Annotated in this window: 52 protein-coding genes and 1 pseudogene (1 of these 53 running past the window's edge); 22 read left to right on the forward strand and 31 right to left on the reverse strand. The window is 68.4% G+C overall.

Features of this window, described 5'->3' with window-relative positions; genetic code table 11:
• Together NK1_RS23020 and phoU are read left to right on the forward strand one after the other, a co-directional pair.
• On the forward strand, positions 1-1,859 hold a 1,859-nt coding region (locus NK1_RS23020), incomplete at its 5' end, for an LCP family protein (protein ID WP_063011820.1).
• 98 nt (positions 1,860-1,957) lie between these two features.
• Positions 1,958-2,629 (forward strand): phosphate signaling complex protein PhoU, encoded by a 672-nt coding sequence (gene phoU / locus NK1_RS23025; RefSeq protein ID WP_063011822.1) that lies wholly within the window; start codon positions 1,958-1,960, stop codon positions 2,627-2,629.
• A gap of 67 nt (positions 2,630-2,696) precedes the next feature.
• Here the strand turns inward: phoU and NK1_RS23030 are convergent, their stop codons facing one another.
• From NK1_RS23030 to NK1_RS23060, 7 genes are all read right to left on the reverse strand, one after another.
• Entirely contained in the window at positions 2,697-4,337 is a 1,641-nt protein-coding gene (locus NK1_RS23030; RefSeq protein ID WP_063011824.1) for a DHA2 family efflux MFS transporter permease subunit, read from the reverse strand.
• A 209-nt stretch (positions 4,338-4,546) separates the two neighbouring features.
• Positions 4,547-5,323 carry a phosphate ABC transporter ATP-binding protein PstB gene (gene pstB / locus NK1_RS23035; RefSeq protein ID WP_036497807.1) on the reverse strand — a complete coding sequence of 259 codons (777 nt, stop codon included), beginning with the start codon at positions 5,321-5,323 and terminating at the stop codon, positions 4,547-4,549.
• A 19-nt stretch (positions 5,324-5,342) separates the two neighbouring features.
• Positions 5,343-6,242 (reverse strand): phosphate ABC transporter permease PstA, encoded by a 900-nt coding sequence (pstA, locus tag NK1_RS23040; protein ID WP_063011827.1) that lies wholly within the window; start codon positions 6,240-6,242, stop codon positions 5,343-5,345.
• Positions 6,242-7,213 (reverse strand): phosphate ABC transporter permease subunit PstC, encoded by a 972-nt coding sequence (gene pstC / locus NK1_RS23045; RefSeq protein WP_063011937.1) that lies wholly within the window; start codon positions 7,211-7,213, stop codon positions 6,242-6,244. The genes pstA and pstC overlap by 1 nt, the downstream gene beginning before the upstream one ends.
• A 104-nt stretch (positions 7,214-7,317) precedes the next feature.
• Positions 7,318-8,430 (reverse strand): phosphate ABC transporter substrate-binding protein PstS, encoded by a 1,113-nt coding sequence (pstS, locus tag NK1_RS23050; RefSeq protein WP_063011829.1) that lies wholly within the window; start codon positions 8,428-8,430, stop codon positions 7,318-7,320.
• Between the two features lie 228 nt (positions 8,431-8,658).
• Entirely contained in the window at positions 8,659-9,639 is a 981-nt protein-coding gene (mshD, locus tag NK1_RS23055) for a mycothiol synthase (RefSeq protein ID WP_063011831.1), read from the reverse strand.
• A 56-nt stretch (positions 9,640-9,695) separates the two neighbouring features.
• Positions 9,696-10,469 (reverse strand): winged helix-turn-helix transcriptional regulator, encoded by a 774-nt coding sequence (locus tag NK1_RS23060; protein ID WP_036497800.1) that lies wholly within the window; start codon positions 10,467-10,469, stop codon positions 9,696-9,698.
• A gap of 301 nt (positions 10,470-10,770) precedes the next feature.
• Here NK1_RS23060 and NK1_RS23070 point away from each other — a divergent pair, with 301 nt between their 5' ends.
• The 6 genes from NK1_RS23070 (at position 10,771) to NK1_RS23095 (ending at position 15,033) form a co-directional block, all read left to right on the forward strand.
• Positions 10,771-11,577 (forward strand): LmeA family phospholipid-binding protein, encoded by an 807-nt coding sequence (locus NK1_RS23070; protein ID WP_039776089.1) that lies wholly within the window; start codon positions 10,771-10,773, stop codon positions 11,575-11,577.
• A complete protein-coding gene (locus NK1_RS23075) occupies positions 11,574-12,020 on the forward strand; it encodes a thioredoxin family protein (RefSeq protein WP_063011835.1) in 447 nt (148 codons plus the stop codon). The genes NK1_RS23070 and NK1_RS23075 overlap by 4 nt, the downstream gene beginning before the upstream one ends.
• A gap of 359 nt (positions 12,021-12,379) precedes the next feature.
• Positions 12,380-12,865, forward strand: a complete 486-nt coding sequence (locus NK1_RS23080) for a DUF4395 domain-containing protein (protein WP_063011837.1) — start codon at positions 12,380-12,382, stop codon at positions 12,863-12,865.
• Between the two features lie 64 nt (positions 12,866-12,929).
• Positions 12,930-13,763 carry a sulfurtransferase gene (locus tag NK1_RS23085; protein ID WP_036497794.1) on the forward strand — a complete coding sequence of 278 codons (834 nt, stop codon included), beginning with the start codon at positions 12,930-12,932 and terminating at the stop codon, positions 13,761-13,763.
• Between the two features lie 6 nt (positions 13,764-13,769).
• The gene (locus NK1_RS23090; RefSeq protein ID WP_036497793.1) at positions 13,770-14,075 is read left to right on the forward strand and encodes a DUF1416 domain-containing protein; all 306 of its coding nucleotides are present in this window, start codon (positions 13,770-13,772) and stop codon (positions 14,073-14,075) included.
• Positions 14,076-14,289: 214 nt separating this feature from the next.
• Positions 14,290-15,033: a heme-binding beta-barrel domain-containing protein gene (locus NK1_RS23095; protein WP_063011839.1), complete on the forward strand. Its 744-nt coding sequence runs from the start codon at positions 14,290-14,292 to the stop codon at positions 15,031-15,033.
• A gap of 352 nt (positions 15,034-15,385) precedes the next feature.
• Here the strand turns inward: NK1_RS23095 and cydC are convergent, their stop codons facing one another.
• From cydC to NK1_RS23120, 5 genes are all read right to left on the reverse strand, one after another.
• A complete protein-coding gene (gene cydC, locus NK1_RS23100; protein ID WP_157104399.1) occupies positions 15,386-17,251 on the reverse strand; it encodes a thiol reductant ABC exporter subunit CydC in 1,866 nt (621 codons plus the stop codon).
• Positions 17,248-19,218 (reverse strand): thiol reductant ABC exporter subunit CydD, encoded by a 1,971-nt coding sequence (gene cydD, locus NK1_RS23105; RefSeq protein ID WP_063906091.1) that lies wholly within the window; start codon positions 19,216-19,218, stop codon positions 17,248-17,250. Before cydD ends, cydC begins: the two co-directional genes overlap by 4 nt.
• Positions 19,219-19,224: 6 nt before the next feature.
• Entirely contained in the window at positions 19,225-20,286 is a 1,062-nt protein-coding gene (gene cydB / locus NK1_RS23110; RefSeq protein WP_063011841.1) for a cytochrome d ubiquinol oxidase subunit II, read from the reverse strand.
• 10 nt (positions 20,287-20,296) lie between these two features.
• Entirely contained in the window at positions 20,297-21,745 is a 1,449-nt protein-coding gene (locus NK1_RS23115; RefSeq protein WP_063011843.1) for a cytochrome ubiquinol oxidase subunit I, read from the reverse strand.
• Between the two features lie 166 nt (positions 21,746-21,911).
• A complete protein-coding gene (locus tag NK1_RS23120) occupies positions 21,912-22,826 on the reverse strand; it encodes an aminodeoxychorismate lyase (RefSeq protein WP_063011845.1) in 915 nt (304 codons plus the stop codon).
• Positions 22,827-22,990: 164 nt separating this feature from the next.
• Here NK1_RS23120 and ygfZ point away from each other — a divergent pair, with 164 nt between their 5' ends.
• The 4 genes and pseudogenes from ygfZ to NK1_RS23140 all read left to right on the forward strand — a co-directional run bounded on the left by ygfZ (position 22,991) and on the right by NK1_RS23140 (position 26,314).
• Positions 22,991-24,106, forward strand: a complete 1,116-nt coding sequence (ygfZ, locus tag NK1_RS23125) for a CAF17-like 4Fe-4S cluster assembly/insertion protein YgfZ (protein ID WP_063011847.1) — start codon at positions 22,991-22,993, stop codon at positions 24,104-24,106.
• Between the two features lie 23 nt (positions 24,107-24,129).
• Positions 24,130-24,771: pseudogene (locus NK1_RS23130) on the forward strand (MOSC domain-containing protein); the annotation flags it as partial.
• A gap of 188 nt (positions 24,772-24,959) precedes the next feature.
• Positions 24,960-25,922, forward strand: coding sequence for an asparaginase (locus tag NK1_RS23135; protein ID WP_063011849.1), 963 nt, complete (start codon positions 24,960-24,962; stop codon positions 25,920-25,922).
• 185 nt (positions 25,923-26,107) lie between these two features.
• The gene (locus NK1_RS23140; protein ID WP_036497777.1) at positions 26,108-26,314 is read left to right on the forward strand and encodes a DUF3073 domain-containing protein; all 207 of its coding nucleotides are present in this window, start codon (positions 26,108-26,110) and stop codon (positions 26,312-26,314) included.
• A 298-nt stretch (positions 26,315-26,612) separates the two neighbouring features.
• On the opposite strand, the gene purM is transcribed toward NK1_RS23140, so the two are convergent.
• Positions 26,613-27,731, reverse strand: coding sequence for a phosphoribosylformylglycinamidine cyclo-ligase (gene purM, locus NK1_RS23145; protein ID WP_063011851.1), 1,119 nt, complete (start codon positions 27,729-27,731; stop codon positions 26,613-26,615).
• Positions 27,732-27,917: 186 nt separating this feature from the next.
• Here purM and NK1_RS23150 point away from each other — a divergent pair, with 186 nt between their 5' ends.
• Both NK1_RS23150 and NK1_RS23155 read left to right on the forward strand, forming a co-directional pair.
• A complete protein-coding gene (locus NK1_RS23150) occupies positions 27,918-28,784 on the forward strand; it encodes an alpha/beta fold hydrolase (protein WP_063011853.1) in 867 nt (288 codons plus the stop codon).
• Positions 28,771-29,394: a TetR/AcrR family transcriptional regulator gene (locus NK1_RS23155; RefSeq protein WP_063011855.1), complete on the forward strand. Its 624-nt coding sequence runs from the start codon at positions 28,771-28,773 to the stop codon at positions 29,392-29,394. Before NK1_RS23150 ends, NK1_RS23155 begins: the two co-directional genes overlap by 14 nt.
• Positions 29,395-29,485: 91 nt before the next feature.
• Here NK1_RS23155 and purF read toward each other — a convergent pair whose 3' ends face one another.
• Positions 29,486-31,090, reverse strand: a complete 1,605-nt coding sequence (gene purF, locus NK1_RS23160; protein WP_063011857.1) for an amidophosphoribosyltransferase — start codon at positions 31,088-31,090, stop codon at positions 29,486-29,488.
• 175 nt (positions 31,091-31,265) lie between these two features.
• Between purF and NK1_RS23165 the strand changes: the two genes are divergently transcribed.
• Positions 31,266-32,543 carry a YhgE/Pip domain-containing protein gene (locus NK1_RS23165; RefSeq protein WP_063011859.1) on the forward strand — a complete coding sequence of 426 codons (1,278 nt, stop codon included), beginning with the start codon at positions 31,266-31,268 and terminating at the stop codon, positions 32,541-32,543.
• Between the two features lie 22 nt (positions 32,544-32,565).
• On the opposite strand, the gene NK1_RS23170 is transcribed toward NK1_RS23165, so the two are convergent.
• The 3 genes from NK1_RS23170 to NK1_RS23180 all read right to left on the reverse strand — a co-directional run bounded on the left by NK1_RS23170 (position 32,566) and on the right by NK1_RS23180 (position 35,632).
• Positions 32,566-32,952: a sterol carrier family protein gene (locus NK1_RS23170; protein WP_063011861.1), complete on the reverse strand. Its 387-nt coding sequence runs from the start codon at positions 32,950-32,952 to the stop codon at positions 32,566-32,568.
• 204 nt (positions 32,953-33,156) lie between these two features.
• A complete protein-coding gene (locus NK1_RS23175) occupies positions 33,157-33,828 on the reverse strand; it encodes a CPBP family intramembrane glutamic endopeptidase (protein ID WP_063011863.1) in 672 nt (223 codons plus the stop codon).
• Positions 33,829-33,874: 46 nt separating this feature from the next.
• Complete coding sequence (locus NK1_RS23180) at positions 33,875-35,632, reverse strand: alpha/beta hydrolase (RefSeq protein WP_063011865.1); 1,758 nt, start codon at positions 35,630-35,632, stop codon at positions 33,875-33,877.
• A 139-nt stretch (positions 35,633-35,771) separates the two neighbouring features.
• Here NK1_RS23180 and NK1_RS23185 point away from each other — a divergent pair, with 139 nt between their 5' ends.
• Positions 35,772-36,053, forward strand: a complete 282-nt coding sequence (locus NK1_RS23185; protein ID WP_039776015.1) for a YiaA/YiaB family inner membrane protein — start codon at positions 35,772-35,774, stop codon at positions 36,051-36,053.
• 30 nt (positions 36,054-36,083) lie between these two features.
• On the opposite strand, the gene purL is transcribed toward NK1_RS23185, so the two are convergent.
• Complete coding sequence (gene purL / locus NK1_RS23190) at positions 36,084-38,378, reverse strand: phosphoribosylformylglycinamidine synthase subunit PurL (RefSeq protein WP_063011867.1); 2,295 nt, start codon at positions 38,376-38,378, stop codon at positions 36,084-36,086.
• Between the two features lie 234 nt (positions 38,379-38,612).
• Between purL and NK1_RS23195 the strand changes: the two genes are divergently transcribed.
• On the forward strand, positions 38,613-39,899 hold the full coding sequence (locus NK1_RS23195; protein ID WP_245660756.1) for a glycosyltransferase 87 family protein: 1,287 nt from the start codon (positions 38,613-38,615) through the stop codon (positions 39,897-39,899).
• A 19-nt stretch (positions 39,900-39,918) separates the two neighbouring features.
• On the opposite strand, the gene NK1_RS23200 is transcribed toward NK1_RS23195, so the two are convergent.
• On the reverse strand, positions 39,919-41,250 hold the full coding sequence (locus tag NK1_RS23200) for a M18 family aminopeptidase (RefSeq protein ID WP_063011869.1): 1,332 nt from the start codon (positions 41,248-41,250) through the stop codon (positions 39,919-39,921).
• A gap of 69 nt (positions 41,251-41,319) precedes the next feature.
• Complete coding sequence (locus tag NK1_RS23205) at positions 41,320-41,754, reverse strand: MarR family winged helix-turn-helix transcriptional regulator (protein ID WP_036497765.1); 435 nt, start codon at positions 41,752-41,754, stop codon at positions 41,320-41,322.
• Positions 41,755-41,799: 45 nt separating this feature from the next.
• Between NK1_RS23205 and NK1_RS23210 the strand changes: the two genes are divergently transcribed.
• The gene (locus tag NK1_RS23210; protein ID WP_063011871.1) at positions 41,800-42,867 is read left to right on the forward strand and encodes a substrate-binding domain-containing protein; all 1,068 of its coding nucleotides are present in this window, start codon (positions 41,800-41,802) and stop codon (positions 42,865-42,867) included.
• Positions 42,868-42,883: 16 nt separating this feature from the next.
• Here the strand turns inward: NK1_RS23210 and NK1_RS23215 are convergent, their stop codons facing one another.
• Positions 42,884-43,882: a LysR family transcriptional regulator gene (locus NK1_RS23215; protein WP_063011873.1), complete on the reverse strand. Its 999-nt coding sequence runs from the start codon at positions 43,880-43,882 to the stop codon at positions 42,884-42,886.
• 330 nt (positions 43,883-44,212) lie between these two features.
• On the opposite strand from NK1_RS23215, the gene NK1_RS23220 reads away from it, so the two are divergent.
• Entirely contained in the window at positions 44,213-45,355 is a 1,143-nt protein-coding gene (locus NK1_RS23220; protein ID WP_063011943.1) for a Glu/Leu/Phe/Val dehydrogenase dimerization domain-containing protein, read from the forward strand.
• Positions 45,356-45,366: 11 nt separating this feature from the next.
• Here the strand turns inward: NK1_RS23220 and purQ are convergent, their stop codons facing one another.
• Positions 45,367-46,053, reverse strand: a complete 687-nt coding sequence (gene purQ, locus NK1_RS23225) for a phosphoribosylformylglycinamidine synthase subunit PurQ (RefSeq protein ID WP_036497761.1) — start codon at positions 46,051-46,053, stop codon at positions 45,367-45,369.
• Entirely contained in the window at positions 46,050-46,286 is a 237-nt protein-coding gene (purS, locus tag NK1_RS23230; RefSeq protein WP_030517414.1) for a phosphoribosylformylglycinamidine synthase subunit PurS, read from the reverse strand. The genes purQ and purS overlap by 4 nt, the downstream gene beginning before the upstream one ends.
• Before the next feature lie 192 nt (positions 46,287-46,478).
• Between purS and NK1_RS23235 the strand changes: the two genes are divergently transcribed.
• Positions 46,479-47,123 carry an MBL fold metallo-hydrolase gene (locus NK1_RS23235; RefSeq protein WP_063011875.1) on the forward strand — a complete coding sequence of 215 codons (645 nt, stop codon included), beginning with the start codon at positions 46,479-46,481 and terminating at the stop codon, positions 47,121-47,123.
• A 16-nt stretch (positions 47,124-47,139) separates the two neighbouring features.
• On the opposite strand, the gene NK1_RS23240 is transcribed toward NK1_RS23235, so the two are convergent.
• Positions 47,140-48,510, reverse strand: coding sequence for a dipeptidase (locus tag NK1_RS23240; protein WP_063011877.1), 1,371 nt, complete (start codon positions 48,508-48,510; stop codon positions 47,140-47,142).
• A gap of 161 nt (positions 48,511-48,671) precedes the next feature.
• Between NK1_RS23240 and gad the strand changes: the two genes are divergently transcribed.
• Positions 48,672-50,117: a glutamate decarboxylase gene (gad, locus tag NK1_RS23245; protein ID WP_063011879.1), complete on the forward strand. Its 1,446-nt coding sequence runs from the start codon at positions 48,672-48,674 to the stop codon at positions 50,115-50,117.
• Positions 50,118-50,129: 12 nt separating this feature from the next.
• On the opposite strand, the gene NK1_RS23250 is transcribed toward gad, so the two are convergent.
• The 3 genes from NK1_RS23250 to NK1_RS23260 all read right to left on the reverse strand — a co-directional run bounded on the left by NK1_RS23250 (position 50,130) and on the right by NK1_RS23260 (position 53,444).
• Positions 50,130-50,849 carry a DUF2334 domain-containing protein gene (locus NK1_RS23250; protein ID WP_063011881.1) on the reverse strand — a complete coding sequence of 240 codons (720 nt, stop codon included), beginning with the start codon at positions 50,847-50,849 and terminating at the stop codon, positions 50,130-50,132.
• Between the two features lie 105 nt (positions 50,850-50,954).
• Positions 50,955-53,132 carry a S9 family peptidase gene (locus tag NK1_RS23255; protein ID WP_063011945.1) on the reverse strand — a complete coding sequence of 726 codons (2,178 nt, stop codon included), beginning with the start codon at positions 53,130-53,132 and terminating at the stop codon, positions 50,955-50,957.
• A 99-nt stretch (positions 53,133-53,231) separates the two neighbouring features.
• Positions 53,232-53,444 (reverse strand): hypothetical protein, encoded by a 213-nt coding sequence (locus tag NK1_RS23260; RefSeq protein WP_063065915.1) that lies wholly within the window; start codon positions 53,442-53,444, stop codon positions 53,232-53,234.
• Between the two features lie 311 nt (positions 53,445-53,755).
• Between NK1_RS23260 and NK1_RS23265 the strand changes: the two genes are divergently transcribed.
• On the forward strand, positions 53,756-53,980 hold the full coding sequence (locus NK1_RS23265; protein ID WP_223273481.1) for a DUF397 domain-containing protein: 225 nt from the start codon (positions 53,756-53,758) through the stop codon (positions 53,978-53,980).
• A gap of 66 nt (positions 53,981-54,046) precedes the next feature.
• On the opposite strand, the gene NK1_RS23270 is transcribed toward NK1_RS23265, so the two are convergent.
• The 4 genes from NK1_RS23270 to NK1_RS23285 form a co-directional block, all read right to left on the reverse strand.
• Positions 54,047-55,006: an alpha/beta hydrolase gene (locus NK1_RS23270; RefSeq protein ID WP_063011883.1), complete on the reverse strand. Its 960-nt coding sequence runs from the start codon at positions 55,004-55,006 to the stop codon at positions 54,047-54,049.
• A gap of 117 nt (positions 55,007-55,123) precedes the next feature.
• Positions 55,124-55,594, reverse strand: coding sequence for an HIT family protein (locus tag NK1_RS23275; RefSeq protein WP_063011947.1), 471 nt, complete (start codon positions 55,592-55,594; stop codon positions 55,124-55,126).
• Between the two features lie 131 nt (positions 55,595-55,725).
• Entirely contained in the window at positions 55,726-57,159 is a 1,434-nt protein-coding gene (gene purB / locus NK1_RS23280) for an adenylosuccinate lyase (protein ID WP_063011885.1), read from the reverse strand.
• Between the two features lie 6 nt (positions 57,160-57,165).
• Positions 57,166-57,671, reverse strand: partial view of a TetR/AcrR family transcriptional regulator gene (locus NK1_RS23285; protein ID WP_083870566.1) — the 3' portion only. Its footprint extends 199 nt past the window's final position; the window shows 506 of its 705 coding nt (coding positions 200-705); the start codon falls outside the window, past its right edge; its stop codon occupies positions 57,166-57,168.

Raw genomic sequence — 57,671 nt, forward strand, 5'->3', positions numbered from 1 at the left:
AACCCGCGGTGGGCACACGCCCGTCGGCCGCTCCGGTTCCGCCGGGTACGGCCGCGGACCCGCGCCGCGCAGCGGGCGCATCCGATCCCCGCGCAGCGTCGAAGCCGCAGGCTCAGCGACCGGATTCCGCCGCAACGCGCAGTGCCGCACCGGTTTCCGCCGATGCCCAGCAGACCGCCGTCTACCGTGCCCCCGCTGCCGAGAGTCCGGCCGATCGACCTGCCACCGCCAAGGCGCCCGTCGCCGACGAGGTGACCGACCAGTTGCCCGTACCCGACGACGAATCCGGCACGGAGGCAACGGCTTCGGCGGGCCCCGAGACGGTCGGCAAGCCGCCGTTGTCGCGGCTGGCGGCGAGCCGGCAGCGCAGGCGCCGGCGTACCCGGCTCGCGGCCCGGGTGACCACGTCGATGTGCGCGGTTCTGGCGCTGTTGCTGACCGGTGTCGGCTGGAACTACCTGCGCGCCACCGACAACGGGTTCACCCAGGTGTCGGCGCTGGACGAGAATTCCGCCGACATCATCGATCCCGGCGGCCAGACCGGTGACGAGAACTTCCTCATCGTCGGCACCGACACCCGCGCCGGCGTGGACAGCTCGCTCGGCGCCGGCACCACCGACGACGCCGAGGGCGCCCGGTCCGACACCGTGATGCTGGTGCACATTCCGGCGAACCGCTCGCGCGTCGTGGCCGTCTCCTACCCCCGCGACCTCGACGTCAGCCGCCCCGAATGCGAGGGCTGGGACAACGACAAGGCCAAATACACCGACGCGAAATTCCCCTCCGCGATCGGCGACAAGCTCAACGCCACCTACGCCCTGGGCGGGCCGAAATGCCTGACCAAGGTGATTCAGCGGCTGTCCGGCCTGAAGATCAGCCACTTCGTCGGCATCGACTTCAGCGGTTTCCAGTCGATGGTCGACACCATCGGCGGTGTCGAGGTGTGCACCAACCGCCCGCTGGTCGACGAGGAGCTCGGCACGGTGCTGCCGAATCCGGGCCGCCAGATCCTCAACGGCCCGACCGCGCTGGACTACGTCCGCGCCCGCCACGTCCAGGGCGAGGAGCGCAGCGACTACGACCGCATCCACCGCCAGCAGCTGTTCCTGTCCTCACTGCTGCGCAGTGCGCTGTCCTCGAAGGTGCTCTTCGACATCGGCAAACTCAACGGCTTCATCAGCGCGTTCAGCAGCCATGCCTTCATGGACAACGTCAACACCAAGGATCTGCTGATGCTGGGCCGCTCATTGCAGAAGGTGAGTGCGGGCGCGATCACGTTCCTGACGGTGCCGACCGCGGGCACCACCTCCTACGGCAACGAGATTCCCCGCGAATCGGATATCAAGGCGATCTTCCAGGCGATCATCGACGACCAGCCGCTGCCGGGCGAGAAGAAGGCACCGGAGCCCTCCAAGGCCGCTCCGGTTCCGGCCCCGCCGCAGCTGACCGCAGTGGACCCGAACACGGTGTCGGTGCAGGTCTCCAACGGTTCCGGAGTGACCGGCGTGGCGAGTACCGCGGCGACCAGGTTCGCGGCCGACGGCTTCCAGATCTACAACGTCGGCAACTACTCCGGCGGGACGATCGACAACACCACGGTCCGCTATTCGGCTGGTCACGAGGCCGAGGCCGCGACGGTGGCCTCGGCGTTGCCGGGCGCGAAACTGGCCGTGGCATCGAATCTGGGCAGCATCGTGGAGGTGGCCCTCGGCGCGGACTTCTCCGGCACCGTCGGCACACCGACCGCGTTCGGGTCGCCGGTGCCCGCCCCGGCCGGAGCCACCGATGCCGCCGCGACGCCGGTCACACTCCCCTCCGACCTCGAGCACGTCAACGCGGGCGACGACCTCTGCAAGTGAGCCGCGCTCACCTGCGACGACAGCGCACGTCTGCCTGGCACCGACGATTCACCCACCGTTCGTGACTTGGTCAGAGCCGGGAACTAGTCTTTGGTTTCATGCGTGTCATCTACAACGAACAAATGGCCGAACTCGCCGATCTTCTGGGTGAGATGGCCGGACTGGCCGGTTCGGCCATGGAGCGGGCGACCCAGTCGCTGCTGCAGGCCGACATCTCGCTGGCCGAACAGGTGATCACCGAGTACGACCGGATCGCCGAGATGATCGCGCAGGCCGAGGAGAAGGCGTTCGCGCTGCTGGCGCTGCAGGCGCCCGTGGCCGGCGACCTGCGGCAGGTGGTGAGCGCCATCCAGATCGTCTCCGATGTGAATCGGATGGGTGTGCTGGCGCTGCATGTGGCCAAGGTGGCCCGCCGCCGGCACCCGAACCACGCGCTCCCGGAATCGGTGAACGGCTACTTCGCCGAGATGGGCCGCATCGCGGTGAATATGGGCGCCGCCGCCAAGGAGGTCCTGGAGACGCGCGATCCGGAGCGCGCCGCGCAACTCAACGAGGACGACGAGGCGATGGACGATCTGCATCGCCACCTGTTCTCGCTGCTGATGGACCGGGAATGGAAGTACGGCGTGGCCGCCGCCGTCGATGTCACGCTGCTGGGCCGCTACTACGAACGCTTCGCCGACCATGCGGTCGAGATCGGCCGCCGGGTCGTCTTCCTCGTGACCGGTGTGCTGCCGCCGGACCCGGACGCCGCGAGCGAGAAGATCTGAGCAAGTGCCGTTCGCCCGCCCGGGCGGAGGCCGCTGCCCGTCCGGCACGCGGACGGGCAGCGAGGTGTCATGTGCTGCTGACGGTTTCGGCGTCAGCCCGGGTGTCCTCCGTGGTTCGGCCCAGCAGTAGCGACGCGCCGCGCTGAGGTTTCCAGGGCAACAGCGCCGCGACGAGCGCCGCGCAGACCAGCAGGGCGCCGACCGCCGCCCAGGATGCGGCCGTCGAGCCGGCGAGGGCGGCCACCTTCATGGCATGTACCAGATCGGCTTTCGCGCCGGCGAAGAACGGGCTGATCGGTGTCTTGACGATCTCCAGCACGCTGATCGGAGTGTCTCGGGCCAGGCTCTTCTGGGTCGGATTCATGATCGCGTCCGGGATCGCGTCGATGCGGGCGCCGACCCGACCGGTGTAGACGGAGGTCATGATCGAGCCGAGGACGGCGACGCCGAGGGTGCCGCCCACCTCGCGGGTGGTGTCGTTGACCGCCGACCCGGCGCCCGCCTCCTCGATCGGCACCGCACCCATGATGGATTCCGTGGCCGGCCCCTGCACGACGCCGAAGCCGATGCCCATCAGCACCATCGAGACCAGAACCGTTCCCAGATAGGGAGTTTCGACGGTCACCCGGCCCGCGAAGAACATCCCGGCGGCCAGCAGGAGCAGACCGCACACCACGGTGGCGGTGGTGCCGATGCGCTGCGCGGCCAGGGTCGCCAGGGGCGCGCCCAAACCCACCGCTGCCGCGAAAGGCAAGGAGTGGATACCGAATTCGAGGGCGCTGAACTCCTTCACCCCCTGGAAGTACTGGGTGATCAGGAACAGGAATCCGAAGGCGCAGAAATACGAGACGGTGATCGCCAGGGCCGGAATCGAGAAGCGCCGGATCCGGAACAGCCGCATGTTCAGCACCGGTGATTCGACCCGCAACTCCCAGATCACATACAGCGCAAGCAGAATCAGCGAGAGCGCACAACCGCCGACGCTGCGCCCGGACAGCCAGCCGTGCTTCGGCGCCTCGATGATCGTCCACACCAGCGTCGTGACCGCCACCAGCGAGAGGCCGATGCCGAGCACATCGAGCCGGCCGCTGTGCCCGGCCCGCGATTCCGGGACGACGACGAGCACCGCCGCGATCGTGATCGCCGCGATCGGCACATTGATCCAGAACACGGCGTGCCAGCTGAAGTATTCGAGCAACCACCCGCCGGTCACCGGTCCGATCGCCACCGCGACACCGGCCATGGCGGTCCACAACGCGATGGCCGCGGCCCGGGCACGCGCCTCCGGGAACAGGTTGATGATCAACGCCAGCGTCGCCGGGAAGACCGCGGCGGCGAAGACGCCCATGCCGGCGCGCGCGGCGATCACCTGGCCGAGGCCGGAGGACATCGCACCGGCGGCCGACATGACGGCCACGCCCGCCAGGCCGATGATCATCAGTCGGCGGCGGCCGTAGCGGTCGCCCAGGTGGCCGAGCGGCAGCAGCAGTCCGGCGAACGCCAGGGTGAACGCGTCCACGATCCACTGCAGTCCGCTCATCCGGGCCTGCAACTGCACCGCCATCGAGGGCAGAGCCACATTGACCAGCGTGTTGTCCAGTACGACCAGCAGTTCGGCCAGACAGATCGCGATCAATGCGAAGATCCGCATCCGCGTCGCGATCGGAATCCCCTGCTGGGCTACTGGTCTCGCCGTTGACACCGTCATCCCGCCTCCTGACTATAACGATCGGTTTAGTTCAGGAGGAAGATAACTGTTACCGAGAGTGTCAGACAACCGACTACGGTAGGAGATGAGCGAGCACACAACTCGGGGATCACTGTGATGCACGCCATAGCTAGGTTCGTGCGTGCGACAAGAGAAACCCCGTCCCACCGGGGACGGGGTTGGCTCGGAGCGGCGGGCGAGGCCCTACATCACCCGAAGCGGCCGGAGATGTAGTCCTCGGTCGCCTTCTGCGTGGGGTTGGAGAAGATCCGCTCGGTCTCGTCGATTTCGATGAGCTTGCCGGGCTTGCCCTGGGCCTCCAGGTTGAAGAACGCGGTCTGGTCACTCACCCGCGCGGCCTGCTGCATGTTGTGGGTGACGATGACGATCGTGTACTCCTTCTTCAGCTCGGAGATCAGATCCTCGATCGCGAGCGTGGAGATGGGGTCCAGCGCCGAACACGGCTCGTCCATCAGCAGCACGTCGGGCGAGACCGCGATCGCGCGGGCGATGCACAGACGCTGCTGCTGACCGCCGGACAGGCCACCGCCCGGCTTGTCGAGGCGATCCTTCACCTCGTTCCAGAGGTTGGCGCCGCGCAGCGAGCGCTCGGCGACCTCGTCGAGTTCCTTGCGGTTGCGCACCCCCTGCAGCTTCAACCCGGCCACCACGTTGTCGCGAATCGACATGGTGGGGAACGGGTTCGGCCGCTGGAACACCATGCCGATGGTGCGCCGCACGCCGACCGGGTCGACCGCGGAGCCGTAGATGTCCTCACCGTCGAGCAGCACCGCGCCCTCGACGCGAGCATTCGGCGTCACCTCGTGCATGCGGTTGAGCGAACGCAGCACCGTCGACTTACCGCAACCGGACGGACCGATGAAAGCGGTGACGCTGCGCGGCAATACGGTCAGCGACACATCGGATACGGCGTGGAATTTGCCGTAGTAGATGTTGAGATCTTTGACGTCGATCCGCTTGGCCATTGTCGTATTCCGTTCGCTTCTATCGATTCCGCGTGAGCAGTTTGTTGACCACGGCCGCGCCGATGTACAGCAGGGCGATGATCAGGATCAGCGTCAGCGACGCGCCCCACACTCGCATCCGGCCGGCCGCTTCCGGGTTGGCCAGTTCCTGGTAGATCATCAGTGGCAGCGACGCCATATTTCCGTTGAAGATGTTGGTGTTGATCGACTTCGAATAGCCGACGAGGACCAGCACCGGCGCGGTTTCGCCCATGACGCGGGCGACCGCGAGCAACATACCGCTGATCATGCCGGGCAGCGCGGTCGGCACGACGATCCGCAGGATCGTCTTCCATTTCGGAATGCCCAGCGCGTACGAGGCCTCGCGCAATTCGTCCGGCACGAGTTTGAGCATTTCCTCGGTACTGCGCACCACCACGGGCAACATCAGCAGCACCAGAGCCAGCGACACCGCGAAGGCCGACTGCGGGAAACCGAAGGTGGCGATCCACAGCGCGAAGACGAACAGCGCCGCCACGATCGAGGGCACACCGGCGAGGATGTCGACCATGAAGGTGGTCGTCTTCGCCAGCCAGCCGCGACCGTATTCGACCAGGTAGACCGCGGCCATGATGCCCAGCGGCACCGCGATCACCGCGGCGACCGCCGATTGCACGATCGTTCCGTAGATCGCGTGGTACACACCGCCCGCGAACTGGTCGGGCAGCACGCCCTTCTGCGATTTGGACCACCAGCCGCTGCTGACGACCGCGTGGAAACCCTTGTTGAGCACCAGGATCAGCACCCAGCCCAGCGGCACCAGCGCGATGCCGAAGCACAGCCACATGACCGAGGTGGCGATATTGTTGCGGACCTTGCGGCCCAGGCTCACGTGGCGGAACGTGGGCGCCTTGATCGGCTTGTCCAAGGTGGTGGTCATCACCCGTTCACCTTCCCGCCGGCGGCGATCCGAGCCAGGGCATTGACGATGAAGGTCAGCGCGAACAGGACGAAGCCCGCCGCGATGTAGGCGCCGGTAGGCAGCGCCTGGCTGAATTCCGAAGCGGCCGAGGCGATCTTGGAGGCGAAGGTGTAACCGCCGTCGAACAGCGACCAGTGGCCGGGTGTCGCGGCGGTACGCAGCACGATCAGCACCGCGATGGTTTCACCGAGCGCGCGGCCGAGGCCCAGCATGGAACCGGCGATCACACCGCTGCGGCCGTACGGCAGCACGGTCATCCGCACCACCTCCCATTTGGTGGCACCCAGGGCCTGCGCGGCCTCGATGTGCGCACGGGGAGTCAGGTGGAAGACCTCGCGGCTGACCGAGGTGATGATCGGCAGGATCATCACCGCGAGCACGACACCGGCGGTGAAGATCGTGCCACCACCGCTGATGGAGACGTTGCCTTCCTTGAACAGGAAGAACCAGCCCAATTTGTCGTTCAGGAATTGCTCGAAGGGCGCCAGCTTCTGGGCCAGCACCAGGAAACCCCACAGACCGAACACGATCGAAGGCACCGCCGCGAGCAGATCGACCAGCATCGCGAACGGACGCGACAACACCTTCGGCGCGTACTGCGTCAGGAACAACGCGATACCGACACCGAGCGGCACGGCGATCAGCAGTGCCAGCAGCGAACTCAGCACCGTGACCATGAACAGGTCGCGAATGCCGAAGTGCATGTTGTCGGCATTGGTGACGTTGAACTCGGCGCTGGTGAAGAAGTTCGCCTTGTTCGCCGCCACCGACGGCACCGCGCGAATCAGCAGAAACAGCGCGATGAGCGCGATCGCCGCGACGATCGTCGCCCCGGCGGCCGTGGCCAGGGAACGGAAAACGGTCTCCCCCCGGCGGCTGTGGCCGCCGGCGTTGCGACCGGCCGGCTTATTGCTCGACTCACTCGGCATGGAGGAAGTATCTCCCGGCGGGACTTCATTGCCCGTCCGCGGGCCGGTCGAATCCGACTGGCCCGCGGCGGTGACTTCGTCGTGGACGGTCATGGGTTTCGCAATCAGGAGATGGCGTTGATCGCGGTGGTCAGCTTGGTCTTGAACGCATCCGGGATCGGCACGTAGCCGGAGTCCTCGAGGCCGTTCTGACCGTTGGTGATCGCCGAGGTCAGGAACGCCTTGACGGCCTTGCCGGTGTCGGCGTCGGCGTACTTCGAGCACACGATCTCGTAGGTGGCCAGCATGATCGGGTAGGCGCCCGGATCGGTCGGCTTGTAGAACGACTTGGTGTCGATGATCAGGTCGTTGCCCTCGCCGACGATCTTCGCGGAGGCGATGGCCTTACCGGCCGACTCCGTGTTGAGCGCCACCGGCTTCACGGCCGCATCGGTGATGATCTGCGCGGTGGACAGGTTCTGCGACCGCGCGAAGGACCACTCGTTGTACGTGATGGAGCCCTTGGTGCTCTTGATGGCGGCGGAGGTGCCCTCGTTGCCCTTCGCGCCCTCACCGATACCGCCGGCGAACGCCTTGCCCGCACCCTTGCCCCACGCGCCGTCGGAGGCGGCGTCCAGGTAGCGCTGGAAGTTGTCGGTGGTGCCCGACTCGTCACTGCGGAAGATCACATGGATCTGGTCCGACGGCAGGTTCACGCCCTGGTTCAGGCCCTTGATCGCCGGGTCGTCCCACTTGGTGATGGTGCCGTTGAAGATCTTCGCCGCGGTCGGGCCGTCGAGGGTCAGGTTGGTGACACCGTCGAGGTTGTAGGTGACGGCGATCGGACCGAAGACCGTCGGCAGGTTCCAGGCCGGTGCGCCACAGCGGTCGGCGGCCTTCTTGGGCTCGTCCTTCTTCGGGTCCAGAGCCGAGTCCGAACCACCGAAATCGGTCTGGCCACCGACGAACTCGTTCACGCCGGCGCCGGAGCCACTGGAGGTGTAGTCCAGCTTCGCGCCGTCGCAGTTCTGCTCGTAGGCGGCGATGAAGCGGTCCATCGCGTTCTTCTGAGCGGAGGATCCGCTGGCCTTCAGAGCCTTCTTGCCACCACAGGCCACATCGACCTTGGTGGTGTTACCGGTCGCGGCCGAGTTGTCGTCGCTACCACAGGCAGTCAGTGTCAGAGTGCCGGCTGCTGCCAGCACGCCGAGGAGAGCGCCGCTGCGCTTGAAATTCACCTGTTCCTCCGGGAAACGCTTCGTACGCGTCCGATCCCTCAACGACCGGACGAGTCCAGTGGGTGGCCGTTCGCAGAGAACTTGCGCACCGAGCAGCGAATGCCGCCCACGATCAAAGTAGATTCGTCCGGTTGACAGCGGGACCTGGGCAAGTGAACGCAGAGTGAACAACCCGGCGCCATTGCGGTTCGAACCTGTGAGATTTGCCGCAGCGTTACTGTGGGCGAATCACCGGGCGGTGTAGGCGGCGTCGATGTGGGCCGTCTCGAACCCGAGACGAGTGTAGGTGTGCACGGCCGCGGTGTTGTCGGCCTCGGTGTAGAGGATCACCGCGCCGAGACCCCGATCACGCAGATAGTGCAGACCCGCGAGGGTGAGCACGCGCCCCAGACCGCGGCCCTGAGCGGCCGGGTCGATGGCCACTACATACACCTCACCGACCGTGTCCGAGGTTTCGTCCGGGTCGTGCACCTTGGTCCAGTGAAAGCCCAGGATATGCGAGGGATCCGCGGGATCGGCGGCGATGAACAGCCCCTTCGGGTCGAACCAGGGCGCCGCCCGCCGGACCGCGATCTCGGCCTCGGCCCAGCCACCCTGTTCGGGATGCCAGTCGAAGGCGGCGTTGTTGACCCGCAGAATCTCCGCATCGTCGGCGGGCCCGGCATAGGTGCGCAACAGGATGTCGGCGGACACCTCCAATTCCGGTAGCTCGACGGTTGCCCGATCGCCGTCCGGAGCCTGGGTCAGGGCCCGTCGCATCTGCCACAGCTCCCGCGCGACGGTCAGTCCGAGCCGCCCCGCGACCGCCCGCGCCGGCGCCAGATTGCCGTGTGCCCAGATCCGCGCACCCGGGCCACCCGCGTCGAGGGCCGCGGCGACGAGCGTCGCGCCGATCCCGCGTCCGCGCACCCGCGGATCCACGACGGCCTCGGCCATCGCCGGGTGATCACCGTGCGCGGGAACGAGATTCGCGTACGCGACGAGTTCCCCGTCGCGCTCGACGGCGAGGTGCCGCGTCCGCCCGACCGGCGCATCGGTATCGGTATCGACATCGGCCCGCCCGGATGCGGTCACCGAGAGCACCGCCTGTTCGGAGATCGGCGCGACTGCGTCGGCGGCACCCGCGCGTTCCACCAGGTCCACGATCTTCGCCGCGGTCGCTGGGGCCAATTCGGTGGTCCAGTCCGGCACCTGCACGCTCACACCCATCCCTCGCTCATCCGTTCACGTCCGCCGGCAGCGGCGTCGCGGTGATCCCACCGGCCTCAGGAAGGACTGCCGTTGACCTGGGTCAACTGATTGTCGTCGGCGCCGTCGTCGCCCTCGTCCGGTATGCCGGCCGCCTGCTCACCGCCCTTGTTGTTGGCCGAGCGCGCCGGCCGGACCGCCTTGTAACCGACGTTGCGGACGGTGCCGATCAGCGACTCGTATTCGCTGCCGAGTTTGGCTCGCAACCGCCGCACGTGCACGTCGACCGTGCGGGTGCCGCCGAAGAAGTCGTAGCCCCAGACCTCCTGCAGCAACTGCGCGCGGGTGAAGACCCGGCCGGCGTGCTGCGCGAGATATTTCAGCAGCTCGAATTCCTTGTAGGTCAGGTCGAGCGGGCGGCCGCGCAACCGCGCGGTATAGGTGCCCTCGTCGATGACCAGCTCGCCGAGCGTGATCTTGCCGGTGTTCTCCGGACTGGCCGCACCGCCGTTGCGGGCGACCAGCAGGCGCAACCGGGCGTCCAGTTCCGCGGGGCCGGTTCCCGGCAGCAGAATGTCGTCCAGCCCCCAATCGGCGTTGACCGCGACCAGACCTCCCTCGGTCAGCACCGCCACCACCGGCACCGAGGAACCGGTGCTGCCGAGCAGTCTGCACAGTCCGCGCGCGGCGGCCAGATCGGTGCGGGCGTCGACCAGAGCCACATCCGCGGTTCCCGCCTCGAGCAGCGACGCCACCTCGGTGGGCGCGGGCCGCACATTGTGCGGCAGCAGCGCCAGCGACGGCAGCACGGCTTCCGGGTTCGGATCGGAGGTCAGCAGGAGCAGCTCCACCGGCTCTCCTCCCAATCTGGCATGTCCGCGGGCAACCTCGACGTCATTCGCGAATCCATGCGCGTCGGCACAGGTAATTCGTGCCTACATTAGCGCGTGCGGGGCCCCGATCATGTATTCCGCACTCGCACGGGGACCAGCGGTGATGTCCACCGCCGGGACCACACCCGCGCGCCCCGCGCCGTCCGGGCAGATATCTTCGTACCGGGTAGCCTCTCCTCGGGACACCCACGCCTGGCACCCCTCCGCGCGCGACCGCTGCGTACCGCGCGCCCGGACGGCCTGAACTCGGAGCATGTGGATGAGAAAACTGATCGTCGGGCTGCTGCTGGTGGTCGCGATCGCCGTAGTGGTCGATTTCACTGCGGCGGCCTACTCGGAGTACCGGGTTTCGCGGTCGCTGCGGGCCGGCGGTGAACTCAGCGCCGATCCCGAAGTGACCATTCACGGATTCCCGTTCCTGGCCCAGACCGCGCGCGGCGACTACCGCAACCTCGAGATCCGGGCGCGCGCGAACCGCCCCGACATTCCCGGCGAAATCCTGGTCGAAGCCACGCTGAACGGCGTCCACCTGTCGATGCACGATCTGGTGGACAACGACATGCGCTCGGTGATGGTCGACCAGGTGGCCGGCCGGATGCGAATCGAACCGGTCGAACTGGGACGGCTGTTCAACATTCCGGACCTCGAGGTGGTCACCCGCCCGGCCGACAAATCCGACGGCACCGGTGGTTCCGGTGGCTCCGGCATGACCACCCAGGGCGCGCTGGTGCTCACCGGCACCATCCAGCTCGGACCCGAGACCCGCAGTACCGATCGGGTCAGCGTGAAGGCCGATCTGTTCCTCGACGGCGATCAGATCAAACTGGTCGCCACCGACCTCTATCACGGCGGCGTCGACAGCAACGCCCCGACGACCACCGCCGCCGAACTGGGTCCCGACCTGGACAAGGCCGCGGTCCTGGCCCGCTTCACCCGCACCATCGACACCAAGGATCTGCCGTTCGGGGTGCCCCCGAAGAAGGTGCAGGCCATCGGCGGCAATATCGTGGTAGAGGGGGAAGGGGAGAATATTCGCATTGATATGGACAGGTTTGCCCGACCATGATTGAACTCACGATTCTGGCCGTCGTCCTGCTGGCCGGGGTGGCCGCGGGTATCGCCCTGCGCTACCGCGAGGGCCGCGTGCGGACGGCCGCGACCACCGAGATCGCGGGTTCGCGCACCGAACTGCTCAGCGCCGTCGGTGTCACCGAGGCGGTGCCGGCCGTTCTGCACTTCTCCGCCGAATGGTGCGGCCCCTGCGCCGCGGTCCGGCGGGTCGTGGCCGGCGTGGTCGCCGATCTGGCCGATACCGTGCGGCCACCCCGCGACGTCGAGATCGATATCGACGCCGAGGCCGAACTCGCGCGCGAACTCAACGTGCTGTCGCTGCCCACCACCTTCGTCTTCGATGCCGACGGGCGTGAACGGTTCCGGATCTCCGGTGTGCCCAAGGCCACCGATCTGCGTAGTGCCCTTGCGCCGCTGACGGTTCCCGAGGCGGCCTGAACCTCCTGCTCACGAGGGTTTTCCGAGCATCGTTGCGCGCGGCGTGGGAGCCGTCCCCGCGCCCGGCGCCAGGTCGAGTTTCGTACCCCGGGTCCAATTCCCTCCCGAAACCGGGTAAACTGCTTGGCGTGCAAACCCGCCGAGAGCTGATGCTCACCCGACGCCGCACAGTCGATCTGTGCCGCCTCGGCGGTTGTTGCTGCCTGTGCATGTAGCCGGTCGGCCTTTCGTATCCCTGCCGCCGACCGGTTTTCCCACCGCGTGTGAGATCTCGTCGATCCCCCGGTGATCCGACCTATCTGACGGATAACCCGCAACCGGATAAGCCAGATAAGCCTTCCTTCAGCGCAGGAGCCCCCGTGCCTCAGAACACCAACTCACCCACCGGTCAGGTGGACGTCCGCGGACCGCGGTTCGCGGCGTGGATCACCACCGGTGTCCTCGTGCTGGTCCTGATCGTCTCCGCCTTCTCCACGGCCGCCGCGGCGGTGCTGATCGCTCTGCAGGCGATCGTCTTCGCCCTCGGCGCGCTGTACGGTCCGCGGCGCAGCCCCTACGGGTGGTTGTTCGCCACCTTCGTCGCGCCGCGCGTCGGCCCGGCGACCGAGACCGAGCCGGTGCCGCCGCTGCGGTTCGCGCAGCTGGTCGGCTTCGTCTTCGCGATCGTCGGCTTCGCCGGCTTCGCGGCCGGATCCGGCGTGGTGGGCGCGATCTTCACCGCCTTCGCACTGTTCGCGGCGTTCCTCAACGCGGCGTTCGGAATCTGCCTGGGCTGCAAGATCTATCCGCTCACCCAGCGGTTCACCTCGCGAACCCCGGTCGCTTCGAGCAACTCGACGAACTGACCGGCCCCACAATCCACCGTTCATCTCTCCACATACCCCGGCAAGTCACATCGAAAGGAACAACATGGCTCGCTCCGATGTCCTGGTCTCCGCAGACTGGGTCGAAGAGAACCTCAACACCCCCGGCGTCGTGATCGTCGAGGTCGACGAGGACACCTCCGCCTACGACACGGGCCACATCGAAGGTGCCGTCAAGCTCGACTGGAAGAAGGATCTGCAGGATCCGGTTCGGCGTGACTTCGTCAACCGGGAGCAGTTCTCGGATCTGCTGTCGGCCCGCGGTATCGGCAACGACGACACCGTCGTTCTCTACGGTGGCAACAACAACTGGTTCGCGGCCTACGCGTACTGGTACTTCAAGCTGTACGGCCACCAGAACGTCAAGCTGCTCGACGGCGGCCGCAAGAAGTGGGAGCTCGACGCCCGCCCGCTGTCGACCGATGCGGTGACCCGTCCGGCGACCACCTACAAGGCCTCCGAGCAGGACCTGTCGATCCGCGCCTTCCGCGACGACGCCATCCAGGCCATCGGCGTCAAGAACCTCGTCGACGTGCGTTCGCCCGACGAGTTCTCCGGCAAGATTCTCGCTCCCGCGCACCTGCCGCAGGAGCAGAGCCAGCGTCCCGGCCACATCCCCGGCGCCATCAACGTGCCGTGGAGCAAGGCCGCGAACGAGGACGGCACCTTCAAGTCCGACGAGGAACTGGCTTCCATCTACAAGGAAGCGGGCCTCGACGGCGAGAAGGAGACCATCGCCTACTGCCGCATCGGTGAGCGCTCGTCGCACACCTGGTTCGTGCTGCAGGAGCTGCTGGGCCACAAGAACGTCAAGAACTACGACGGGAGCTGGACCGAATACGGCTCCCTCGTCGGTGCACCGATCGAGTTGGGAGCGTAAATAGATATGTGTGCAGCACCTACCCAGGGTCAGGCCCTTCCGGCCAACGTCGACACCGAGAAGGAGACCGTCCTCACCGGACGCGTCCTCGATGCGGACGGTAACCCGGTAGGCGGCGCCTTCGTCCGCCTGCTGGACTCGAGCGACGAGTTCACCGCCGAGGTCGTGGCCTCCGGCACCGGTGATTTCCGCTTCTTCGCCGCGCCCGGCACCTGGACCATCCGGGCCCTGTCGTCGGCCGGTAACGGCTCGGCCAAGGTCAGCCCCGAAGGGGCGGGCGTCCACAACGTCGACGTGAGCGTCGCCAAGTAACACGACGCGGAGCGTCGCCGGCAGGCGCCGGAAAACTGCGCTCATCGCACGCGAACGGCCCCGGGATTCGTTTTCCCGGGGCCGTTTTCGTCTTCGCCGAGCGGGTCGTTAAACTCCGATATGTGGTCTTAACCTTCGAGATTCTGCTGGTCATCTGCTCCGTGCTGATCGCCTGGTTCGGGCTGTACGTCCTCTACCGGCTCTTCACCGAGTCGTGACCGATTCGGCGAGCGAGAACGTCGAAAACGCAGCGACCAACGGTCACGCCTCACAGGCGCACGCCGAGGGCCGCGAGCCCGATGACGCGGCTCGCCGCAGTCCCGATGACGCGGCTCGCCGCAGTGGCGACGAGGCGGTAGCCGACGCTGCCGAGCGCGCCAAATCCACCGGCGGCCGTAACATCCCGCAGCTGCCGGGTCTGCCGCTGCCCGAGGACACCGCGAATCTGCGGCTGGGTCCCGATCTGAGCGCCTCCATGCTCGCGTTGCTGCCCCTGGTGGGCGTCTGGCGCGGTGAAGGCGAGGGCAACGATCCCGAGCGCGGCGGCGACTACCACTTCGGGCAGCAGATCATCGTCTCCCACGACGGTGGCGACTATCTGGCCTGGGATTCCCGTTCCTGGGTCATCGACGCCGAAGGCAACTACTCCGGCCCCGATCTGCGCGAAAGCGGCTTCTGGCGGGTCGGCATCGACGGCGACGACGAGGTCATCGAACTCCTGCTGACCCATAGCTCCGGCATCGTCGAACTCTTCTACGGGCAGGCCCTCACCCAGTCGTCCTGGGAACTGGCCACCGATGTCGTCATCCGCAGCCAGTCCGGCGCGGTGGTCGGCGGCGCCAAACGCCTGTACGGCATCGTCGAAGGTGGCGACCTCGGCTACGTCGAGGAACGAGTGGAAGCCGACGGCGCGCTGAAGCCGCGCCTCTCCGCCCGCCTCCAGCGCTACATCGGCTGAGCCGAGCCCAAACCCGAATACGGGACGAGGCGGAAACGGGTACGGCCCCCGAGCCTTACCGCGGAGATGCGTCTCTCGCGGTCCCGGTCGGACAAACCGGGGGCTCGGGGGCCGGGTGACTGCCTTGGATTAGTTCAGCGCTCGCGCGGGGACCGAATCCACTGCAGCGGGCCGCGGTACGGGGACCGCGGCTGTGGCGCTCAACCGGCAGCCACCTCACGCGTCCTCTGAATATTCATTCTTCGAACCACCTCCTTTCCCGTGTACAGACGAAACTACCGGCCGTGGACGCGGGGCTGCAACGGATTTTTCGCAGAGCCGAATTCCGGCGCCGACCTGGGCGTTCGCCGGGTCAGGCGGGGACGCGGCGAGTGATCGATATCTCGCCGCCGGGTGCGACCGTGACCACGGTGTCGGCGCGGTGGTCGGGGGGCAGCTGGTGGGTGACGACGACCACCGTGCGGTCCGGGTCGACGAGACCGCTGGTTTCGTCGAGCAGTGCGCGCAGCAGTTCGGCGCCCGCCGCCGCCTCCATATGTTCGGTGGGTTCGTCGAGCAGCAGGGTGTCGGCGGGGGCGACGAGTGCGCGCGCCAGCAGCAGACGGCGGCGCTGCCCGCCCGAGAGTGCGGCCGCGCCGCCGACCAGATCCGTGTCCACACCCTCCGGCAGGGCGTCGAGCCACGGACCGGAACCGACCGCGCGCAGGGCGTTTTCGGCCTCCGCATCGGTCACGTCGCCGCGGGCCACCCGGAGATTCTCCAGGACGGACGTGCCGAAGACGTGGGCGTCCTCGGCGAAGAAGGTCCGGCCGGGGCGCGGTGTGTCGAACAGTCCGGCCCAGCTCATCAGCAGCGTCGTCTTACCCGCCCCGCTCGGGCCGACCACCGCGATCCGGCGGCCCGGCGGAAGGTCGGGCAGCGCGCGAATCAGGCGGGCACCCAGGTCACCGGACGCGTAATCGGCCGGCGCCGAGGCATTGTCATCGGTGGCGACAGCCCGCGCCGGCTCGGCCGGGTCGAGGGCACGAATGCGGCGCAGGGCGGCGCGGCCCTTGGTGAGGGCTTGCGCCGCGGCGGGCAGCACCGCCACGGCCTCGAATGCCGACAGCGGCAGCAGCACCAGTATCGCGAAGGCCATCGGGGTGATGCCGCCGGCCGGCGCGGGTTGCAGCGGCTCGGCCGGCGCGCCGAAGCCGTTGCCGTACAACATGATTCCGATGAGCAACGCGCCGAGCACACTGGCTCCGACGGACAGTGGAGTCGCCGCGGCGGCCCAGGCGCTGCGTGCGGCCGCCCGGTCCTCGGCGCGTACCGCGCGTGCCGAGGCGGTCGTGGCTGCCGTCATCGCCGCGTCGAGCCGGCCGGCGACCCGTAGCTCGGCGGCGTGATCGAGCACGGTGACGGCCGCGGCCCGGAACTCGGCACGATCGGATTGCACGGCCAGTTCGGCGTCGCGCGCCGCCCGCGCGGACAGCCAGGGCGCGAACCCGCCGGAGACCAGCAGCGCGACCGCGAGGATCACACCGGCAGGCACGGAAATGGTGGCGAGCAGGGCGACGGCGGCGAGCGAGAGCAGGATCGCCGCCGCGATCGGAACCACCGCCCGCACGACCACGGCGCCCAGGTCATCGACATCCGCGCCGATCCGGGTGAGCAGATCGCCCCGGCGCAGCAGACCGGTCCCACGTCCGGCATCGCTACCCGGACGACCGACTTCTCCCTCAGGTGACAGGCCGGTGGGCCGACGTTGCGGCTGCTCGGCTCGGCCGCCATCGCGCGAGTCGCCCCCGCCCTCACGCGGCAGCGTGGACGACGAACCAGGAGCGCCGTCGGCGACGCGTTCCGTCGAACCGGTGAGATCGCTCTCGGACCGGCTGTCGCGTCGCAGCGTCCAGAAATCGGCGCGGGCGAGGGCCGCGTACACCGACGTACGGGCGGTGGTCATCGCGCGCAGTGCCACGTCGTGGGTTGCCAGCCGCTCGATGTAGCGGAACAGCCCGCGGGAGATTCCCAGCGCCCGCACCGCGACCACGGCGACGCTGAGGTCCAGCACCGGCGGCATCTGCCACGCCCGGGCGATCAGCCAGGCCGCCAGCGCCGCCAGCGCGAGTCCACTGCCCAGCGCGATCGTCCCCCAGCAGATCGATACGACCACGCGCCACGGAGAGATCTCCGAAACCCGCCGCAGCTCTCGCAGTTCGGCCCACAGGGATTTCACGGCGTCCACTCCCCCGTCCTCGTCCGGCCGGCTCCGATCGGCGCAACGGGCGTGCCCGATGCGTGCGCATCTCCGACGTCGTCGCTCGCCCGAGAACCGCCGGACCCGTCGATCGGTGGCTGCGCCCGACCACGATCGAGCTCGGCCGACTCCCGTTGCGCGCCATGAAATTCCGCAGGGTCCGACTCCGTCCGCGCGTGGACCTCGATGATGTGATCGGCGATGGCGAGCACCGTCGGACGGTGCGCTACCACGACGACCGTCGCACCCGCGCGGGCCCGTTCGGTGAGGGCGGCGAGAACGGTGGCTTCGCTGCGCTCGTCGAGATGGGCGGTGGGCTCGTCGAACAGCAGAATCGGGCGGTCGGCGGCCAGCACGCGCACCAATGCCAGGCGTTGGCGCTGGCCGAGGGACAGGCCGAGGCCGCCGGGGCCCACCACGGTGTCCCAGCCGTCCGGAAGTTCGGCGAGGACGGCGTCGAAACCCGTTGCCGCGCAGGCTCTGTCGACGGCTTCGGCACGGCGGGCAGCGTCGCCGCCCTCACCACACCCGGCGTCGCGGGCTCGGGCGCCGAAGAGTTCGAGGTTCTCGCGCAAGGTGCCGGGCAGCAGCACCGGGCGTTGCGGCAACCAGGCGATATGCGACCACCAGGCGTCCGGATCGAACTCGCCGACCGGGCGCCCGCCCACCAGAACCGCACCCCGGTCCGGTGACATCACAGCCGATATCACTTGCAGCGCAGTCGATTTCCCGCTTCCGTTGCGGCCGGCCAGAGCGGTCACCGCCCCCGGACGCAGCATCCCCGACAATCCGGCGGGTGCGTACCCGTCCCGCGCACGCACCCACACATCACACAGCTCGATATCTCCGGTCCCCGGTTCGACCGTCACCGGCACTCGCGCCGCGGGCGGCTCGCCGGATCGCCGAGCGGTGGGGGCGTCTGCTCGCGCAGGTCCGCTGGGCGCGGGGACCGCCACCGAGCCGTCCGGGTCCAATACCGCGAAAGCCCGTTCGGCAGCAGCCATTCCGTCCTGCGCGGCATGGAATCTTTCCCCCACCGCACGCAGCGGCAGATAGACCTCCGGCGCGAGAATCAGGCCCAGCAGGCCCGCGTACAACCCCATATGCCCGAAGACCAGCCGCATGCCGATCGACACGGCGACCAGCGCCACGCACAGGGTGGCCAGCATTTCCAGCACCATCGACGACAGGAACGCCATCCGCAGGGTGGCCATGGTCCGCTTGTGCAGCGCCTCGCCCAGCTCGCGGACCCGATGCCGCATGGTCGGCGAACCGCCTTCGGCCGCATCGGTTTCCCGGCCGAGCGCCCGCAGCGTCGGCATCCCGGCGAACAGGTCGAGCATCTGGTCCGACAGCCGGGTGGTGGCGGCCAGGGCGTCGGCGGCACGGCCCTGGGTCATCAGCCCGATCAGGATCATGAAGATCGGGATCAGCGGCAGCGTCACCAGGATGATGGTCGCCGCGGTGAAGTCGTGCACGGCGATCACGGTCAGCACGATGGGCGGTACCAGCACCGCGAGCAGCAGCGCCGGCAGATAGCCGGTGAGATAGGCGCGCAGACCGCCCAGTCCGTCGCCGACCACCACCGCGAGTTCGGTACGCCGGCTTTCCATGTCGCGCGGCGGCAGAGCGGCTCCTGCGGCCAGCACGGAATTCTCCAATTCCGCGACCACCTGCGCGCCGGCCCGATGCGCCAGCCGCGACTGCCACCAGCTCGCCAGCGTCCGCACCGCGACCGCCGCCGCCAGGACCGCCAGTTCGGTCGTCCACGCACCGACCGTGCGCCGGCCGGGATCGGTGATGACGCCCGCCGCGATCCGGGCCAGCATCAGCGCCGCGACCACGATGCCCGCCGTGATCACCAGCGACAGTCCCACGCTGATGATCAGGTAGCGGCGGGCCGAGCGGGCGTGGCGCCACAGCCGGGGATCGACGGGTCGGGCCATCGGGACCTACCGCGCGCCGCTGCGCATCGACAGGCCGATGGGCGCGGGGATCTGCTCGACGGTGATGCGCTTGCGGAACACCCAGTACGTCCAGCCCTGGTAGATCAGCACGACCGGGGTCAGCACCACCGCGACCCAGCTCATCACGACCAGCGTGTAGTGCGTGGACGAGGCACTGACGGTGGGATGCCCGTCGACCATCCGGCCGTCGACGGTGAGCCCGTAGGCGGCGTCGATGGTGGACGGCAGCACGTACGGGAACAGCGCACCGAACAGCAGCACGATCGCGGCGATCACGGTGACGGCGGTGCCGGTGAACGCCCAGCCGTCACGGTGCCGCAGCACCGCGCCGCCCGCGAGCAGCAGGCCGAACACCGCCACGCCCAACGGAATCCACGTCCAGCCCTGGCCGTGGGCCGACTGCGTCCACAGCGCGAAGGCGCCGGCGACCACGGTGGCCGGCAACCAGACAACCCGGGCGATCCGTTCGGCGCTCTCGCGAATCTCGCCACCGGTCTTCAAGGCGATGAAGACCGCGCCGTGCAGGATGAACAACAGCAGCAGCGTCAGGGCGCCGAGCAGGCCGTAGGGGTTGATCAGGCCGAGCAGACCGCCCTCGATCTGCTTGTGCGCGTTGAGCTGTACCCCGTGCACGATATTCGCGAAGGCCAGCCCCCACGCCAGTGCGGGCACCCAGGAGCCGAAGACGATCGCGGCGTCACACCACCTGTACCAGCGCGGATCGTGGATCTTGCCCCGCCATTCGATCGCCACCGCGCGCACGATCAACGCCACCAGAATCAGCAGCAGCGCCAGATAGAAGCCGGAGAACAGGCTGGCGTACCACTCCGGGAAGGCGGCGAACATCGCACCGCCGGCGGTGATCAGCCACACCTCGTTGCCGTCCCAGACGGGCCCGATCGTGTTGAGTACGGCGCGTTTTCGCGTTTCGTCGCCGCGGCCGATGATCGGCATCAGTATGCCGACGCCGAAATCGAAACCCTCGAGCACGAAGTAGCCGGTGAACAGGACACCGATCAGCAAGAACCAGAATTCGGGCAGACTCATCCTCGGCTCCTCAGTACGCGAACGAAAGCTTTTCGACCGCAGGCGTTTCCGTCTCGGTGGGTGGTGATTCGGGCCCCTCGATCACGTAGCGCCGCATCAGGAAGAACCACACGACGGCCAGGGCGCCGTACAGCACGGTGAAGACGATCAGCGAGGTCAGCACCGTGCTGGCGGTATGCCCGGAGACGGCCTGCTGGACGGTCATCCGAATGGCAGGGTTCCCGGTCGGATTCGGCGCGACCACCCAGGGCTGGCGGCCCATTTCGGTGAAGACCCAGCCCGCGCTGTTGGCAAGGAACGGGGTGGGGATACAGATCAGGCTCAGCCATTTGAACCAGTTCTGATCGGGCACCCGTCCGCGCCGGGTCATCCAGAAGCCCAGCACAGCGATGGCCGCCGAGCCGATCGCCCAGCCGATCATGGCGCGGAAGGTCCAATAGGTGACGAACAGGTTGGGCCGGTAGTCGCCTGGGCCGTACTTGTCGTTGTAGCTGAGCTGAAGGTCCTTGACACCCTGCAGCGTGACGTCGCTGAACTTGCCCTCGGCGAGATACGGCAACACCCCGGGCACCTCGATCACGTGGGTGACGCTGTCGCAGTTGTTGTGCGTGCCGACGGTGAGCACCGAGAAGTCCGGATCGGTTTCGGTGTGGCACAACGATTCCGCCGAGGCCATCTTCATCGGCTGCTGTTTGAACATCAGCTTGCCTTGGATGTCACCGGTGAACACCAGCGCGATACCGGCGATCACGATCACCCACATACCGCAGCGGGCGGCCGGTCGCCACATGCTCCGGGCCTCGGCGAGCAGCTCCGGATGGCCCGAGCGGGCGTTGCGGACCATCCACCAGCCGCCGATACCGGCGACGAAGGTGCCGGCCGTGAGGAACGCGCCCGCGACCACGTGCGGGAAGGCCGCCAAGGCGGTGTTGTTGGTCAGCAGCGCGCCGATGCTCTCCAGTTCGGCGCGGCCGGATTCGGGGTTGTAGCGGGCGCCGACCGGATGCTGCATGAACGAGTTCGCGGCGATGATGAAGTAGGCGGAGGCGTTCACGCCGATCGCGACCAGCCAGATCGTGGCCAGGTGGACCAGTTTCGGTAGCCGCGACCAGCCGAAGATCCACAGGCCCAGGAAGGTCGATTCCAGGAAGAACGCGGCCAGGCCCTCCATGGCCAGCGGGGCGCCGAAGACGTCGCCGACGAAGCGTGAGTATTCGCTCCAGTTCATTCCGAACTGGAACTCCTGCACGATGCCGGTGGCGACGCCGAGCGCGAAGTTGATCATGAACAACTTGCCGAAGAACTTCGTCAGCCGGTACCAATGATCCTTGCCCGTGATCACCCATGCGGTCTGCATCCCGGCGACCAGGGGCGCGAGGCCGATGGTGAGCGGTACGAAGATGAAGTGATAGACGGTTGTGATCCCGAACTGCCAACGTGAGACGTCGACGACATCCATCCGGCGGCCTCCTGTGTCATGCGGGACATCCACATGTACTACGACATGTCGTAGTAGAGCCTACGCCGGAACAGCCGTGGGGCAACGAGTCCTACGTCACGACATTCCAACAATTATCGCTGCGCGGTAACGGGTTCCGATCCGACGCCCCGAGCCGCCGGTCGAATCAGGTCCAGTCGGCGATATTCCAGGCCCGTTCGATCCCGCGATTCACGAGATCCGCGATCTCTTCGGCGCACTCCGGCGCCGACATCCGCAGGCCGTCCAGTGACGCCACCCGCGCGGCGAGCGTGATGCTCGACAGTAGCCAAACACTATCGGCGGTAACGAGATCCGCGGTGAACAGCGATTTGTAGCTGCACTCCCAGCCGGCCTTCCCCGCCTCGGCGAACAGGGCTCGCTGGGTGATGCCGGGCAGCACACCGTCGCGCGCGGGCGGGGTGAGCAACTGCTTGTCGCGCTGGATCACGACCGTCGAGCGCGGTCCCTCCAGCACGCGATGCTCGGTGCTGGTGAAGATCACGTCGTCGGCATTCTGGCGGGCCGCGAAGCGCAGCGCCGCCATATTCGTCGCATAGGAGAGCGTCTTGGCGCCGAGCAGCAGCCACGGAGCGGTGGTCGCGAGTTCGGTGGAGATGCCACGCGTGAGGGTGATCACCGAAATACCTTCGGCGCGAGCCTTACTCACCCGCTCGGCGACCGCGCTCACCAGCACGTAGCCGGTGAGATCCGGTGCCGGGCCCGACAGTTCGCCCGAACCGACCCGTCTGGACTCGGCGCCGTCGCGACCCCGGGTCACGATCATGCGCAGCACGCCCTCGCGGTCGGACCCCCATTCCTTGACCGCGGATTCCACCGCGGTGCGCCACTGGGCGACATCGGGGTCCGGCAGGTCCAGCGCCTGGGCCGAGCGGCGTAGCCGCGCCAGGTGTAATTCCAATGCACTCGCTTTACCGTCACGCACCAGCACCGTCTCGAAGACGCCGTCGCCGCGCAACGCGCCGATGTCGTCCGCGAAGAGCAACGGCTCGTCCGGATTCCGGACGGTACCGTCGAGTGTCACCAGAACTCGATCCACCATGCGTGGCAGCCTAGGCGAATCGAGCGCTCCAGGCGTGGGTACGCAATCGTCGGGCAACGCCCGGGCGAGCCCGGCGGCGGCAGGCATATCCACGGCATACTCACCGCACACCTGCGGCAACCCGCTGCGCGGCGCGGGTCGGCGCGACCGCCTATTGTGGAAACGTGTCCGTGGTTGCCGCCCCCAGTCCACTGCTCGGTCTCCCAGGGGCCGTGCCCGGCCCGCCCGAGAGTCCCGATGCCGCGGTCGCCTGGCATTACGGCGATCCGTTCGGGGAACAGCGTGCCGCGGCCCAGCGTGTCGCCCTCGTGGACCGTTCCCACCGTTTCGTCGCGCGGATCACCGGCGCCGAACGGCTGAGCTGGCTGCACACGATTTCCAGCCAGCACATCGCCGACCTGAGCGACGGCCGGTCCGCCGAGAATCTGGATCTGGACCTCAACGGCCGCGTCCAGCACCATTTCGTGCTCACCGAGCTCGACGGCACGGTGTGGATCGATACCGAAGCCGACCGTGGCCCCGCGCTGCTCGACTTCCTGCAGAAGATGGTTTTCTGGGCCGACGCGAAACCCGAGGCCGCACCCGAGCACGCCGTGCTGAGCCTGCTCGGACCGCGGGTGAGCGACCTGACCGAGACGCTCGGAATCGCCGCCCTGCCGCAGGTGTACGGCGCGGTCGCCCTGCCCGGCGGCGGATTCCTGCGCCGGATGCCGTGGCCCACCGCGGACTCCTACGACCTGGTCGTGCCGCGCGAGCGGCTGAGCGAGCTGTGGACGACGCTGACCGCGGCCGGCGCCGAACCGGCCGGACTGTGGGCGTTCGAGGCGCTGCGCGTGGCCGCACTGCGCCCGCGTATCGGCGTCGACACCGACGATCGCACCATTCCGCACGAGGCCCACTGGATCGGCGGCCCGGACGAATTCGGCGCGGTCCATCTGAACAAGGGCTGTTATCGCGGGCAGGAAACCGTCGCCCGCGTGCACAATCTCGGTAAGCCGCCGCGGCGTCTGGTGCTGCTGCACCTGGACGGCTCCGCCGATGCCCGGCCCGCGGCCGGTGACGCGGTGACCGCCGGCGGCCGCGCGGTCGGCCGGCTCGGCACGGTGATCGACCATTTCGAACTGGGGCCGATCGCACTCGCGCTGATCAAACGCGCCATCCCCGCCGACACCCGGCTGGAGGCCGGTCCGATGGCCGCCGCCATCGATCCGGATTCGATCCCGTCCGAGGACGAGCCGCAGGCCGGCCGGCTCGCCGTGGACAAGTTGCGCGGCCGGTGAGCGCGCCCGCAGCGCCCCGGGAAATCGGCGCGATCGGCCACGTGCTCGCGGTCTGCGTCCTGCATGCCGAACTCGAGGTGCCCGCGAAGGTGAGCCGGGTCGGCCGGACCGCGATCGACAAACGCCCGGTCCCCGACCGGGTCGCGGTCCGCACACTGGGCCTGGCCGGTGACCACGTCTGCGATACGAAACATCACGGCGGCGTCCATCAGGCCGTCTACGCCTATGCCGACGAGGACGCGCGGCAGTGGGGCGAGCAACTGGGCCGCACACTGGCCCCCGGCTGGTTCGGTGAGAATCTGCGAGTGTCCGGGTTGCCGGTCAGCGATGCGGTGATCGGTGAACGCTGGCGCGTCGGCGAGGCGGTGCTCGAGGTGAGCGCACCGCGCGTGCCCTGCGCGACCTTCGGGCACTGGTCCGGTGAGAAGCAGTGGGTCAAGCGCTTCACCCTGCAGTCCGATACCGGCGCCTATCTGCGTGTGCTGGCCGAGGGCACGATCGGGGCCGGTGACCGGGTGCACGTCGACCACATTCCCGAGCACGGCATCACGGTGCGCGACCTGTTCACCGGCCACGATCCGGCCCGGCTGGAACACCTGCTCGCCGCCGAGCCGACGATCTCCGACGATGTGCGCATGCAGATCGCCCGGCATGCGCGGCGGGCCGCCAACGGGGCGCGGACCACCGCGTCCTCCGAAGGGCTCGGCATCGCGGCGTCACCGGGCCGGACGGCGTCGAAGCCGGCGGCGACCGGGACCGGTACGCCGCACTCGGCGATGCCGGGCGAGGCGGTGCTGCGGGCGGAGGCATCGGGTGCGACGGCTACCGGCAGCGCGGAGGGAGGAGACCGGCCATGAGTGTGGAACTGGTGGAAGTGGTTCGCTCCGGCTTCCGCGAATGCGTGCACCGCGGGTCGGTGGTGATCGTCGAACCCGACGGGGAGCCCTCGCTCGCCCTGGGTGAGGTGCATCTGCCGATCTTCCCGCGGTCGACCAACAAACCCATGCAGGCGATCACCTTGCTGCGCAACGGTTTCGAGCCGGTGGACGAGGCCGAACTGGCCATCGCCACCGCCTCGCATTTCGGCGAACCCGACCACCTGGCGCTGGTTCGGCGGTTGCTGGAACGCTTCGGCTTCGACGAGAACAACCTGGAGTGCCCGCCGGATCTGCCGATGGGCGAACAGGCCCGTGCGGAGGCGCTGGCCGGGCGTGATCGTCGCTCGGCCCCCCGCAAGATCTACATGAACTGCTCGGGCAAACATGCCGCGATGCTGGCGACCTGTGTGATCAACGGCTGGCCGGCGACCGGATATCTCGACCCCGCTCATCCGCTGCAGCAGGCGGTCACGGCGACGATCGCCGATATCACCGGCGAACCCGAGACCGACCTCGGCATCGACGGCTGCGGCTTGCCGATCGTCCCGGTCTCGCTGATCAACCTCGCCCGCGCCTACGCCCGTCTCGCCACCGCGGCCCCCGGATCGCCGGAACGCCGGGTCGCGGACGCGATTCGCCGCCACCCCCGAGTGATTTCGGGCACGGACGCCCCCGATCTCGAGACCATGCGCGCGACCCCGGGACTGGTCTGCAAGATCGGGGCGGACGGTGTGCACGCGGGGGCCCTGCCGGACGGCCGCGCCTTCGCCTACAAGATCGATGACGGCCACGACCGCGCCCGGATGCCACTGACGCAGGCGATTCTCCAGCGTATGGGGGTCGAGTGGACCGAGGCCCACACCGCGCTCGCCGGGCCGCCGGTCCTGGGCGGCGGGGCGCGGGTCGGCATCATCCGGGCAATCCCGGGTGCGGTGTAGAAGCTCACCGTTTCGCCGAAGCCCCGCTGGACCGCCCCGCCGACGGTGGATGTTCCGCAGTCTTCACCCACTCCTGGAAGCGCGACCGCCTGACACACGCTAAAGTGTCTGTCAGGAAGATTATTAATTCGAACGGGGCCGCCAACCACCCCAGGCCGCCCCGCAGTGACGCGAGGGGGTCAGCCATGGGCCGTGGCCGGGCTAAGGCAAAGCAGACCAAGGTTGCACGCGAGCTGAAGTACAGCTCGCCGTCGACCGACTTCGCGAGCCTTCAGCGCGAGCTGTCGGGGCACACCCCCCGGCGGAGCGGTGTGCTGTCCGAAGAACACGATTCGGACGAATCGCTCAAGCGCTGGGAGGAAGATGAGGACTACGACGACTGGCGCCGCTGACTCGGATCGACGCGTTGCAGGGGGAGGCCTGAGGGGCCTCCCCCTTCGCACGTCGCGCAGCGTTTTCGGCCGATAGGGTCGACCGATCCCACCTCGATGAGGGCTCGTAGTACGGGTTGCCGCCGCGGGTATCAGTGATACCGAGGGCGGCACTACCCGCCGTTGAACGTGCCTCGGCACACTGCCGCCCGGCCGCGCTTCCGCCGGTCGCCTTCGGATGCCGCAGCGGCTCAGCCGAACGACAATCGCCTCCTCGAACCGGGCCGTACCCGGGTCGAGGAGGCGATCGAGTTTCCGCTCAGAATCGGGGATGTTCGCCCAGCAGCGCCACGCGCGCGGCGTCGGCGTCCTTGGCCTTCTTGACCGATCCCAGGGTCCAGCATTCGATATGCCGCGCGGTCAGCACCGCGAGCGCACGATCGGCATCCTCGGGGGCGACGACGGCGACCATACCGACGCCCATGTTGAAGGTCTTCTCCATCTCCGCCCGCTCGACCCGGCCGCGCTGCGCGATCAGCTTGAAGATCGGCGCGGGATTCCAGGTGCCGCGGTCGATTTCGGCGACCAGCCCGGCCGGCAGCACGCGAGCCAGATTGTTCGCCAGACCGCCGCCGGTGACGTGGGCGAAGGTGCGCACATCGGTCTCGGCGATCAGCGCCAGACAATCCTTGGCATAGATCTTGGTAGGTTCCAGCAACTCTTCGCCCAGGGTGCGGCCGAATTCCTCGACGTGCCCGGTGAGGGCCATCCGATCGATGTCGAGCAGCACCCGGCGCGCCAGGCTGTAGCCGTTGGAATGCAGGCCCGAGGAGCCCATCGCGATGACGACGTCGCCGGGGCGGACCCGGTCCGGTCCCAGCACCTCGTCCGCCTCCACGACGCCGACGCCGGTCGCGGAGATGTCGTAGTCGTCGGCGCCCATCAGGCCCGGATGCTCGGCGGTCTCGCCGCCCAGCAACGCACATCCGGCCTGGATGCAGCCCTCGGCGATACCGGACACGATCTGCGCGACCCGTTCCGGCACCACCTTGCCGACGGCGATGTAGTCCTGCAGGAACAGCGGTTCCGCGCCGCAGACGACCAGATCGTCGACGACCATGGCGACCAGATCCAGGCCGACCGTGTCGTGCTTGTCCAGCGCCTGCGCGACCGCGATCTTGGTACCCACACCGTCGGTGGAGGCGGCCAGCAGCGGTTCCCGGTAGCCACCCTTGAGCGCGAACAATCCGGCGAAACCGCCCAGACCGCCCTGCACCTCGGGCCGGCTGGCCTTCTTGGCCAGCGGCGCGAACAACTCGACTGCGCGGTCGCCGGCCTCGATGTCGACACCGGCGGCGGCATACGACGCGCCTCCGGATTGGGCCTCGTCGGCACTGGTGTCGTTCACACCGGCACCACTCGGGGTCTGCTCAGTCATTGTTCGGGAAAGCTCCAAACCGAATCGGCGGACAGATGCCTGATCACGCTACCGGAGCCGGATAACGAGACTGCACCGGTATTGGGCTGCACGTACAGATTCGAGGCTACCGTCACATCCGCCATTGACATACATACGGTATGTAGGTAACTCTGGAACACATCATCCCCCTCCGGAAGGCATGTCATGGGAATCAGCACCAGCCTCGGCCCGATTCGACACGTCGCGGTGCCGGGCGGCCGCATCCGCTATCACGACACCGGTTCCGGGTCGCCGGTGGTCTTCGTGCACGGCCTGCTCGTCAACGCCGATCTGTGGCGCAAGGTGGTGCCGGACGTCGCCGCCGCCGGGCATCGCTGCCTCACCCCCGACTGGCCGTTCGGCTCGCATTCGGAGCCGATGCCCGCCGCCGACCTCTCCCCGACGGGCGCGGCCGACCTGATCGCGGCGTTCCTGCGGGAACTCGATCTCACCGACGTCACCCTGGTGGCCAACGACACCGGCGGGGCGATCACGCAGATCATGCTGTCGCGCGACCGCAGCCGGGTCGGGCGCGTGGTGTTCACCAACTGCGACGCCTACGAGAAGTTCTTCCCGCAGCCGTTCACTCCACTGCCGCGACTCTCGCGCGTACCCGGCCTGCTCACCGCGGTTCTGCAGAGCCTGCGCTTCCGGCCGGCGCAGCGCTTGCCCATCGCCTACGGGCTGGTCACCAAACAGCCACTGCCGCACGAGATCGCGGATTCGTATCTGCTGCCGAGCCGCAACTCCGCGGCGATCCGCGCCGACCTGCGCCGGTTCCTGCGCGATATCCACAAGCGTCACACCCTCGCGGCCGCACGCAGTTTCGGCGAGTGGGATCTGCCGGTGCTGCTGGCCTGGGCGCCCGAGGACAAGGTGTTCCGGCTCGAGTTCGCGCAGCGGCTGGCACACGATCTGCCCGACGCCACCCTGCGCACGATCGACGATTCGCTCACCTTCATCGCCGAGGACCAGCCCGAGTTGCTCAGCCAGTTGATCGTGGAGTTCACTCGGCTGCATGCCACGCCGTAGCCAGGAGGACAGATCACGCGCGACGCGGGCGAGTCTCGAGGCGGTCGGGCGGCGACTGTTCGCCGAACGCGGATATTCCGCGGTGTCGGCGGAAGAGATCGTCGCCGCGGCCGGTGTCACCCGCGGCGCGCTGCATCATCACTACGGCGACAAACGTGGCCTGTTCATCGCGGTACTGGAACAGCTCGAGGCGGACAACACCGAGGAGATCCGGCAGGCGATCGACGCCCTGCCCGACCCGACCGATCTGCTGGCCGCGATGGCGACCGGCCTGCACACCTTCCTCGTATTCAGCCGCCGCCCGGAAACGGTCCGCATCGCCATGTCGGACGGTCCGGCGGTCCTCGGCTGGCAGGGGTGGCGGGAGATGGAAGCGCGCCACGGCCTCGGCCTGATCATGAATCAGCTGGAACTGGCCGTGGAGTCCGGACTCGCACCCGCGGTCCCGATCCGCACCCTGGCGCAATTGATTCTGGCCGCGGTCACCGAGGCGGGCATGATCGTCGCGCACGCCGACGATCCGGATGCGGCCGGCGCCGAGGCCGAGCAGTGCATTCTGATGATGGTCGGCGGACTGCTCACACCGCCGAGCACGTCACCGAGCCCCTAGACCAACCGGCTCGACGGCGAATGTTCTTGCGCCACAGGCCGATTTCGGCGGGCCACCACGACGACCGGCCCGGCCACGTCACCCGTGCCGCTCAGGGGCGGCTCAGCGCGCTCGCGTTGGCGTTCTCGCCCAGCAGTTCCGATTCCGGCTTACCGGAGAGAATCCCCTCGAGCACGTTCTTACCCACGGCGGCCTCGTCGGGCAGCGGGATCGGGTATTTGCCGTCGAAGCAGGCGCAGCACAACCGGGTGCGCGGCTGCTCGGTGGCGGCGATCATGCCCTCGAGCGAGATATAGCCCAGGCTGTCGGCGCCGATGGAACGGCGCACGCTCTCGACCATCGCCGCTTCCGAATCCTGCGAGCCCCCTGCCAGTTCCGGTCCGGCGCCGTTGGCGATCAACTCGGCCGGCGAGGCGAAGTCGATGCCGTAGAAGCACGGCCACTTGACCGGCGGTGAGGCGATGCGCACGTGGATCTCCAGCGCCCCGGCCTCGCGCAGCATCCGGATCAGGGCGCGCTGGGTGTTGCCGCGGACGATCGAATCGTCGACCACGATCAACCGCTTTCCGCGAATCACCTCGCGCAACGGGTTGAGCTTGAGCCGGATACCGAGCTGGCGGATGGTCTGGCTGGGCTGGATGAAGGTACGGCCCACATAGGCGTTCTTCATCAGTCCCTGGCCGTAGGGCACCCCGGAGCCCTGGGCGTAGCCCACCGCGGCGGGCGTACCGGATTCCGGGACCGGGATCACCAGATCTGCGTCGACGGGATGTTCGGCGGCCAGCCGGCGGCCGATGTCGACCCGGGTGGCGTGCACCGAGCGACCCGCGATCGTCGAGTCCGGCCGGGCCAGGTAGACGTATTCGAAGACACAGCCCTTCGGTTCGGGATTGGCGAACCGCAGCGAACGCACCCCGTCCGCGTCGATCGCCAGCAGTTCGCCCGGCTCGATCTCGCGGACGAACGAAGCGCCCACGATGTCGAGCGCGGCGGTCTCGCTGGCAACCACCCAGCCGCGGTCGAGGCGGCCCAGGCACAGCGGCCGCACACCCTGCGGATCCCGCGCCGCGTAGAGAGTGTGCTCGTCCATGAAGGTCAGGCAGAAGGCGCCGCGCAGCGTGGGCAGCAACTCCATGGCGGCCTGCTCGATGCTCTTGTCGGCCGCGGCATGGGCCAGCAGCGCGGTCATCACATCCGAATCCGAGGTGGCGGTGATCGCGCTGCCCGGCAGGCGGCCGTTGATCAGACCCAATTCCCGGGCCCGGGTCGCCAATTCGGCGGTGTTGACCAGATTTCCGTTGTGTCCCAACGCGAGTCCGGTGCCGACCGCGGTGGTCCGGAAGATCGGCTGCGCGTTCTCCCAGATGGTGGAACCGGTGGTCGAGTAACGGCAGTGCCCGATGGCGATATGCCCGGGCATCGCCGCCAGCGTCTGCTCGTCGAAGACTTGCGAAACCAGTCCCAGGTCTTTGAACACCAGTACCTGCGCACCGTCGGCGACCGCGATACCGGCGGCCTCCTGTCCGCGATGCTGCAAGGCGTAGAGGCCGTAGTACGTGAGCTTGGCCACATCTTCGCCCGGAGCCCAGACGCCGAAGACGCCACACTCCTCGCGGGGCTCGTTCTCGGGCTCGTCGACTGCGGAGGTGTTTCGGCCTGCGGCGGTCTTCGGGATAGACAGATCGGCGTGGGTCACCGTTTGCTCCCTGTTAGTCGGGCGGGGGGCACCAATCATTCTACGGGTCATCCGCGCGAAACCCACGTCCGGATCCGCCGGGTGGCGAGCTGTTTGCTGCTACGGTTCGACCGTGGCGAGCACCGACACCGCACTACAAAGTCGAAATCTGCGGCGGTTGATTCCGTTTCGATGGATGTTCCCTGTGGCGGTCCTCTCAGTGGTAACGGCGTTACTGGGCCTGCTGTATCTCGACTACGTCGTCGATCCGCAGCGGAATCTGCACGACTTCCCGATCGCCCTGGTCAACCAGGATGTGGGCGAGACGCTCGGCGCACCCGGCCAGGAAAAACACGTGAACTTCGGCGACCAGGTCGCCGACGGGCTGCGTACCGCCGTGCCCGCCGATCAGATCGATCTGCGCGTACTCGGGCTGCCGGAGGCCCAGCAGCAGATGCAGAACGGCCAGGTCTACGGCGCGGTCGTCATTCCGAGCGATTTCAGCAAGCGGCTGGGGATCCTCGGTGTGGGCAGTGTCATACCCGGCGATATCGAGCGTCCGATCATCACCCTGATGACCAATCCGCGTTCGGGCACCTACGCCACCCAGATCGTGGTGCGTTTCGGTAATCAGGCGCTGCCGCAGATCAACGACAAGGTGGGGCAGCAACTCGTCGAGCAGGTGCGGGCTCAGCTCACGCCGGCGCCGGGCGGCCCGCCCGCCCCCCAACTGTCCGGCGCGACCCGCCTCACCCTGGCACAGCCACTGGAGATCCTGGTACAGGAGTTCCATCCCCTCCCGGGCGGATCCGGCCAGGGGCTGACCGCCTTCTTCTACGCCCTGCTACTGCTGATGGCCGGCATGCTCGGCGCGATGATCGTGCACACGATGATCGACTCGGCCCTCGGGTTCGTGCCGACCGAATACGGTCCGTGGTACGTGCACTATCCCGCCACACCGGTCTCCAGACTCCGCACCCTGTTGATCAAGTGGGCGGTCATGGCGGTCGCCGCGGTGGTGGTCTCCGCGATTCTGCTCGGTATCGGCGCGGCACTGGGGATGCCCTTGGACAATCCGCTGGGCCTGTATCTCTACGGGGTGCTCGCGATCATCGCGGTCGGATTCACCGGTATCTCCATCCTGGCCGCGATCGGCTCGGCCGGTCTGCTGGTGAACATGATCCTGTTCATCGTGCTGGGACTGCCGTCGTCGGGTGGCACGGTGCCGATCGAGGCGACGCCGAAATACCTGGGCTGGCTGGCCACCTTCGAACCCATGCATCAGGTGTTCCTGGCGGTGCGTTCGCTGCTGTATTTCGACGGCAACGGCGCGGCCGGTTTCACCCGCGGATTCTGGATGACCGTGCTCGGCCTCGGAATCGGGGTGGCGCTCGGGTTGATCGTGACGCGCTTCTACGATCGAAAAGGGTTGGAGCGCAAGCCGATCAACCGCACCGAGCCCGCCCCGGCCTAGTTCGCCGAGCCTGCCCCGGGATTCACAGCGCCACCAGCGGCAGCCAGCGGGCCAACTCCCCAGCCCGGATTCCGGAGGCGCTCAGCGCGCCCGTCTCGACCGCGGTCTCGAAATCGAGCAGTCCCGTCGCGAGCAACAGCCACGTCCGCGCGTCGGTCTCCACGACATTCGGCGGCGTCCCGCGGGTGTGCCGCGGACCCTCGATGCACTGCACCGCCACGAAGGGCGGTACCCGCACCTCCACCGAGGCGCCGGGCGCCGCCGCGGCCAGACTCCGCGCGGTTCCGCGCACGGCTGCCGCCAGCTCGGACCGCCCCGGCTGTGCCGCCGACTCGTCGCGCAGCCACGCACCGACCGCTGCCACCGAATCACGCACCTGAGCAGGGTCCACAGCCGAATGTCGCGCCATTCCACCGAGGGTAGCGAGCCGCTCGGACATGTCGCGCGGGTGGGCCGGGGCATCGGCCGCATGTCCGACGCGATCTGTCCACAACTGTCAACAGGGCGGCTCATGGACACGGTCGGGCCGACGACGTCTGCCGGTGCGGGCGGACGTGCGGAGTCGGGAGCCCGCGCACCGGGCGGTGGATGCGACGCCCGCCGAACTGGTTCGCTAACGCGGAGCGCCACCTTCGCCGCGAAGAGGAGTCCCGGCGCGGCGGTCCCGTAGTGCGCGGGCCGCCCGGGGAACGAGCGCGCCGCCCGCATTCAGGGCGAGGTGGGCCAAGGCGGGCGCCGTCGCGCTGCCGGTGCGGCGGCGAAGCCACGAGAAGAACAGGCCGCCCGCGGTGGTGACGGCGACAGTCACCGGGACGCTGTCGCCTGCGGACCGTGCCGGATGAATGTGCCACAAGCCGAACACCAGTGCGCCGCAATGCCTTCGCACGGGCCCCGCATCCTCGAACAGCCGATCCAGCGTCCCCCGGAAGATCAGCTCCTCGCTGTAGACGGTGCCCACCGGAATGTGCAGGCCGACCCATTCGGCCGTACTCACCTCCGGCGCACGATCGGCGACCCCCGCTATCCGATCACGGATTCCCGGCACGGCGAGGCCCACGCCGTACGCAGCTCCGACCGCACCGAATACGACTGCGCCCCAGGTGAATCCGCGCCGGGACAACCACTCCGGCCGGCCGTCGAAGACAGCGGCGTATGCGGTCGCGAACGCGGCGTTGGCGAACGTGCGGCCGCGTATGCCGGACCCCAGCCGCGGCAGCACGAGATTGCTCCATGCCTGGGCGACGCAGGATGCCAGAAGGGTGCGTACCGGGCCTCGGCGACTCATCGACCCGCACCGTGCGAGTGCGCTTTCGTGGCGACGATTCCGCCCCTCATTTCACCGCGCGTTCGAAAGCTTCCGACAGTTCCAGCTGGGTCCGGATGCTCTCCTGCAGTCGGGGATTCCAATCCGGCGGTGGGAGCACGGCCGCCCACCCGTCGAGGACGAGGGTGCCGTAATTGTGGCCGTGCCCGTCGCTGACGCCCTGGGCGTTGGTCAGGTCGGCGGCGACCTGCCAGAAGGTGACCAGCGGCCACCAGCGCATCTGCGTGGACACGTCGGAGCCGCGCCGTTCGGAGAGCCAATCCGGTTGGGAGAAGATCAGATCCGGCGACCACCAGACGATCGGGTCGGAGGGATGCTGCAGATAGGCGATGCGCGGATGCCGCCATTCCGGTGACGGTTTCGCCAGATCCGGTGCGCCGGAGGCGAATCGGACCACCAGGCCGTCGGCGTAGATCGGCTCCACCTCGCGGGTGCCGGGATCGCGGCGCTCGACGAACTGCTTCCACAGCCGATTCGAATTCGGCGGTCCCACCCACAGCGCGCCGTTCACCTTGGAGCGCAGGTCGGCCAGCCCGTCGAACGCCGCCTCCGATCCCTGTGAACCCAGGCTCTCCCCGTAGACCAGTAGTTTCGGCCGCGACTGCGGCGGCCGCGCCGACCAGGCGGCATAGACCGCGTCGAACATCTTCTTCCCGGCCACCGCGACCTTCTCCCGGTCCGCGAGGAACGACAGCACGCTGGGCAGATAGGAGTACTGCGAGGCCAGGATCGCGGTGTCGCCGCCGTACATGTACTCGAGCGCACCGGCTGACGTCGAATTCACCCATCCGGTTCCGGTGGTGGTGACGATGACCAGCACCTTACGGTCGAAGGCGTGGGTGCGTTCGAGTTCGGCGACCGCCAGCTGCTCCTGGGTCCGCCCCTCGCCCGCCGAGCCGAGGCCGACGTACACCCGGACCGGTTCGCGCGCGGGCTTACCCGTCACCGCGCCGATCCGGAAGGCATCGGGCCCGTGCGAGACGAACCATCGCCCCTCCGAACCGAGCGTGTCCCATTCGGCCAGCGATGCGGGGCTGCCGGAGCGCTCGGGCTCGGTCGGCTGCACCGCATACGGCGTCATCTTGTCGTTGCGCACGCTGAACGCCGAGTTGGCGACGGTGAAGAACGCCTCCGACAGCACACCGTTGAACAGCAGCACCGCCACCACGGCCAGCACGATCGCGCCGACGCTCGGCGCCAGCTGCGGCGGCACCCGCACCCAGCGGCTGAGCAGCCGCGCGAAGAACCGCACGATCCACCGCGCCGTGCGGTAGATCGCCACCACCAGCGCGGCCACCGCGAGACTGAGCCCACCGGTGCGCAGATAGGCGGCGCGCGTAGTGCCTTCCATATCCATCAGGCCGTAGATCTGCCGCTGCCAGTCGGCCGAGAGGACGAGCATATAGATCGCGGTGAGCAGGCAGATCGTCAGAATCGTCACCTTCACCGCGTAGCGAATCCGCAGCGACGGTGTGCGAAACCGCAAGCGCGGCCGGATCAGTCTGCGGAAACCCCACTCCAGCAGACAACCCACGCCGTAGCCGATGGCGGCGTTGAGGCCGCTGATCAGGCCTTGGAACAACCAGTCGCGCGGCAGGAGCGACGGCGTCACCGACCAGGCGAAAAATACTGTCGCGGTGACCAGTCCGGCGTAATTGAGCGCGATGATGTCGTCCTCGAGCCGCCGCAACAGCCGCAGACCGCGCCGATAGACCACAACGCCGCGCGTACGCAGCGTTGTGAGAGTCTCGGCGGTATCGAGCACCCGTCAAGTATGGCGGTCGGCGTGTGGAAATCGGGGACCTCGCCACGTGAGGCAAACAACTGCTACGACGGGAATTACCCGGGGTACTCGAGTAGTTCTACGCACGATCCCCGCGGCCCGGGACCGCACACTCGAGGGTATGAGCACTCCCACCCAGCAGAAGAGCAGCCCCGCATTCCTGGCTCAGGCCGCGATCGCCTTCGGTGTCAGTTTCGTCGCCGCCACCGCCGGCATCGTCTATCTGCCGCTGGACATCTGGCAGCGCGGTTTCCTGCTGATGACAACGCTGTTCATGGTTTCGAGCGCCTTCACCCTCGCCAAGGTGATCCGCGACCAGTTCGAATCCGCACGCGTGCATCAGCGCATCGACGAGGCGCGCGTGGAAAAGCTGATGGCCGAACACGATCCGTTCCGGATGTGAGCGGACCGCGGCGCCGCGGTCCGCATCGGGTCACTCCGCGGTGGTCCCGAACAACGCAGGCAGCGTGCCCTCGTGGGCGGCGCGCAGTTCGTCCATCGTGATCGAGAACTGGCCCTGCACCTCGACCGAGTCCGAACCCTGATCCACGACGCCGATGCGTACCCACGGCAGTTCGCGCGCGGTGCACATCTTGGTGAAACGCGTCTCCTCCGACCGCGGTACCGCGACCAGGACGCGTCCGGCCGATTCCGAGAACAGCGTGACGAACGGGTCGTCGCCCTCGGGAAGCAGGATGCGCACACCGGTTTCGCCGGCCAGCGCCCCTTCTACGACGGCCTGGGCCAGTCCGCCCTCGCTGAGATCGTGCGCGGCGCTGATCATTCCGTCGCGAGAACCGGCGGTCAGCACCTCGGCGAGCAACTGTTCGCGGGCGAAGTCCACCCGCGGCGGCACACCGCCCAGGTGCTCGTGCTCGACCTGCGACCAGATCGATCCGTCGAATTCGTCGCGGGTCTCGCCGAGCAGGATCAGCGTCTCACCCGGTTCGGTGCCGAATCCGGTCGGAATGCGCCGGTGCACATCGTCGATGACGCCGAGCACGCCGACCACCGGGGTCGGCAGGATCGCGGTCTGACCGGTCTGGTTGTAGAAGCTGACGTTGCCGCCGGTGACCGGAATGCCCAGGGCCACACAGCCGTCCGCGAGGCCGCGCACGGCCTGCTGGAACTGCCACATCACGCCCGGGTCCTCTGGGGAACCGAAGTTGAGGCAGTTGGTGACGGCCTTCGGGGTGGCGCCGGTGCTGGCGACATTGCGGTAGGCCTCGGCCAGCGCCAGCTGCGCGCCGGTGTACGGGTCGAGTTTGGTGTAGCGGCCCGAGGCGTCGGTGGCCAGGGCGATGCCGCGGCCGGACTCCTCGTCGATGCGGATCACACCGGCGTCGGCGTGTTCGGCCAGCACCGTGTTGCCGCGCACGTACCGGTCGTACTGCTCGACGATCCACTTGCGGCTGCACAGCTGCGGGCTGGAGATCAGCTTCAGCAGCGTGGCCCGCAGGTCGTCGCCGGACTTCGGCCGGGCCAGCCCGGCGGTGGTGTCGGCGACCAGTGCGTCCTGCTCCTCGGGGCGCTGTACGGGCCGCTCGTAGACGGGGCCCTCGTGCGCGACGGTGCGCGGCGGCACGTCCACCACGGTTTCGCCGTGCCAGTTCACCACCAGGCGGTCGCCGTCGGTGACCTCGCCGATCACGGTGGCCAGCACGTCCCACTTGTGGCACACGGCCATGAACGCCTCGACGTTGTCCGGCGTCACCACCGCGCACATGCGTTCCTGCGATTCGCTGGAAAGCACTTCCGCGGGGGTCATATTCGCCGCGCGCAGCGGCACCTTGTCCAGATCGATGCGCATGCCGCCGTCGCCGGCCGCCGCCAATTCCGATGTCGCACAGGACAATCCGGCGCCGCCGAGATCCTGGATACCGACCACCAGCCCGGCGTGGTACAGCTCGAGACAGCACTCGATGAGCACCTTCTCGGCGAACGGGTCACCCACCTGCACGCTGGGCAGTTTCTTACGGCCGGAACCGGATTCGTCACCCGAGAAGGTGTCCGAGGCCAGCACCGACACACCGCCGATGCCGTCCAGACCGGTCCGCGCGCCGAACAGCACGATCTTGTTGCCGGTGCCGGAGGCGAAGGCCAGGTGCAGATCCTCCACCCGCATCACGCCCGCGCACAGCGCGTTCACCAGCGGATTGCCCTGGTAGGAGGCGTCGAACACGGTCTCACCGCCGACATTGGGCAGGCCGAGGGAGTTGCCGTAGCCGCCGACACCGCGCACCACACCGTCGACCACGCGCCGGGTGTCGGGGTGGTCGGCAGCGCCGAAGCGCAGCTGGTCCATCACCGCGATCGGCCGCGCGCCCATCGCCATGATGTCGCGCACGATGCCGCCGACGCCGGTGGCCGCACCCTGATACGGCTCGACATAGGAGGGATGGTTGTGGCTTTCCACCTTGAAGGTGACCGCCCAGCCGTCACCGATGTCCACCACGCCCGCGTTCTCGCCGATACCGGCCAGCATCGAGGCGCGCATCTCGTCGGTGGTGGTCTGGCCGAAGTAGCGCAGATGCACCTTCGAGGATTTGTAGGAGCAGTGTTCGCTCCACATCACCGAGTACATCGCGAGCTCGGCATCGGTGGGGCGGCGGCCCAGAATGTCACGGATGCGCGCGTATTCGTCGTCCTTGAGACCCAGCTCCTTGTACGGCTGCGGGGTATCCGGGGTGGCTGCGGCGGCGCTGACGGTGTCGACGTGGACAGTCACGGTGGGCTACCTAGGTCCTTTCGGCCGGGCAAACGTGCAGCTACGAGCTCCGACGCTGGAGTGAGAGACGGAATGCACGCGGATGGGGAAGTCAAGGCCAGTCTAATGGGCCGTCCGGAGGAGGCAGCGGAGTGTCACCACGGAGGGCGGCCCATCGGACTGCGAACAACACTGCCTGGCAGGTGCCAAACCCACCCCGACCAGGTAGCACCTGTTCACCGGTACGCTGAGCCGGTGAACGATCGATCCAGGATCGCGGATCCGGACGAACTGCCCGCGACCACGTCGTCCGCGCGGTCCACCGGGGGGCTGACGACTCGGCAGCGACGGCTGCTCATCGTCGCGATCGCCCTGTTCGTCGTCTCGGCGATCGTCTCCTGGGCCGCCCACATCTGGACCGGCTACATCGATCTCCAGGTCTACCGCAACGGCGCGCACACGTGGCTCGACGGCGGCGACCTGTACGGGCCGATGCCCAAGGTCGAGGGCATCGGGCTGCCGTTCACCTATCCGCCGCTGGCCGCGCTGTTCTTCGCGCCACTCGCGCTGATGCCGCTCGCCGTCGCCGAATGGCTGGTGCTGCTCACCTCGATGGCGAGCCTGGCGGTCACGCTGTGGCTGGTGCTGGTCCGGGTGCGGCCGGGGATGGACCGCTCCACCCGGGTGATTCTGCTGATCGGCGCGCTGGCCGTGCTCGGCCTGTCCGAACCGGTGCGCCAGACCTACAACTTCGGCCAGATCAATCTGATCCTGATGGCGGCCGTCGCGCTCGACGCGCTGGTGCGCAAACCGTTGTGGCCGCGCGGCATGCTGATCGGAATCACGGTGTCGGTGAAGCTGATTCCGGCCGGCTATCTGCTGTACTTCCTGCTGCGCCGGGACTGGCGGGCCTGCCTGACCCTCATCGCCTCGGCGATCGGCGCGATCGCGCTGGCATTCCTGCTGTTCCCGCACGATTCCACCGAATACTGGTTCCACACGCTGATCGATACCGGTCGCATCGGGCCGCCGCAATACGCGGGCAATCAGTCGCTCAAGGGTTTCGCATTCCGCCTGGGCGTCTCCGACGCGGCCGCGACGGGGATCTGGATCGGGTTGTCGCTCATCGCGATCGGACTGGCCGCGCTCTGGATGAAGCGGCTGCTCGACGCCGGCCACCAGGTGCCCGCGCTGCTGGTCAATTCGGCCGCGGTCCTGCTGGTCTCGCCGGTCTCGTGGTCGCACCACTGGGTGTGGGTCGCTCCCGCCCTCCTGGTCGCGGGCGACCTGATCGCCCGGATGCCGGCCGCGGACACACCGGGACACGCGGCGCGGCGGCGGCGGATGTGGATCGCTATCACCGTCGCGATCACCGTGCTGTTCATGGTCGGCCCGCAGTGGGTGCTGCCGCACAACGCCGACCGCGAACTGCGCTGGGCGTGGTGGCAGCAGATCATCGGCAGCAGCTACGTGCTGGTGACCTTCGCCGCCCTGGTGATCGCGGCGATCGCCTACCGTCCCGCGGTGTCCGATTCGGCGTGAGCGACGCGGCCCTCCGTGGTTACACTGCGCTGCCGCCTCCGGGCCGCGCCGCTCCCGCCGGGGTGAGGAAGGCCGCCAGCGCAGCCGAATAGGAGTGCACGTCCGCGGCGCCCATCAGTTCGCGGGCCGAATGCATCGCCAGCTGCGGTGCGCCCACGTCGACGGTCGGCATGCCGGTGCGCGCCGCGGTCATCGGGCCGATGGTCGAACCGCACGGCAGATCCGCGCGATGCACGTACCGCTGCAACGGCACGCCGGCCTGCGCACAGGCCAGGGCGAAGGCTCCGGCGCCGACCGCGTCGGTGGCGTAGCGCAGATTCTGGTTCACCTTCAGCACCGGTCCACCGCCGACCTCGATGCGATGCGACGGCTCGTGCCGGTCCGGATAGTTGGGGTGGGTGGCATGGGCCATATCGCCGGAGGCGCAGATCGAACCCGCCAGTGCCGCAAGGTAATCCGCGCGACCACCGCCGCGGGCGAGCACGATCCGCTCCAGGATCGCGGGCAGCAGATCCGATTGCGCGCCGCGGTCGGACTGGCTGCCGACCTCCTCGTGATCGAACATCGCCAGCACCGGGGTGACGTCGCCGTCCCGGTCGGCGGCGGCCAGGAACGCCCGCAGTCCGGCATAGCAGGTGGCCTGATTGTCCAGCCGCGGCGCGCTCACCAGATCCTGATCGCGGCCGACTACCCGGCTCGGTTCCAGGTCGTGGGTCATCAGTTCCCATCCGAGCACGTCGCCGGCGGGGACGCCGGCCTGCTCGGCGACGTAGGCGATGAACGAACGCGGCCGCTCCCCCAGCCCCCAGATGCCGTTGACGTGGCGTTGCGGATCCAGCGTCACCCCGCGACGGTCCTCGGACAGGTGGATGGCCAGTTGCGGCACGCGGACCAGCGGATCATCGATGCGCACCAGCCGCTGCCCCAGCCCGTCGCCCTCGCGCACGGTGAGCCGGCCCGAGATGCCGAGATCACGGTCCAGCCAGGAATTGAGCCAGGCGCCGCCGTAGGGCTCGAGGCCGATCATCTGCCAGCCCGCGACCGCCAGATCAGGGTGCTGTTTGACGCGCAGATTCGGGCTGTCGGTATGCGCGCCGACCACCCGGAACGCCCCGGCCGGATCGGTGGTCTTCGCGGCCCATGCCACCAGTGACCCGCCGCGGATCACGAAGTAGCGGCCCACTCCCCCGTTCGTCTCCGCTGCCTCGGCCCACGGCCGGGCCTCGGGCAGTTCGGTGAATCCGTGGGCCGCCAATTCGGCTGCCACGGTGCGGCATACGTGGAACGGGGACGGCGAGGCATCGACGAAGGCGCACAGCCCGGAGGCCGTCGCGGTGGTGGAGACCGGCATACCGGCGATCCTAACGGCTGCCGGAATTGCCGTATTTTCGCCGAGTCGGCCGTCGCACCCCGAACGGGATCACTCCGACTGCGTCTCGACCATCAACTCGAGTAGCCGGAGCAATTCCGCGTGATTTCGCGCGCCGATTCGTTTCCGCAATTCCTCTTCGGCCAGTGACTCCTGCTCGCGCACCGAATCCACCAGATCCTTGCCGCGGTGAGTCAAACCGATGAGAATGCGGCGGCGATCGTCCTCGGCCGCAATTCGAAAGATGAGGCCGCGTTCGGCCAGGGCGTCGGCGTGGCGGGTGGCCGACGAGGGCGGCAGCTGGGCGCGAACCGCCAGCTCGCTCATGGTGATGCCGGAGCGGTCGGACAGATTCGACAGCATGGCCCACTGATCGGCGGTCAGCTGCCTGGCACACAGTGCCGCGTCGAGGTGCCGGAGCCAACCGCGTTCCGCAGCGCGCAGCGCCCCGTGCAGCGTGGCGACGCCACTTACAATGGTCGACATATTCTCCGCCCCATCATTTCGCTCGGATACGAAGAAGGGTACCGAATGTTCTCCTTCGGCGAGAGCCCGGACGAAGTGGTCGAGGTACTGAATATCGTCCCGCTGCAGGGCCCCGTCGGAATTGTCGCGCCGTCCTGTGAAGCCGCGATTTCCTTGGCCGCAAAAGAAATCAACAGTGGCACAGGAATTCTGGGCCGGCAGGTGCGGGTGACGACCATCGACGGCGGCCGCAGTCCGGCCGAGGTGGCCGACGAGGTCTCGGCGCTACTGGCCACCGGAATGGTCGATGCCATCACCGGCTGGCACATCTCGGCGGTACGCCAGGCGGTTGCCCGGGTCACCGGCGGGCGGGTCCCCTATCTGTTCGCCAACGTCTACGAGGAGTTACCGAACGAACCGGCCGAGGTGGTGATGATCGGCGAGGCGCCCAGCGGCCACATCCTGCCGGCCATGCGGTGGCTGTCGCGGGAATTCGGCACCCGGCGCTGGGCGATCATCGGCAACGACTACATCTGGCCGGTGGCCACCGGTCGCGACGTCCGGGCCGCGTACCGCGAAGCCGTCCACTACGAGCGCTACGTGCCGCTGGGCACCCGGGACTTCGGGTCGATCCTCTCCGATCCGCTGCTGGACCGGGTCGACGGCATCGTGATGCTGCTGGTCGGAATGGACGCGGTCCGGTTCAATCAGCAGTTCACCGCGATGGGCCGGGCCGCGACGCAACTGCGGGTCAGCCCGGTCGTCGACGAACAACTCCTGCTCGCCGCCGGTCCCGGCGCCAACACCGATCTCTATGTCGCGTCCAGTCTGTTCCCGGACGTGAACGCCGATCCCGACCGGCTCGCGCGCTATCACCACATGCACGGCCGCTTCGCGCCGAAACTCACCTACTTCGGCAACACCGCCTACGAGGCGCTGCACACGCTGCGGGCGATGGCCCATGCGGTCGGCTCGCTCGAGGTGCCGCGGATGCGGGCCGCGCTCGAGGACGGGGTGGTGCTGGAGACGCCGTCGGGCGCGCGGATGTACCGCGACAATCACGTGGTCCGCCCGCCCAGCCTGATCGCTCGCGCAGAGGGCGTGGACCTGCGGATTCTGGACACCCTGTACTGACGCACCGGCGCCCGGCTCACTCGAGTCCGAGCGCCTTATGGGTGACCTCGACCGAATCATTCGGTGGCGCAACGGTTTCCGGGCCCGGTGCGGCGAGCAACGGCCGGTCCGGACCGAGTCCCTTGTCGACGGCGGCGGCCCGGACCGCGTTGACGACGAACAGCAGCGCCGCCCGGCGAGCCGTATTGGTGCGGTAGGCCAGCGAGACGGTCCTGGTGAGCCCCTCGCCGAGTCCGACGATATCCACGCCCGCCGGTCGCAGCGCCAGCCCGAGATCCGAGACCAGCGTGACGCCCAGTCCGGCCGCGACCAACGCCATCGCGGTCGACTGTTCCTCCACCTCGTGGTCGATGCGCGGTTCGACCCCGCCGGATTGGAAGGCCAGCCGCACCGCATGACCGAAATGGGAGCGAGCGGGCGCGAGGATCCACGGATGTTCGGCCAGATCCGCCAACGTCGCCGTCCGCGCCGGCACCACTCCGGCCGGCACCGCCGCGTAGAGCCGCTCGACCGCGATGACGGCACGTTCCAGACCGCGGTCCCAGGTCATCGGATAGTTCGAATAGTCGAGCACGAACGAGAGGTCCAGAGTGCCGTCGCGCACCGCGGCGGCCGTCGCCTCCGGCGCGAGTTCCCTGGTCCGCACCAGAATGCCCGGATGGGCGCGGGCGAGCGCGGTGAGCGCGTCGGGCAGCAGCCCCGAGGCGACCGAGGCCCACACTCCTGCGGTGACGGTCGCCGACACCGACTCCCCGGACTCCTCGAGGGCCTGTGTCGCCCGCTCCACCGAGGCGAGGATCTCCTCGGCGTGCTCGGCGAGCAGCACCCCGCGATCGGTGAGCTGCAGCCGCCGCCCGCGCCGCTCGAACAGCCGCAGCCCCACGTCGCGCTCCAACTGCGCGAGCTGCTGCGACACCGCCGACGCCGTGTAGTGCAGCGCACTCGCGGCCGCGGTGATCGTGCCGCGCCGATGGAGCTCGCGCAGCATGCGCAGTCGGGGCAGCGACAGATCCATGGCATCGAGCGTAAGCGGTTCCCGGGCTCGGCCACCGCTGTGTAGGAGCACTGAACGATGCCGTGAACGAACCGTAAATAGACGGGTGACCGGGCAGGACGCAGTCTGGGGACAGCGAATCACCAGCCGGGACGACGAGGTCCGGAGGCCGACAGCGCGACTCGACGTGGCCGGAGCGGGTGGTGGTCGGCCATCCGAACGCGAAGGAGGTAGTTCGCCGTGACGACGATCCACAACCCGGCCGAGGGCACCGCACCGGCCGTCCCGACCCTGCCCGCCACAGCCCCGGCCGCGCTTGTTCCTCCCGCGATCCGCCGCCCCGAGCCGTACATGCGACTGCAGTGGACCGATGCGGCCACCGGTGCCGTCGGCTACCTCGTCGTCCACACCCTGCGCGGCGGTCTGGCCACGGGCGGCACCCGCATGCGCGCCGGCTGCACGCTGAGCGAGGTGGAGGATCTGGCGCGCGGGATGGCCGCGAAGACCGCGACCTTCGACCTGCCGATCGGCGGTGCGAAGGGCGGCATCGACTTCGACCCGAAGGATCCGCGCGCCGTCGGCGTGCTGGAACGATTCTGCGAGGCCATGCGTCCGTGGATCGACGCGCACTGGGTGACCGCGGAGGATCTGGGCGTGCCCCAGCATCTGATCGACGAGGTCTTCGAGAAGCTGGGCCTGGGCCAGAGCTATCACGCCGCGATCCGCCGCGCCGCCGATCCGGCCGCCACCCTGGAACGGGTCCGCGACGGCCTGAACGCGGCGGTCGAGGGCGGTTTCCTGCTGGGCGACGTGATCGGCGGCTACGGTGTCGCGCACGCCTGCCTCGCCACGGCCGTCTCCTGGGGCCGGATGCCGGCCGAGACGACGGTCGCGATTCAGGGCGTCGGCACGATGGGCGGCGCCGCGGCCTATTACCTGCACGAGGCGGGTATGCGCGTCACCACCGTGGCCGATGCCGCCGGGGCCCTGCACCGGGCCGGCGGACTCGATATCCCGGCGCTGCTGGAGCTGCGCGACGACTACGGCGAGATCGATCGCTCCCGCCTGCCGGCCGATGTCGTGCAACTGCCCCGCACCGCGGTGCTGTCCGCCGAGGTCGACATCCTGGTTCCCGCGGCCATCTCGTATGCGATCACGCCGGACAACTCGTTCGACGTGCGCGCCCGCGTCGTCGTCGAGGCGGCCAATGCCGCCACCACGCCGGAGGCCGAGGCCATGCTCGCCGCCCGCGGCGTTCCGGTGCTGCCGGACTTCGTCGCGAATGCCGGTGCGGTCGCCTGGGCGTGGTGGCTGCTGCTCGGTCAGGTCGACGACGTGCCGGACACATCCTTCGATCGCCTGCGCACCACCATGCACACCAAGGTCGCGCGGTTGCTGTCCGCCTGGACCGACGACGGCATCACGCCACGCGAGACCGGCCGGCGCTGGGCGGAAGACCCGGCACCGACCACCGAGGCGGTCGTGATCCCCTGAGGACGGTCCGATCAGGCCGTGGTGACGAGGCTGTCGAGGACCGACAGGAAGATTCCCAGTCCGTCGTCACTCGGCCCCGTCAGCGGCTCGGTGGCGTGTTCCGGATGCGGCATGAGACCGACGACGCGACCGTTCGGCGAGGCGATGCCGGCGATATCGCGCTGCGAACCGTTGGGGTTGCCGCCCACGTAGCGGAAGACCACCCGGCCCTCGCCCTCGAGTTCGTCGAGCACGGCCTGCGAGGCCTGGTAGCGGCCCTCGGCGTTCTTCACCGGGACCAGAATCTGGGCACCCGCGTCGTAGCGCGAGGACCACGCGGTCGCAGTGGATTCCACTCGCAGCCATTGATCCCGGCAGACGAAGTGCAGACCCTCGTTGCGGGTCAGCGCACCCGGCAGCAGTCCGGCCTCGCACAGCACCTGGAAACCGTTGCAGATGCCCAGCACCGGCATACCCTTACCGGCGGCCTCGACGACCTTGCCCATCACGGGCGCGAACCGGGCGATGGCACCGGCGCGCAGATAGTCGCCGTAGGAGAATCCACCCGGCACCACCACCGCGTCGACACCCTTGAGGTCGGCGTCGGCATGCCACAGGCTCACCGCTTCGGCGCCGGCCAGCCGGACCGCGCGCGCCGCGTCGACATCGTCGAGCGTGCCGGGGAAGGTGATCACACCGATTCGCGCAGAGCTGGTCACGGCAGCCGCACCACTTTCCAGTCCTCGATCACCGTGTTGGCGAGCAGGGCCTCGGCGATCTTCTCGAGCTCGGCATCGCTGACGCTGTCGTCGATGTCGAGTTCGAACCGCTTGCCCTGCCGCACATCCGACACACCCGGGAAACCCAGGCGTCCGAGCGCGCCGGCGATGGCCTGACCCTGGGGATCCAGGATCTCGGCCTTCGGCATCACCTCGACCACAACTCGTGCCACGCGTTGCTCCTCAAGCTGGTGGGGGGATTACCACAACAGCTTAATCGGGGCTACTCCCGGGCGCCGCGCCGGGCCGCGGCCCCTGCGAGGGACGTCACAGCGCCTGCCGGCCGGCCTCCGCGCGGCCCCCCGTGGTTACGCAGGCGGCCGGCTCCGGGCCCGCGCTGCGGCCGGGGGATATAGCGTGAATCCATGCGCATCGCCCACTTCGGTCATTCCTGCGTCCTCGTCGAATTGAACGGCGCGAAGATCCTGTTCGATCCGGGCACTTTCTCGCACGGCTTCGAAGGCATCACGGGTCTCGACGCGATCGCGATCACCCATCAGCATCCCGACCATATCGATCCCGACCGGATCGAGGCCCTGGTCGACGCGAATCCGAGCGCCCGCCTGCTCAGCGATCCGCAGACCGCACAGCAGCGCGGTGAACCGTGGCAGGCCGTGCACGCGGGCAATCTCGTCACCATCGGCGATCTGCAGATCACCGGGGGCGGCGGCAAGCACGCGGTGATCCATCCGGAGCTGCCGGTCGTCGACAACACGGTCTTCCAGCTCGGCACCGCCGATGATCCGGCACAGTTCGTGCACCCGGGCGATTCGCTGTGGGTGCCGCCGGTATCGGTCGGAGTGCTGGCGGTGCCGGCGGTCGCGCCGTGGATGAAGATCAGCGAGGCGGTGGACTATCTGCGCGCCGTGGCGCCGCGCACCGCCGTCCCCATCCACTACGGCATCATCGCGCCGGAGGCACAGGGCATCTACTTCGGCCGCCTGTCCGAAATGCGCCCGGCGGATACCGAATTCGCGCTCATCGAGCCGGAGGACAACAAGACCTTCTAGCGGGTCCTCGACTGTCTCACCGCGTATACGAGGACAGGAACAATGCCTCCGCCAGCGCCACATGCTCGATCTCGCTGGGATCGACACTCTCGTTCGGGGCGTGGATGAGGCATTTCGGCTCCTCGACGCCGAGCAGCATGATCTCGGCGTCGGGATAGGTCTCGGCGAACACGTTGCACAGCGGAATCGAACCGCCCTGCCCCTGGGTGGTGGCGGTGCGGCCGTAAGCGGCGGCGAAGGCGTCCTCCATCGACAGCCGCGCCGGGCCGCCGGTCCCGGACCGGAACGGCGCACCGGTGCCCTCGGTCTCGACCCGAACGCGCGCACCCCACGGCGTATGCGATTCCAGATGGGCGGTAAGGGCTTTCAAGGCCGGAGCCGGATCGACCCCGGGCGGGATCCGCAGATTCAATCGGGCCCGCGCGCTCGGCTGGACGGCCGCGGCCGATCCCACCACCGGCGGCACATCGATGCCCAGCACGGTCAGGGCCGGGCGCGCCCAGAGCATGTCCGAGATACTGCCGCTGCCCAGCACCTGCACACCGTCGAGGACGCCGGCATCGACCCGGAACTGTTCGACCGGATACTGCGCGCCGTCCCAGACCTGATCGGCCGCCAACCCGTCCACCGTGGTGTTGCCGTGTTCGTCCCGCAGCGTCGCGAGGACCCGGATCAGGGCGGCGACGGCATCCGGAGCCGCTCCGCCGAACATGCCGGAATGCAGAGGGCCGGAAAGGGTTTCGACGGTGACGAGTACGTTCACGTTTCCGCGCAGGGTTTGGGTGAAGGTCGGCACGCCCGCCGCGAAATTACCGCAGTCACCGATCAGCAGTGCGTCGGCGCGCAGCAGGTCCGCGTGCCGCGGAACGAATTCCTCCAGACCGCCGGTGCCCTGCTCCTCGGAGCCCTCGCAGACCAGCGTGATGCCGACCGGATAACCCTTGTCTCCCAGTGTGTTCCGCAGGGCCCGCAGGGCGGTCAGATGGACGACGATATTGCCCTTGCAGTCGGCCGCGCCGCGCCCGTACCAGCGGCCGTCGCGCTCGGTGAGCTCCCACACCGGCGTCTCCCAGGCGGCCTCGTCCACCGGTGGCTGCACGTCGTAGTGGCTGTACAGCAGCACCGTGGGAGCGCCGGGCGGAGCCGGATACCGGGCCACGACCGCCTCGCTACCGTCGGGCGTCTCGTGCAGGCCGACGTCGGCGAGGCCGAGGCCGGCGAAGGCGTCGGCGACCCATTGCGCCGCCCGATGACACTCTTCCGGCGGAAACTGCCGCGCATCGGCCACGGACCGATACGAAACCAACTGGGCCAGATCGGCTTTCGCCTGCGGCATCAAGGCGCGCACCTGCTCGCGCAGGGCCGCCGTCCGAGATTCGTCGGTCATGTACCCAACCTAACCCCGTTCCGGGATCGGCCGCATCGGCGCCGGGCGCGGCGCGGGCCGGAATTCGCCCGATTCGCCCCTGGCGTTCGCGACCGTCCGGCAACCGCAGCGGGCATGATGAGGAAGAGCTCGACCGCGATCCGACCACCGGAGAGGACGAGATGTCTGCATCATCGGAATCCGACGACCTGTTCGCGATGCCCGATCTGGATCGCGGCGCACCCAAACACCACTTTCCGCGCCGCGAGATGCCGGGCCCGGAGGCCTATCAGATCGTGCACGACGAGCTGATGGTCGACGGCGTGTCGCGGATGAATCTGGCCACCTTCTGCACCACCTGGATCGACGACAACGCCCGGCGGCTGATGGCGCAGAGCCTGGCGAAGAACATCGTCGACAAGGACGAATATCCGCAGACCGCCGAACTCGAGCGGCGGTGCGTGCGCATGGTGGCCGACCTGTGGCACTGCCCCGATCCCGGTTCGACCCGCGGCACCTCCACCATCGGGTCCAGTGAGGCGGCGATGCTCGGCGGGCTGGCCGCGAAGACGCGCTGGCGCAAGAACGGCGGCCAGGGCGTCCCCAACTTCGTCTGCGGCCCGGTGCAGGTGTGCTGGGAGAAGTTCGCGCGCTATTTCGACGTCGAGATCCGGCAGGTGCCGTTGCGCGGGAACCGGTACACGCTGGAGCCCGATGATATTGCCGCACACTGTGATTCGAATACGATCATGGTCGTCGCGACGATGGGCCAGACCTTCACCGGACTGTTCGAGGACGTCGCCGCGATGAGCGCGGCCCTCGACGATCTGGAGGCCCGCACCGGCCTGGACATCCCGCTACACGTCGACGCCGCCAGTGGTGGATTCCTCGCGCCGTTCACCGCGCCGGATCTGGTGTGGGACTTCCGGCTGGCGCGGGTGAAGTCGATCAACGCCTCCGGGCACAAGACCGGCCTGGCCCCGCTGGGCGCCGGTTGGGCGCTCTGGCGCACGGCCGCCGACCTCCCGGACGAACTCGTCTTCAACGTCGACTACCTCGGCGGCAGTATGGCCACCTTGAATCTGAACTTCTCCCGACCCGGCGGCCAGGCGATCACCCAGTACTACGACTTCATCCGGCTCGGCCGCACGGGGTACACCCGGCTGCAGTCGGCGATCTACCGCGTCGCCGAACATCTGGCCCACGGACTCACCGAGACCGGGCTGTTCGAGATGATCCACGACGGCACCCCCACCCGCGGCATCAGCGCGGTGTCGTGGCGGCTGCGCGAGGACCCCGGCTTCAATCTGTACGACCTGTCGGAACGGCTGCGCTCGCGCGGCTGGCTGATCGCCGCCTATCCGCTGCCCGCCGACCGGCAGAACGAGACGATCATGCGCGCGGTCGTGCGGCACGGCTTCACCCACGATATGGCCGATCTGCTGCTGGCCGATATCGACCGTTGTATCGACCAGCTGAAGAAGCATCCGCTGTCCACCTCACTCACCCGCAAGGAGGCCGGCGGCTTCACCCACGACGCCACCGCCGCGGTATCGGACGAGGCGATCGTCACCGCGGTGCGGGACACACGGCGCGCGGCCGGCGAGGACCCGGCCGACGTCCGCTGAGATCGAGCCTGCTCACGCCGCGTGCGGCAGGGCGTACGGCTCCCACCGGTAGACGTCCGGAACCGCTTCGTGGAACAACGCCAGATCGACCGCGTCCAGCATGGCCTGATGCGGTCCGGGCCGGGACAGCTGCGCGGCCGAGACGGCCAGTCGCAGCGTTCCGCCGCGCCGCGCGATGCGGGCCGCGCTCATGATCAGTGCGTGGCACCACCACGGTTCGGCCCGGAACCCCTCACCGACGCCGTGCACCCAGCAGCGTTGCGCCGTATCCCGTTCCAGATCGTGGATGGCGGTCAACCCCAGCGCCAGCCGGAAGCCGACCTCGGGCAGGGCTGCGACGGCGCCCTCGGAGGCCGTCCAGCGCGGTGCCGCGAACAGCCGGGTGCGCAGGCCGATCTGTTCCATCACCCGGTCGGCGGCGGTGAGGCGCAGGCGCGCCTCGTGGGTGGGCAGTGCGGCGAATTCGGCGCGGCGACGTTTGGTCGCGGCCTGGTCGTAGCCGTGCAGCACGATCGCGTCACCCGCGGCACGCCGATCCCGCAGCCACTGCTGGGTCCGCGGATCCTCGGTGAGCCGGTATTTCCCCTTCAACCGCGGCGCCACCAGCAGCGACAGCCGTACCCCGCGGCCGTCCATCTCGGCCGCGAAGGCACGCGCCTGGTCCAGTGTGGTGTCGCGAATACCCGACACCGAGACGATCAGCTGCCCGAACCCCCGGTCGTTGCCGCTCATGCCTCCACTGTGCGCGCGGCAGGTGTCGGCCCCGTGCAGCCGAAGTGACGCCCCGACGAATTCCCGGCGCGGGCACCCGGCCGCACGGCCCGGCCGAAACCGTCCTCAGCCGACCTCGCCGAGACCGACCCGGTCGAGCACCCAGGCGTATTCGAAGGCGACTTCCTTCCACTTCTCGTAGCGGCCGCTGACGCCACCGTGCCCGGCGCTCATCTCGGTCTTCAGCAGGAGCTGGGCATCGCCGGTCTTCGTGGCCCGCAGCGCGGCGACCCACTTCGCGGGCTCCACGTAGAGCACCCGGGTGTCGTTGATGCTGGTGATCGCCAGGATCGCCGGATAGTCCACGGCCGCCACGTTCTCGTACGGCGAATAGGACTTCATATAGGCGTAGACCTCCGGATCCTCCAGCGGATTGCCCCACTCGTCCCATTCGATGACCGTCAGCGGCAGCGACGGGTCCAGGATCGAGGTGAGCGGATCCACGAACGGCACGTTGGCGAGGATGCCCGCGAACAGTTCGGGCGCCAGATTGGCCACCGCACCCATCAGCAGCCCACCCGCACTGCCACCGTCGGCCACCATCACCTGCGGCGTGGTGACGGCGGTGTCGACGAGATGGCGTGCGCAGGAGACGAAATCGGTGAAGGTGTTCTTCTTGGTGAGCGTCTTGCCGTTCTCGTACCACAGCCGGCCCATCTCGCCACCGCCGCGCACATGAGCGACCGCGAACACCATGCCGCGGTCGAGCAGCGACAGCCGCGACACCGAGAAACCGGGGTCGATACTGGCCTCGTAGGAGCCGTATCCGTAGAGCAGCAACGGTTTCGGGCCCGAACCCTCACTGTCGCGGCGGCGCACCACCGAGATCGGAATCCGGGTGCCGTCCGCCGCGGTCGCCCAATCCCGGTGCTGCACATAGTCGTCCGGGTCGTAGCCGCCGAGCACCTGCTGCTGTTTGCGCAGCATCAGTTCACCGGTGGCGGGCACGTAGTCGAAGACCTGCATCGGGGTGATGAACGAGGTCACGCCCAGCCGCAGCGTCGGCTGCGCCCATTCCGGATTGGAGCCCACGCCGGCGGAGAACAGTTCCAGGCCGAATTCCAGCTCGCGCAGTTCGCCGTAGCCCTCGGAAGTCAACGGCCACACCGCGACTCGCGGCAGCGCCTCGCGCCGGTACGAGAGGACGAGATGATCGCGGAAGCAGTCGACGTCCTCGAGCCGCACATCGTCGCGATGGCCGATGAGCATGGTCATCGCCGCCGGATCGTCCACCGGCGCCTCGGTGAGGACGAAATTCTCGGCCTTCACGCCGTCGACCACATCGTTGTGCAGGATGAGCAGCCGGTCCTGCCCGCCGATCACCGCGTGTTCGGCCGAATACTCCACGCCCTCGCGGCGCGGCAGCAGCACCCGGAACTCACCCTCCGGATCGTCGGATTCGAGAATCCAGCCCTCGGTGGTGATCTTCGACCCGACCCAGATCATCAGGTACTTCTCGGAGCGGGTGGCCCCGATGCTGACCCAGTAGCGCTCGTCGGGCTCGTGGAACACCGTGACGTCCTCGGTCTTCGCGGTGCCGAGGCGGTGGCGCCACACGGTGTCGGGCCGCCAGGATTCGTCGACGGTCTGATAGAAGACGTGGGTTCCGTCCAGCGACCAGGTCGCCCCGGGCGCGGTGCCGGGGATCTCGTCGCCGAGCAGTTCGCCGCTGCGTAGATCCTTGAACCGCAGCACATACCGCTCGTCACCGACCGTGTCGGTGGAATAGGCCAGCAGGGTGCCGTCGTGGCTGATCGAATAGGCCCCGAGGGCGAAGAAGTCGTGCCCCTCGGCCAGCACGTTGCTGTCGAGCAGAATCTCCTCACCGGGGATCTCGATGTCGACCTCGAGTTGCGGCGGGGTCCAGTCGTCGCGATCGGCGATCGGGCAGCGGCAGTGCACGCCGTACTGCTTGCCTTCGAAGCTGCGCGAGTAGTACCAGTAGTCGCCCAGCCGCGCCGGAACCGACATATCGGTCTCCTGAGTGCGCGATTTGATCTCGTCGAAGATCCGCGCGCGCAGGGGCGCCAGGTGGGCGGTCTGGGCGTCGGTGTAGGCGTTCTCGGCCTCGAGATGGGCGATGACCTCGGGATCGTCCTTGTCCCGCAGCCACTCGTAGAAATCGACGAAGGTGTCACCGTGATGGGTGCGTTCGGCCGGGACCTTCTTGGCCACCGGCGGGGTCACCGCCGCCGCGTCGTCGCCGGCGTTCTGGATGGTTCCGGTACCACTGTCGAGAGCCATGGTGACCACCGTAATCGCGGTGGCCCGGTCGGGGTGCGCACCCCCACGCCCGCCGACCCGAGCAGATCGGCGAGAGTGGGGGCGCGAACTCGGCCCGCGCTACCCCAGGCCGGTGGTCCGCGGTGCGGGCCGGCGCAGGTCACGCCCGTTGCCGCGGGCCGAACGACGAGATTCCATCAGGAAGAACAGTGCGGCTTTGCGGCGCGGGCATTGGTCGGTGGGACAGCTGCTGTGACTGTGCAGGATGTTGTGTGCCTGCTCGACGGTGAGGTGCCGGGGCACCACCGCGCAACTGTCGAAGACGGGTGCCATGCGGTGCTCCATCCTTGTCGTCCCTTCAGTGCGGCAGGGCACGCCCTCTCGGTCTCTTGACCAGTCGACGCCCTCCAACTGCCACAGTGCATGGGGTTTCCGATCAGGTTGCGGCGTAAACCAGCGGTGTTGCCGGGACGGGTGGACGAATCTCACATTCCGCAGGTCGGCATATCGGTGTGATTCCGGCCATGCCCGTACGCGCGGATTCGGAAACGACGCCGGTGCGGCGGCTCGCGACCGCTTACGCTCGGGGACGGCAGCGCCCGTGCGGATTCCGGCGGGCGATCACATCGATGCAGGAGCACAGGTTGGAAGCGAAGAATCGCGAGATCGAACCCGGGGCGGTCTGGCAGCGCAGCGGCGACGGGGAGGGCGGTGTCGAGGTGGCCTTCCTGGCCAGCGGCAATATCGGGCTGCGCGATGCCAAGAATCCTGATGGGCCGGCGCTGATCTTCACTCCCGGCGAGTGGCGGGCGTTCGTCGCCGGTGCCAAGGACGGCGAATTCAACCGCCCGGGCGCCCAGCCGCACTGAACCGAGCCCTGCAGGAATCCGGTCGCGCCCACCGTCGCGGGCCCGCGCCGATCGGACGCCCGGCGATCAGGCCCCGATCGCCGCGCCGACGGTCGGCCAGGACGCGTGCAGATAGTCCTGCCAGTACGACCAGGAATGTGTCCCGACCGGGTTGTGATCGACCCGGGCCGGAATGCGCATACCGCGCAGTCGCTGTTCGAAGGCGGTGACGCAGACGCCCACGCCGGCCTCGATCGGCCCGCCCAGGACGATGTTCTCCGGCAGCTGCGGTTTGATCTCGGTCTCGTGCGGACCGGGGATACCGGTGCCGGTGGACAGGTAGACAGTCTTGCCGCGCAGCCGATCCGCCAGCAGCGCCGGATCGTGGGCACCCCACTCCGGACTTCCCGGCGCACCCCACATATCGAACGGATTGCCGCCGCGGTTGGCGATCGAGAACATGATCGCCCCCTGCGCGATACCCAGATCCGGGCACGCACTGTAGCCCGCCACAGCCTCGTACAGCTCCGGATGGCGAACGGCCAGAACGAACGCCGCGATTCCGCCCATCGACAGGCCGCCGATCGCGTTCACGCCGTTGCCGGAGAAGGTGGCGTCGATGATCGGCGGAAGTTCGCGCGTCAGGAACGTCTCCCACCGATAGCGGCCGAAATGCGGATCGTCGCGCTGCCAGTCGGTGTAATAGCTCGCCTGCCCGCCGATCGGCAGGACGACATTGACGTTCTTGCCGTGGAAGAAGGGTTCGGCATCGGTGGCGTTGGTCCAGGTGCTCTGCTGCACACCGGGATCGAGCCCGTCGAGCAGATAGTACGAGGGCCGCGAACCCCCGCCCGCCGGATGCAGCACCTGGACCTGCACGGTGCGTCCCATGGCTGGAGAGTCGATGAACAGCGCCGTCCGGGTCGGGCTCATATCGTTTTCTCCGACCACTCGCGCCGCCGATGCGCGTGGCTGTGGGCCCATCCAGGGACCGAAGACGCCCAGTCCGACTGTCAGCACAACCGCAGCAACGAGTGAACGTCGCATGTCCCCACCTCCGTCGACCCACCACAACTGCTACTTAAAGTAACGCACACTGTGGTGGCGTGCGAAGCTTCGACCTCCTGGCGTTTCCTCAGCAAACCGCCCGGTCCGCACCACGACTCAGGTGAGCCACCACTTTCCGTCCGGTCCGCTCGCGGCATTCGGTTGCGCCCGCCCGGCAGCGCCCCGGATCGATGCGGCCAGATAGTCCAGGTCCGCACGCGGCGGAGTCGTCGCGCGATTGCGCAGCCCGAAGCCGTCGCCGGGCGTGCGCGGAATGACGTGCAGATGGACGTGGAAGACCTCCTGCCCGGCCGTAACACCATCTGCGAGAAAGAGATTCACCCCGTCGCAGCGCACCTCGGACTCTCGCAGCGCGGCCGCCAAGCGCTGCGCGACCTGAAAGAGCTTGCCGCCGATCACCGGATCGAGTTCGGCCAGGCTCCGCGCCGGCACCTTCGGAATCACCAGCAGATGACCGGGCGTCATGGGACGGATGTCCATGAACGCGAGAACGTCGTCGTCCTCGTAGACCTTCGACGAGGGCGCCCGCCCGGCGACGATATCGGCGAAAATCGTATAGGGGTCCATATCCGGCAACCCTAGTCGGCGATTTCGCCTGCGCCGCCGCACCATTCGCACGGCGCCGAGCACGCGCGACACCACCGCGCGCACGGCGGCGCCGGGCGGATTCGGTGCCGCGACCACCGGGCCGGTGGCGATTACAGAATCGGCGCGGGGGTGTAGCGGGCGGCCTCCGGATGCGCGTCGATGAGCTTCTGCACCTGCGCCACCACATCGCTCACCTGCGCCTCGGCGGCGCCGATGAACGCGGTCCGGTCCGCCAGGGCGGCCTCCAACCCGGCGCGATCCAGCGGCATCCGGTCGTCGGCCGCGAGGCGATCCAGCAGATCCGGTTCGCGACCCTGCTCCCGCATGGCCAGCGCGACCGCGACCGCATGCTCCTTGATGACCTCGTGCGCACTCTCGCGCCCGACCCCGGCCCGTACGGCCGCCATCAGGATGCGGGTGGTGGCCAGGAAGGGCAGATAGCGGTTGAGCTCGCGCTCGATCACGGCCGGATAAGCGCCGAATTCGGCGAGGACGGTCAGGAAGGTCTCCATCATGCCGTCGATGGCGAAGAAGGCGTCCGGCAACGCGACCCGGCGCACCACGGAACAGAACACATCGCCCTCGTTCCACTGCGCGCCCGCCAGTTCGGCCGCCATCGAGCCGTAGCCGCGCAGCACCACCTGCAGACCGTTGACGCGCTCGCACGAGCGGGTGTTCATCTTGTGCGGCATCGCCGAACTGCCGACCTGCCCGGGCTGGAAACCCTCGGTGACCAGTTCGTGCCCGGCCATCAGGCGCACGGTGTGGGCGAACGACGAAGGGCCCGCGCCCAAGTGGACCAGCGCGGAGATCACGTCGTGGTCCAGGGAGCGGGGGTAGACCTGGCCGACGCTGGTCAGCACGGTCGCGAAGCCCAGATGCCGGGCGACCTTCTGTTCCAGCTCGGCGAGCTTGGCGGCGTCGCCGTCGAACAGATCGAGCATGTCCTGGGCGGTGCCCATCGGGCCCTTGATCCCACGCAGCGGATACCGGTCGATCAGCTCGCGCACCCGGCGCAGTGCGATCAGTACCTCGTCGGCCGCACTCGCGAACCGCTTGCCCAGCGTGGTGGCCTGCGCCGCCACATTGTGCGAGCGACCGGCCATCACCAGCGCCTGATACTCGGCGGCCCGCTCGGCCAGCCGGGCGGCGACCGCCACACCGTGTTCGTAGACGTGTTCCAGCGAGAGCCGGATCTGCAACTGTTCCACGTTCTCGGTCAGATCCCGGCTGGTCATGCCCTTGTGGATCTGCTCGTGACCGGCGAGGGCGTTGAACTCCTCGATACGCGCCTTCACATCGTGGCGGGTGATCCGCTCGCGTTCGGCGATCGAGGCCAGATCGACCTCGCCCAGCACTCGCTCGTAATCCTCGAGGACCTCGGCGGTGACCGCCTCGGTACCGGCGGCACCGAGTTCGGTCTGGGCCCGCAGCACCTCGAGCCACAGCCGGCGCTCCAGCACGATCTTGTTCTCGGGCGACCACAACTGCACCAGCTGCGGGCTCGCGTACCGGGTGGCGAGGACGTTCGGGACAAGACTCACGAACAGTCAGTCTAGTGTTCGATGCCTGCTCGGTTGCTGGGGCATGGCCGCGGGCAGATGCTGTGCCGCGGCCGACGGCACGGTCTGCGGCGCCATCAGCGGTTGCGGCACCGGCGGCGCGATCACATCGATCAGTTCCAGCAGCGCGCCCCGGGCGGTGCGGCGCGGTTGCGGATCGGATTCGGCCAGCGCGGCGACCACCGCACCGTCGACCACCGCGACCAGCCGGCGCAACTGATCGGTGCGCACCATCCGGTCGGATCGCCGCAGCACATCGGCCAGCAGGTCCTCGAGCTGGGCGCGTAACCGCAACTGCACCTCGCGCAGTTCCGGATGCCGGGCCGAGGCCACCGAGCGCTCGTAACGGGCGATCAGCCGCCCGCGCGCGAATTCGTCGGGTCCGTCGGTGCCGACCATCAGATCCACCACCAGATCGACGGTCGCCTCGGCGCCGCGCTTGCGGTGGGTGACCTCGCCGATCCGGCGGCGCATCGACTCCAGTTCGGCATTGC

The organism is Nocardia kruczakiae NBRC 101016 (assembly GCF_001612965.1).
Lineage (GTDB): Bacteria > Actinomycetota > Actinomycetes > Mycobacteriales > Mycobacteriaceae > Nocardia > Nocardia kruczakiae.

What these genes read in the sequence shown, in the direction of transcription:
- NK1_RS23185 (WP_039776015.1), top strand. Translation starts at nt 35,772, where the DNA reads ATGAGCACTCCCACCCAGCAGAAGAGCAGCCCCGCATTCCTGGCTCAG.
- NK1_RS23085 (WP_036497794.1), top strand. Translation starts at nt 12,930, where the DNA reads ATGGCTCGCTCCGATGTCCTGGTCTCCGCAGACTGGGTCGAAGAGAAC.
- NK1_RS23250 (WP_063011881.1), bottom strand. Translation starts at nt 50,849, where the DNA reads ATGAGCGGCAACGACCGGGGGTTCGGGCAGCTGATCGTCTCGGTGTCG.
- NK1_RS23240 (WP_063011877.1), bottom strand. Translation starts at nt 48,510, where the DNA reads ATGACCGACGAATCTCGGACGGCGGCCCTGCGCGAGCAGGTGCGCGCC.
- phoU (WP_063011822.1), top strand. Translation starts at nt 1,958, where the DNA reads ATGCGTGTCATCTACAACGAACAAATGGCCGAACTCGCCGATCTTCTG.
- cydB (WP_063011841.1), bottom strand. Translation starts at nt 20,286, where the DNA reads ATGAGTCTGCCCGAATTCTGGTTCTTGCTGATCGGTGTCCTGTTCACC.
- cydD (WP_063906091.1), bottom strand. Translation starts at nt 19,218, where the DNA reads ATGGCCCGACCCGTCGATCCCCGGCTGTGGCGCCACGCCCGCTCGGCC.
- mshD (WP_063011831.1), bottom strand. Translation starts at nt 9,639, where the DNA reads ATGGGTGTGAGCGTGCAGGTGCCGGACTGGACCACCGAATTGGCCCCA.
- NK1_RS23235 (WP_063011875.1), top strand. Translation starts at nt 46,479, where the DNA reads ATGCGCATCGCCCACTTCGGTCATTCCTGCGTCCTCGTCGAATTGAAC.
- NK1_RS23135 (WP_063011849.1), top strand. Translation starts at nt 24,960, where the DNA reads ATGAGTGTGGAACTGGTGGAAGTGGTTCGCTCCGGCTTCCGCGAATGC.
- purM (WP_063011851.1), bottom strand. Translation starts at nt 27,731, where the DNA reads ATGACTGAGCAGACCCCGAGTGGTGCCGGTGTGAACGACACCAGTGCC.
- NK1_RS23175 (WP_063011863.1), bottom strand. Translation starts at nt 33,828, where the DNA reads ATGAGTCGCCGAGGCCCGGTACGCACCCTTCTGGCATCCTGCGTCGCC.
- NK1_RS23260 (WP_063065915.1), bottom strand. Translation starts at nt 53,444, where the DNA reads ATGGCACCCGTCTTCGACAGTTGCGCGGTGGTGCCCCGGCACCTCACC.
- NK1_RS23220 (WP_063011943.1), top strand. Translation starts at nt 44,213, where the DNA reads ATGCGACTGCAGTGGACCGATGCGGCCACCGGTGCCGTCGGCTACCTC.
- NK1_RS23150 (WP_063011853.1), top strand. Translation starts at nt 27,918, where the DNA reads ATGGGAATCAGCACCAGCCTCGGCCCGATTCGACACGTCGCGGTGCCG.
- NK1_RS23215 (WP_063011873.1), bottom strand. Translation starts at nt 43,882, where the DNA reads ATGGATCTGTCGCTGCCCCGACTGCGCATGCTGCGCGAGCTCCATCGG.
- NK1_RS23170 (WP_063011861.1), bottom strand. Translation starts at nt 32,952, where the DNA reads ATGGCGCGACATTCGGCTGTGGACCCTGCTCAGGTGCGTGATTCGGTG.
- NK1_RS23205 (WP_036497765.1), bottom strand. Translation starts at nt 41,754, where the DNA reads ATGTCGACCATTGTAAGTGGCGTCGCCACGCTGCACGGGGCGCTGCGC.
- NK1_RS23200 (WP_063011869.1), bottom strand. Translation starts at nt 41,250, where the DNA reads ATGCCGGTCTCCACCACCGCGACGGCCTCCGGGCTGTGCGCCTTCGTC.
- gad (WP_063011879.1), top strand. Translation starts at nt 48,672, where the DNA reads ATGTCTGCATCATCGGAATCCGACGACCTGTTCGCGATGCCCGATCTG.
- pstA (WP_063011827.1), bottom strand. Translation starts at nt 6,242, where the DNA reads ATGACCACCACCTTGGACAAGCCGATCAAGGCGCCCACGTTCCGCCAC.
- NK1_RS23075 (WP_063011835.1), top strand. Translation starts at nt 11,574, where the DNA reads ATGATTGAACTCACGATTCTGGCCGTCGTCCTGCTGGCCGGGGTGGCC.
- pstC (WP_063011937.1), bottom strand. Translation starts at nt 7,213, where the DNA reads ATGCCGAGTGAGTCGAGCAATAAGCCGGCCGGTCGCAACGCCGGCGGC.
- NK1_RS23255 (WP_063011945.1), bottom strand. Translation starts at nt 53,132, where the DNA reads ATGGCTCTCGACAGTGGTACCGGAACCATCCAGAACGCCGGCGACGAC.
- NK1_RS23070 (WP_039776089.1), top strand. Translation starts at nt 10,771, where the DNA reads ATGAGAAAACTGATCGTCGGGCTGCTGCTGGTGGTCGCGATCGCCGTA.
- NK1_RS23155 (WP_063011855.1), top strand. Translation starts at nt 28,771, where the DNA reads ATGCCACGCCGTAGCCAGGAGGACAGATCACGCGCGACGCGGGCGAGT.
- NK1_RS23140 (WP_036497777.1), top strand. Translation starts at nt 26,108, where the DNA reads ATGGGCCGTGGCCGGGCTAAGGCAAAGCAGACCAAGGTTGCACGCGAG.
- NK1_RS23030 (WP_063011824.1), bottom strand. Translation starts at nt 4,337, where the DNA reads ATGACGGTGTCAACGGCGAGACCAGTAGCCCAGCAGGGGATTCCGATC.
- NK1_RS23165 (WP_063011859.1), top strand. Translation starts at nt 31,266, where the DNA reads ATGTTCCCTGTGGCGGTCCTCTCAGTGGTAACGGCGTTACTGGGCCTG.
- NK1_RS23275 (WP_063011947.1), bottom strand. Translation starts at nt 55,594, where the DNA reads ATGGACCCCTATACGATTTTCGCCGATATCGTCGCCGGGCGGGCGCCC.
- NK1_RS23270 (WP_063011883.1), bottom strand. Translation starts at nt 55,006, where the DNA reads ATGCGACGTTCACTCGTTGCTGCGGTTGTGCTGACAGTCGGACTGGGC.
- pstB (WP_036497807.1), bottom strand. Translation starts at nt 5,323, where the DNA reads ATGGCCAAGCGGATCGACGTCAAAGATCTCAACATCTACTACGGCAAA.
- NK1_RS23090 (WP_036497793.1), top strand. Translation starts at nt 13,770, where the DNA reads ATGTGTGCAGCACCTACCCAGGGTCAGGCCCTTCCGGCCAACGTCGAC.
- NK1_RS23210 (WP_063011871.1), top strand. Translation starts at nt 41,800, where the DNA reads ATGTTCTCCTTCGGCGAGAGCCCGGACGAAGTGGTCGAGGTACTGAAT.
- NK1_RS23120 (WP_063011845.1), bottom strand. Translation starts at nt 22,826, where the DNA reads ATGGTGGATCGAGTTCTGGTGACACTCGACGGTACCGTCCGGAATCCG.
- NK1_RS23115 (WP_063011843.1), bottom strand. Translation starts at nt 21,745, where the DNA reads ATGGATGTCGTCGACGTCTCACGTTGGCAGTTCGGGATCACAACCGTC.